53 protein-coding genes, 4 tRNA genes, 1 other RNA gene and 1 riboswitch are annotated in these 53,207 nt (G+C 42.2%); of the genes, 26 read left to right on the top strand and 32 right to left on the bottom strand.

Features of this window, described 5'->3' with window-relative positions:
* Window positions 1-124: 124 nt before the first annotated feature.
* The 4 genes from fusA to A9Z07_RS04885 all read right to left on the bottom strand — a co-directional run bounded on the left by fusA (window position 125) and on the right by A9Z07_RS04885 (window position 4,954).
* A complete protein-coding gene (gene fusA / locus A9Z07_RS04900) occupies window positions 125-2,263 on the bottom strand; it encodes an elongation factor G (protein ID WP_004770932.1) in 2,139 nt (712 codons plus the stop codon).
* 177 nt (window positions 2,264-2,440) lie between these two features.
* Entirely contained in the window at window positions 2,441-2,911 is a 471-nt protein-coding gene (gene rpsG, locus A9Z07_RS04895; RefSeq protein WP_004655203.1) for a 30S ribosomal protein S7, read from the bottom strand.
* Window positions 2,912-3,071: 160 nt separating this feature from the next.
* Window positions 3,072-3,446 (bottom strand): 30S ribosomal protein S12, encoded by a 375-nt coding sequence (gene rpsL, locus A9Z07_RS04890; protein ID WP_004638184.1) that lies wholly within the window; start codon window positions 3,444-3,446, stop codon window positions 3,072-3,074.
* 158 nt (window positions 3,447-3,604) lie between these two features.
* Complete coding sequence (locus tag A9Z07_RS04885) at window positions 3,605-4,954, bottom strand: EcsC family protein (RefSeq protein WP_069577341.1); 1,350 nt, start codon at window positions 4,952-4,954, stop codon at window positions 3,605-3,607.
* 290 nt (window positions 4,955-5,244) lie between these two features.
* Between A9Z07_RS04885 and A9Z07_RS04880 the strand changes: the two genes are divergently transcribed.
* From A9Z07_RS04880 to A9Z07_RS04870, 3 genes are read left to right on the top strand one after another with little or no spacing between them, the layout of a single operon-like run.
* The gene (locus A9Z07_RS04880; protein ID WP_069577339.1) at window positions 5,245-6,474 is read left to right on the top strand and encodes a beta-ketoacyl-ACP synthase II; all 1,230 of its coding nucleotides are present in this window, start codon (window positions 5,245-5,247) and stop codon (window positions 6,472-6,474) included.
* 21 nt (window positions 6,475-6,495) lie between these two features.
* Entirely contained in the window at window positions 6,496-6,948 is a 453-nt protein-coding gene (locus A9Z07_RS04875) for a CopD family protein (RefSeq protein ID WP_004770928.1), read from the top strand.
* A gap of 57 nt (window positions 6,949-7,005) precedes the next feature.
* Window positions 7,006-7,530 (top strand): hypothetical protein, encoded by a 525-nt coding sequence (locus A9Z07_RS04870; RefSeq protein ID WP_069577333.1) that lies wholly within the window; start codon window positions 7,006-7,008, stop codon window positions 7,528-7,530.
* A 55-nt stretch (window positions 7,531-7,585) separates the two neighbouring features.
* Here the strand turns inward: A9Z07_RS04870 and A9Z07_RS17860 are convergent, their stop codons facing one another.
* Window positions 7,586-7,747, bottom strand: a complete 162-nt coding sequence (locus A9Z07_RS17860; RefSeq protein ID WP_004770926.1) for a hypothetical protein — start codon at window positions 7,745-7,747, stop codon at window positions 7,586-7,588.
* Between the two features lie 717 nt (window positions 7,748-8,464).
* Here A9Z07_RS17860 and A9Z07_RS04865 point away from each other — a divergent pair.
* Together A9Z07_RS04865 and A9Z07_RS04860 are read left to right on the top strand one after the other, a co-directional pair.
* Complete coding sequence (locus tag A9Z07_RS04865) at window positions 8,465-10,090, top strand: NAD+ synthase (protein WP_069577327.1); 1,626 nt, start codon at window positions 8,465-8,467, stop codon at window positions 10,088-10,090.
* Window positions 10,083-11,114 carry a hypothetical protein gene (locus tag A9Z07_RS04860; RefSeq protein ID WP_069577322.1) on the top strand — a complete coding sequence of 344 codons (1,032 nt, stop codon included), beginning with the start codon at window positions 10,083-10,085 and terminating at the stop codon, window positions 11,112-11,114. Before A9Z07_RS04865 ends, A9Z07_RS04860 begins: the two co-directional genes overlap by 8 nt.
* Before the next feature lie 103 nt (window positions 11,115-11,217).
* Here the strand turns inward: A9Z07_RS04860 and A9Z07_RS04855 are convergent.
* Window positions 11,218-11,294: transfer RNA gene (locus tag A9Z07_RS04855), tRNA-Met, on the bottom strand.
* A gap of 189 nt (window positions 11,295-11,483) precedes the next feature.
* Window positions 11,484-12,338 carry an EamA family transporter gene (locus A9Z07_RS04850; protein ID WP_069577316.1) on the bottom strand — a complete coding sequence of 285 codons (855 nt, stop codon included), beginning with the start codon at window positions 12,336-12,338 and terminating at the stop codon, window positions 11,484-11,486.
* Between the two features lie 120 nt (window positions 12,339-12,458).
* Here A9Z07_RS04850 and A9Z07_RS04845 point away from each other — a divergent pair, with 120 nt between their 5' ends.
* A complete protein-coding gene (locus A9Z07_RS04845; RefSeq protein WP_032810463.1) occupies window positions 12,459-12,926 on the top strand; it encodes an Lrp/AsnC family transcriptional regulator in 468 nt (155 codons plus the stop codon).
* 46 nt (window positions 12,927-12,972) lie between these two features.
* On the opposite strand, the gene A9Z07_RS04840 is transcribed toward A9Z07_RS04845, so the two are convergent.
* The 4 genes from A9Z07_RS04840 to coaD form a co-directional block, all read right to left on the bottom strand.
* A tRNA-Met gene (locus tag A9Z07_RS04840) sits at window positions 12,973-13,049 on the bottom strand.
* A 62-nt stretch (window positions 13,050-13,111) separates the two neighbouring features.
* Window positions 13,112-13,467, bottom strand: an RNA gene (rnpB, locus tag A9Z07_RS04835) — RNase P RNA component class A.
* A 26-nt stretch (window positions 13,468-13,493) separates the two neighbouring features.
* Window positions 13,494-13,757 (bottom strand): YfhL family 4Fe-4S dicluster ferredoxin, encoded by a 264-nt coding sequence (locus A9Z07_RS04830; protein ID WP_004770919.1) that lies wholly within the window; start codon window positions 13,755-13,757, stop codon window positions 13,494-13,496.
* Window position 13,758: 1 nt separating this feature from the next.
* On the bottom strand, window positions 13,759-14,250 hold the full coding sequence (gene coaD / locus A9Z07_RS04825; protein WP_004770918.1) for a pantetheine-phosphate adenylyltransferase: 492 nt from the start codon (window positions 14,248-14,250) through the stop codon (window positions 13,759-13,761).
* Between the two features lie 129 nt (window positions 14,251-14,379).
* Here coaD and smpB point away from each other — a divergent pair, with 129 nt between their 5' ends.
* Complete coding sequence (gene smpB / locus A9Z07_RS04820) at window positions 14,380-14,856, top strand: SsrA-binding protein SmpB (protein WP_004770917.1); 477 nt, start codon at window positions 14,380-14,382, stop codon at window positions 14,854-14,856.
* Between the two features lie 44 nt (window positions 14,857-14,900).
* On the opposite strand, the gene A9Z07_RS04815 is transcribed toward smpB, so the two are convergent.
* The 3 genes from A9Z07_RS04815 to rluD form a co-directional block, all read right to left on the bottom strand.
* Complete coding sequence (locus A9Z07_RS04815) at window positions 14,901-15,467, bottom strand: flavodoxin family protein (protein ID WP_047431121.1); 567 nt, start codon at window positions 15,465-15,467, stop codon at window positions 14,901-14,903.
* Window positions 15,468-15,550: 83 nt separating this feature from the next.
* On the bottom strand, window positions 15,551-16,291 hold the full coding sequence (gene pgeF / locus A9Z07_RS04810) for a peptidoglycan editing factor PgeF (protein WP_069577311.1): 741 nt from the start codon (window positions 16,289-16,291) through the stop codon (window positions 15,551-15,553).
* 135 nt (window positions 16,292-16,426) lie between these two features.
* Window positions 16,427-17,476: a 23S rRNA pseudouridine(1911/1915/1917) synthase RluD gene (rluD, locus tag A9Z07_RS04805; protein ID WP_069577357.1), complete on the bottom strand. Its 1,050-nt coding sequence runs from the start codon at window positions 17,474-17,476 to the stop codon at window positions 16,427-16,429.
* 71 nt (window positions 17,477-17,547) lie between these two features.
* Between rluD and A9Z07_RS04800 the strand changes: the two genes are divergently transcribed.
* Both A9Z07_RS04800 and A9Z07_RS04795 read left to right on the top strand, forming a co-directional pair.
* On the top strand, window positions 17,548-18,645 hold the full coding sequence (locus A9Z07_RS04800) for an outer membrane protein assembly factor BamD (protein ID WP_004770913.1): 1,098 nt from the start codon (window positions 17,548-17,550) through the stop codon (window positions 18,643-18,645).
* Window positions 18,646-18,782: 137 nt separating this feature from the next.
* Window positions 18,783-20,672 carry a DNA primase gene (locus A9Z07_RS04795; RefSeq protein WP_047431112.1) on the top strand — a complete coding sequence of 630 codons (1,890 nt, stop codon included), beginning with the start codon at window positions 18,783-18,785 and terminating at the stop codon, window positions 20,670-20,672.
* Between the two features lie 10 nt (window positions 20,673-20,682).
* On the opposite strand, the gene hemA is transcribed toward A9Z07_RS04795, so the two are convergent.
* On the bottom strand, window positions 20,683-21,966 hold the full coding sequence (hemA, locus tag A9Z07_RS04790; RefSeq protein ID WP_004770911.1) for a glutamyl-tRNA reductase: 1,284 nt from the start codon (window positions 21,964-21,966) through the stop codon (window positions 20,683-20,685).
* 79 nt (window positions 21,967-22,045) lie between these two features.
* On the opposite strand from hemA, the gene A9Z07_RS04785 reads away from it, so the two are divergent.
* The 10 genes from A9Z07_RS04785 (at window position 22,046) to A9Z07_RS04740 (ending at window position 29,974) form a co-directional block, all read left to right on the top strand.
* A complete protein-coding gene (locus A9Z07_RS04785; protein WP_069577307.1) occupies window positions 22,046-23,764 on the top strand; it encodes a tetratricopeptide repeat protein in 1,719 nt (572 codons plus the stop codon).
* Window positions 23,765-23,768: 4 nt separating this feature from the next.
* Window positions 23,769-24,350: a lipoprotein insertase outer membrane protein LolB gene (gene lolB, locus A9Z07_RS04780; protein WP_004770909.1), complete on the top strand. Its 582-nt coding sequence runs from the start codon at window positions 23,769-23,771 to the stop codon at window positions 24,348-24,350.
* Between the two features lie 18 nt (window positions 24,351-24,368).
* Window positions 24,369-25,202 carry a 4-(cytidine 5'-diphospho)-2-C-methyl-D-erythritol kinase gene (gene ispE / locus A9Z07_RS04775; RefSeq protein ID WP_069577302.1) on the top strand — a complete coding sequence of 278 codons (834 nt, stop codon included), beginning with the start codon at window positions 24,369-24,371 and terminating at the stop codon, window positions 25,200-25,202.
* Window positions 25,201-25,275: transfer RNA gene (locus A9Z07_RS04770), tRNA-Gln, on the top strand. The genes ispE and A9Z07_RS04770 overlap by 2 nt, the downstream gene beginning before the upstream one ends.
* Window positions 25,276-25,360: 85 nt before the next feature.
* Window positions 25,361-25,435 (top strand) — tRNA-Gln (locus A9Z07_RS04765).
* 100 nt (window positions 25,436-25,535) lie between these two features.
* Window positions 25,536-26,489 carry a ribose-phosphate pyrophosphokinase gene (locus A9Z07_RS04760; protein WP_004770906.1) on the top strand — a complete coding sequence of 318 codons (954 nt, stop codon included), beginning with the start codon at window positions 25,536-25,538 and terminating at the stop codon, window positions 26,487-26,489.
* Between the two features lie 97 nt (window positions 26,490-26,586).
* Window positions 26,587-26,883 carry a 50S ribosomal protein L25 gene (gene rplY, locus A9Z07_RS04755; protein ID WP_004770904.1) on the top strand — a complete coding sequence of 99 codons (297 nt, stop codon included), beginning with the start codon at window positions 26,587-26,589 and terminating at the stop codon, window positions 26,881-26,883.
* 19 nt (window positions 26,884-26,902) lie between these two features.
* Entirely contained in the window at window positions 26,903-27,484 is a 582-nt protein-coding gene (pth, locus tag A9Z07_RS04750; protein WP_062847603.1) for an aminoacyl-tRNA hydrolase, read from the top strand.
* Window positions 27,485-27,623: 139 nt separating this feature from the next.
* On the top strand, window positions 27,624-28,004 hold the full coding sequence (gene panD / locus A9Z07_RS04745) for an aspartate 1-decarboxylase (RefSeq protein WP_004655255.1): 381 nt from the start codon (window positions 27,624-27,626) through the stop codon (window positions 28,002-28,004).
* A 179-nt stretch (window positions 28,005-28,183) separates the two neighbouring features.
* Entirely contained in the window at window positions 28,184-29,974 is a 1,791-nt protein-coding gene (locus tag A9Z07_RS04740; protein ID WP_069577297.1) for a patatin-like phospholipase family protein, read from the top strand.
* An 8-nt stretch (window positions 29,975-29,982) separates the two neighbouring features.
* Here A9Z07_RS04740 and A9Z07_RS04735 read toward each other — a convergent pair whose 3' ends face one another.
* Both A9Z07_RS04735 and A9Z07_RS04730 read right to left on the bottom strand, forming a co-directional pair.
* On the bottom strand, window positions 29,983-31,167 hold the full coding sequence (locus A9Z07_RS04735) for a hypothetical protein (RefSeq protein WP_069577293.1): 1,185 nt from the start codon (window positions 31,165-31,167) through the stop codon (window positions 29,983-29,985).
* Window positions 31,168-31,179: 12 nt separating this feature from the next.
* On the bottom strand, window positions 31,180-31,395 hold the full coding sequence (locus A9Z07_RS04730) for a hypothetical protein (protein WP_069577287.1): 216 nt from the start codon (window positions 31,393-31,395) through the stop codon (window positions 31,180-31,182).
* A 186-nt stretch (window positions 31,396-31,581) separates the two neighbouring features.
* A riboswitch (FMN riboswitch) is annotated at window positions 31,582-31,739 on the top strand.
* Window positions 31,740-31,835: 96 nt separating this feature from the next.
* Between A9Z07_RS04730 and ribB the strand changes: the two genes are divergently transcribed.
* On the top strand, window positions 31,836-32,495 hold the full coding sequence (gene ribB / locus A9Z07_RS04725) for a 3,4-dihydroxy-2-butanone-4-phosphate synthase (RefSeq protein WP_069577282.1): 660 nt from the start codon (window positions 31,836-31,838) through the stop codon (window positions 32,493-32,495).
* A 53-nt stretch (window positions 32,496-32,548) separates the two neighbouring features.
* Here ribB and A9Z07_RS04720 read toward each other — a convergent pair whose 3' ends face one another.
* Window positions 32,549-33,223, bottom strand: coding sequence for an HAD-IA family hydrolase (locus tag A9Z07_RS04720; protein ID WP_005256326.1), 675 nt, complete (start codon window positions 33,221-33,223; stop codon window positions 32,549-32,551).
* Window positions 33,224-33,316: 93 nt separating this feature from the next.
* Here A9Z07_RS04720 and A9Z07_RS04715 point away from each other — a divergent pair, with 93 nt between their 5' ends.
* On the top strand, window positions 33,317-34,084 hold the full coding sequence (locus tag A9Z07_RS04715) for a hydroxymethylpyrimidine/phosphomethylpyrimidine kinase (RefSeq protein WP_069577279.1): 768 nt from the start codon (window positions 33,317-33,319) through the stop codon (window positions 34,082-34,084).
* Window positions 34,085-34,162: 78 nt separating this feature from the next.
* Here A9Z07_RS04715 and lysM read toward each other — a convergent pair whose 3' ends face one another.
* From lysM to A9Z07_RS04685, 6 genes are all read right to left on the bottom strand, one after another.
* A complete protein-coding gene (gene lysM / locus A9Z07_RS04710) occupies window positions 34,163-34,636 on the bottom strand; it encodes a peptidoglycan-binding protein LysM (protein ID WP_004770891.1) in 474 nt (157 codons plus the stop codon).
* 207 nt (window positions 34,637-34,843) lie between these two features.
* Window positions 34,844-35,080, bottom strand: coding sequence for an acyl carrier protein (acpP, locus tag A9Z07_RS04705; protein WP_004655272.1), 237 nt, complete (start codon window positions 35,078-35,080; stop codon window positions 34,844-34,846).
* A gap of 86 nt (window positions 35,081-35,166) precedes the next feature.
* A complete protein-coding gene (gene fabG / locus A9Z07_RS04700; protein WP_069577275.1) occupies window positions 35,167-35,901 on the bottom strand; it encodes a 3-oxoacyl-ACP reductase FabG in 735 nt (244 codons plus the stop codon).
* Window positions 35,898-36,884: an ACP S-malonyltransferase gene (gene fabD, locus A9Z07_RS04695; protein WP_004770889.1), complete on the bottom strand. Its 987-nt coding sequence runs from the start codon at window positions 36,882-36,884 to the stop codon at window positions 35,898-35,900. The genes fabG and fabD overlap by 4 nt, the downstream gene beginning before the upstream one ends.
* Before the next feature lie 197 nt (window positions 36,885-37,081).
* Complete coding sequence (rpmF, locus tag A9Z07_RS04690; protein ID WP_004638135.1) at window positions 37,082-37,267, bottom strand: 50S ribosomal protein L32; 186 nt, start codon at window positions 37,265-37,267, stop codon at window positions 37,082-37,084.
* Window positions 37,268-37,342: 75 nt separating this feature from the next.
* A complete protein-coding gene (locus A9Z07_RS04685) occupies window positions 37,343-37,903 on the bottom strand; it encodes a YceD family protein (protein WP_004770887.1) in 561 nt (186 codons plus the stop codon).
* A 96-nt stretch (window positions 37,904-37,999) separates the two neighbouring features.
* On the opposite strand from A9Z07_RS04685, the gene A9Z07_RS04680 reads away from it, so the two are divergent.
* Both A9Z07_RS04680 and A9Z07_RS04675 read left to right on the top strand, forming a co-directional pair.
* The gene (locus A9Z07_RS04680; protein ID WP_047431080.1) at window positions 38,000-38,662 is read left to right on the top strand and encodes an elongation factor P hydroxylase; all 663 of its coding nucleotides are present in this window, start codon (window positions 38,000-38,002) and stop codon (window positions 38,660-38,662) included.
* Between the two features lie 87 nt (window positions 38,663-38,749).
* A complete protein-coding gene (locus A9Z07_RS04675) occupies window positions 38,750-39,367 on the top strand; it encodes an L-threonylcarbamoyladenylate synthase (RefSeq protein ID WP_004770885.1) in 618 nt (205 codons plus the stop codon).
* 29 nt (window positions 39,368-39,396) lie between these two features.
* Here the strand turns inward: A9Z07_RS04675 and A9Z07_RS18020 are convergent, their stop codons facing one another.
* Window positions 39,397-39,852, bottom strand: coding sequence for a hypothetical protein (locus A9Z07_RS18020; RefSeq protein WP_227516929.1), 456 nt, complete (start codon window positions 39,850-39,852; stop codon window positions 39,397-39,399).
* A 46-nt stretch (window positions 39,853-39,898) separates the two neighbouring features.
* Window positions 39,899-40,615: a GNAT family N-acetyltransferase gene (locus A9Z07_RS04665; protein WP_069577270.1), complete on the bottom strand. Its 717-nt coding sequence runs from the start codon at window positions 40,613-40,615 to the stop codon at window positions 39,899-39,901.
* A gap of 247 nt (window positions 40,616-40,862) precedes the next feature.
* On the opposite strand from A9Z07_RS04665, the gene A9Z07_RS04660 reads away from it, so the two are divergent.
* Genes A9Z07_RS04660 through rluB form a run of 3 tightly spaced genes read left to right on the top strand, consistent with a single transcriptional unit; the run spans window position 40,863 to window position 43,239 of the window.
* Complete coding sequence (locus A9Z07_RS04660) at window positions 40,863-41,657, top strand: segregation and condensation protein A (protein ID WP_069577266.1); 795 nt, start codon at window positions 40,863-40,865, stop codon at window positions 41,655-41,657.
* Window positions 41,654-42,253 carry an SMC-Scp complex subunit ScpB gene (scpB, locus tag A9Z07_RS04655; protein ID WP_004770881.1) on the top strand — a complete coding sequence of 200 codons (600 nt, stop codon included), beginning with the start codon at window positions 41,654-41,656 and terminating at the stop codon, window positions 42,251-42,253. The genes A9Z07_RS04660 and scpB overlap by 4 nt, the downstream gene beginning before the upstream one ends.
* Window positions 42,254-42,294: 41 nt before the next feature.
* On the top strand, window positions 42,295-43,239 hold the full coding sequence (rluB, locus tag A9Z07_RS04650) for a 23S rRNA pseudouridine(2605) synthase RluB (RefSeq protein WP_004770880.1): 945 nt from the start codon (window positions 42,295-42,297) through the stop codon (window positions 43,237-43,239).
* Window positions 43,240-43,296: 57 nt separating this feature from the next.
* Here the strand turns inward: rluB and A9Z07_RS04645 are convergent, their stop codons facing one another.
* Genes A9Z07_RS04645 through A9Z07_RS04620 form a run of 6 tightly spaced genes read right to left on the bottom strand, consistent with a single transcriptional unit; the run spans window position 43,297 to window position 52,796 of the window.
* Entirely contained in the window at window positions 43,297-45,024 is a 1,728-nt protein-coding gene (locus A9Z07_RS04645; protein WP_069577263.1) for an ABC transporter ATP-binding protein, read from the bottom strand.
* Between the two features lie 14 nt (window positions 45,025-45,038).
* A complete protein-coding gene (locus A9Z07_RS04640) occupies window positions 45,039-46,178 on the bottom strand; it encodes an ABC transporter permease (protein ID WP_047431074.1) in 1,140 nt (379 codons plus the stop codon).
* A gap of 11 nt (window positions 46,179-46,189) precedes the next feature.
* The gene (locus tag A9Z07_RS04635; protein WP_004770877.1) at window positions 46,190-47,128 is read right to left on the bottom strand and encodes an ABC transporter permease; all 939 of its coding nucleotides are present in this window, start codon (window positions 47,126-47,128) and stop codon (window positions 46,190-46,192) included.
* 12 nt (window positions 47,129-47,140) lie between these two features.
* Entirely contained in the window at window positions 47,141-49,153 is a 2,013-nt protein-coding gene (locus tag A9Z07_RS04630; protein WP_069577260.1) for a M3 family metallopeptidase, read from the bottom strand.
* Between the two features lie 26 nt (window positions 49,154-49,179).
* Window positions 49,180-50,997, bottom strand: a complete 1,818-nt coding sequence (locus A9Z07_RS04625) for an ABC transporter substrate-binding protein (protein WP_069577255.1) — start codon at window positions 50,995-50,997, stop codon at window positions 49,180-49,182.
* Between the two features lie 14 nt (window positions 50,998-51,011).
* The gene (locus A9Z07_RS04620) at window positions 51,012-52,796 is read right to left on the bottom strand and encodes an ABC transporter substrate-binding protein (RefSeq protein WP_069577348.1); all 1,785 of its coding nucleotides are present in this window, start codon (window positions 52,794-52,796) and stop codon (window positions 51,012-51,014) included.
* Between the last annotated feature and the right edge of the window lie 411 nt (window positions 52,797-53,207).

The raw sequence follows: 53,207 nt of genomic DNA, 5'->3' as shown, positions 1-53,207 counted from the left end.
GGTTTGTTACGTTCAAACTTGGCTTTAGCCATGATGATCTTCCTTTATAAACTGCTCATGAGGGTCGCCCATGAGCACTTGGTTTTTAACTAAATTTTAGTTGGGTAATATAGTAATCGAAAGATTACTCGTCGTCACCTTTTTTACCGCCAGCTTGGAACTTAGCGATGATGCCTTCCGCAACGTTACGTGGAGTTTCAGCGTATTTAGCGAATTCCATAGAGTAAGTCGCACGACCTTGAGACATAGAACGCATTTGAGTCGCGTAACCAAACATCTCAGCAAGTGGTACTTCAGCTTTAATAGCTTTAGTTCCGCCAGGAAGATCGTCCATACCTTGAACCATACCACGACGACGGTTTAAGTCACCCATGATATCGCCCATGTAGTCTTCTGGAGTTTCTACTTCAACTTTCATGATTGGTTCAAGAAGGATAGGATCTGCTTTCATGAAACCGTCACGGAAAGCGTATGAACCTGCCATTTTGAACGACAATTCATCAGAGTCGACATCGTGGTAAGAACCGTCGAATAATGTCGCTTTGATACCCACAACAGGGTAACCAGCCAATACACCATTCTTCATACGTTCTTGAATACCTTTGTCAACCGCACCAAAGAATTCTTTAGGTACAGTACCGCCGACAACTTCTTCAGCGAATTCGTATTCTTTACCAGCTTCTTCAACATCCATAGGCTCTAAACGAACATATACATGACCGAATTTACCTTTACCACCTGTTTGACGAACAAATTTACCTTCTTGTTCAACAGACTTCTTGATGGTTTCACGGTAAGCAACCATTGGTTTACCAATGTTCGCTTCAACGCTGAATTCACGCTTCATACGGTCAACGATGATGTCAAGGTGAAGCTCACCCATACCAGCAATAATTGTTTGACCAGATTCTTCGTCAGTACGAACGCGGAACGATGGATCTTCTTTAGCCAAACGACCTAAAGCGATAGACATTTTTTCTTGGTCAGCTTTAGTTTTTGGTTCAACAGCCAATGAAATTACTGGCTCTGGGAATTCCATACGCTCAAGTGTAATGATGTTTTTCTCATCACATAATGTATCACCAGTAGTAACGTCTTTAAGACCTACACACGCTGCGATATCACCTGCACGGATTTCATCAAGATCTTGACGTTCGTTCGCATGCATTTGCACGATACGACCGATACGTTCACGCTTAGATTTAACTGGGTTATAAACCGGATCACCTTGTTTAAGAACACCAGAGTAAACACGTACGAATGTTAAGTTACCTACGAACTTATCGTTCATGATTTTGAACGCAAGCGCAGAGAACGGAGCTTCGTCAGATGCTTCACGAGACGCTTTAGTTTCGTCTTTGTCGTCAAGGATACCTTCAATTGCTTTAACTTCTGTAGGAGAAGGCAAGAATTGAATTACAGCATCCAACATACGTTGAACACCTTTGTTCTTGAACGCAGAACCACAAAGCATAACTTGAATTTCAGATGCTAATGTACGAGCACGTAAACCAGCGATGATTTCTTCTTTAGAAAGATCGCCTTCTTCTAGGTACTTGTCCATTAACTCTTCAGATGCTTCAGCCGCAGCTTCAACCATCTTAGTACGCCATTCGTTTGAAGTATCAACGAGGTCAGCAGGAATTTCACCGTATTCAAACTTCATACCTTGAGATGCTTCATCCCAGATAATCGCTTTCATTTCGATGAGGTCAACTACACCTGTAAATGTATCTTCTGCACCAATTGGCACAACGATAGGTACAGGATTACCGCCTAAACGTGTTTTAACTTGCTCAACAGCACGGAAGAAGTTTGCACCAGTACGGTCCATCTTGTTCACGAATGCTAAACGAGGCACTTTATATTTGTTTGCCTGACGCCATACAGTTTCAGACTGAGGTTGTACGCCACCAACTGCACAGTAAACCATGCACGCACCGTCAAGAACACGCATAGAACGTTCAACTTCGATTGTGAAGTCTACGTGTCCCGGTGTATCAATTACGTTGATACGGTGTTGTTGGAATTGGTTAGCCATACCAGACCAGAAACAAGTTGTAGCAGCAGAGGTAATTGTAATACCACGCTCTTGCTCTTGTTCCATCCAGTCCATTGTTGCTGCACCGTCGTGTACTTCACCAATTTTGTGAGATACACCTGTGTAGAACAAAATACGTTCTGTTGTAGTTGTTTTACCTGCGTCAATGTGCGCAGAAATACCGATGTTACGGTAGTTACTAATTGGGGTTTGGCGAGCCATGATGTCTACATTCCTAAATGTTATATTTAAAACAGGACGCATCAATTAAATTGATGCGCACGAATATCCAAGCAGGCAACTTAAATACCCGCAAAGCCTCCACTTTGATAGAGAGCGATGTTGAATCGAGCTGCGGTACGCATGAATATTCTCCTGATTAGGGACTGTTTTATCCGCTTAGAAACGGTAGTGAGAGAAGGCTTTGTTGGCTTCAGCCATACGATGCACGTCTTCACGTTTTTTGATCGCTGCACCTTTACCTTCAGCTGCATCAAGCAACTCACCAGCAAGACGTAAAGCCATCGTTTTTTCAGAACGCTTAGCAGCAGCATCTACTAACCAACGCATAGCTAGAGCAGTACGACGGGATGGGCGTACTTCCATAGGTACTTGATAAGTAGCACCACCAACACGGCGTGCTTTTACTTCAACCATAGGACGAACTTTTTCAAGAGTAGTCTCGAAAAATTCAACTGGGTCTACTTTGTTTTTTTCTTGAACGCGGTCTAAAGCACCGTAAACGATACTTTCAGCAATAGATTTTTTACCATCTTGCATTACGTGGTTCATGAATTTAGCGATTGTTTGGCTGCTAAATTTTGGATCTGGAAGGATCTCACGAGCAGCGACTACGCGACGTCTTGGCATTTTAATACACCTAATAATATGACACTTCAGGATAATCCAGCAGTTTGTACAAGTGTCATGTACACGACGCTGGCCTTACTATACGTCGCTTGAATTACAAATCTATGAAGAATTCAAACAAGCGAAACGCTAAAGGAATGCTTGGGCTAGTTTCCTAGAATTACTTCTTAGGACGCTTAGCACCATATTTAGAACGTGACTGGTTACGATCTTTAACGCCAGCACAGTCTAAAGAACCACGAACGGTATGGTAACGTACACCTGGTAAGTCTTTAACACGACCACCACGGATAAGAACAACACTGTGCTCTTGTAGGTTATGACCTTCACCACCGATGTAGCTAGATACTTCAAAACCTGAAGTTAAGCGAACACGGCAAACCTTACGCATTGCTGAGTTAGGTTTTTTAGGTGTAGTAGTATAAACACGTGTACATACACCACGACGTTGTGGACAAGCCTTCAACGCAGGAACTTTTGATTTTTCAATCAAAGTCGTACGACCCTTACGGATCAACTGATTTGTTGTTGCCATTTGGCAATTCTCCCGTTATTAAACAACCTTAAAAAAAGAAAAGAACCTCTTTTTAAGGGCACATAATTGTAAGCTAAGAAGTAAAAATGGTCAACATTGTAAGTGCTGACCATTTCTTGGGTTTGTTGTGTTTTGATGTCTAGAACATCACACCATAATTAGCTATGTTTTGTTGAAGCAGGTTCTACATCAATTGATTTCTGTTCAGTCGTGAGTTCTGTTTCGCTCTCGTCAAATATCTCGTCTTGCTCTGCCTTCAACGCGGGTTGCTGTTCCGTATGTTCATGTTCAACTACATGCTGTTCTGCAAGTTGTTGAATTCCCTCTTCTACTTTTTCATCCACTGGTGTTTTGGGCGCATCTGTATCTTTGGCCTGAATCGAAACATTGGTAATCACATCATTTTTTGATGTCTCAGAACTTAAACCTTGCTTAGCCTCTTCCTCGGTTGCATTCAATAAACGCGGCGTCGCTTTTTTCAATAAAGCTTCCGCTTTATAGTAGGCATCTAATGGAGAAATATTTTCGTTCGGATGTTCATTTAAATAGAAACGTGCCGCACCAAAAATAGATTGTGATTTATGTCCGACATCTTCTAGCAATCGCCAGCTATAAAAACCACTTAAAGCAGCACCAGCAACTGGGGTTAATTTACCCACCACGGACACCTGAGGAACACGGTTTAACCATCCAAATTTAAACTGTCCTTGTTCATCTACCAGCCATTTTTTGACTAAATCAAAATCATTATTTGATCCAAGCAATTGTTGGAACTGTTGCAGGTCATGCGTTTCCAGCATAGATTTCAAGGCTTTTAATGCAACCAATAAGGTTTGTTTTTCGGCAACCAGACTCAAATCAATCTCTTTAAAGATGAAAGCAACAATCTCTTGATCATTCTCTTCTGACAAATCAAAGCCATGTGAACGTCCAGTCTGATAAATGGTTCGCAAGGTCAAAACAATCGATGCTGGAATATCAATGGCCGCGCCCCAGACACCTGTTGCACCTGTCACAGCGCCCTGAACGGCTGCCAATAATTTATTTTGTTCAATAAGCGCCTGACTCAAACGTTGCGAACGACCTGTATCTTTGGTGAGTTCCATAATGTCCTTGACCCCTGCTTCTTCAAGGATTTTCTCCGTCAGGGAACTATTCGAACTAAACTCATTCAACCACTGGAATAAATAGTCAGATGCTTTTTCACCCAAATCAGGAGATACAAAAGACGCAATACTGTTCACGCGCGTGTAATGACGACCAAGGAACTGATGTGAAAGTTTCGGGAACTGCTGACGTAACATTTGTTGCGGACTTTCGTATTTTTCCACTTCAAATGGACTTTTAAAACGCGCTTTTCCTTCTATTGTATGAGATGAATTTGCAAGATCGGCCCCAGAGGTGATTGGCGCCACTTGCAGTTTTTGTAATTCTGAACTGAGCTTTTTAGCCACTCCAAAGGCTTGTGCAAATAAACCTGAAGATTGCTTGTTTTTAGATTTTGTCATCAAGTACCTCTGTTGTGTAATGTGTGCATTTCTAGGTAAATACTAGGTTGAATGCAGATTTATCTCAACTTTTATGTGTGTACTTTCATTACGTTTCGTCACCATAAGTGCAATATTTACGAATATTTACACAACTGGAAATAGGCATAAAATTTGCCATAAGAAATAAAAAACCTTTCTGCTATCATGGTGTCATTCACTCATAAGCCATTTTAATCGTTATTTTCTCCTGATTTGTATTCATAGCGAGATGCACAGGGCTTAAGTATTACCATAAAAGGGATCTGTAAATGAAACGTGTTGTAATCACTGGTATGGGCATTAACTCATGTATCGGTAACTCTTTAGAAGAGGTCACTCATTCTTTAAAAAATGGAATCTCAGGCACACGTTTAAACCCAACTTATGCAGAACTGAATTTCAAGAGCCATGTTAGCGCTGCAGCTGAACAAGATTTTGATGGCATTGATCGTAAACTGAAACGCTTTATGGGCGTTTGTGCGATGTATGCATACAATGCAGCTGTTGCAGCCGTTGAACACGCTGGACTGAAACAAGAAGATTTGGCAAACAATCCACGTTACGGTATTGCTGGCGGTTCAGGTGGTAACTCGACTGCATCTGTTGCAGAAATGATCAAACTGCTAGAAGAAAAAGGTGCACGTAAAATCGGTCCTTTCTTCGTGCCACGTAATATGTCAAACACCATTACTGCAAACGTAGGTGTTGCATTTAAACTGCAAGGCGTTGCGCACTCGATTACCAGCGCATGTGCAACTTCTGCCGACGCAATTGGTTATGCCTACAACCTGATTCAATTAGGTAAACAGGATTTAATGCTTGCTGGTGGTGGTGAAGAAGATCACTGGTCACAAAGCTTATTGTTTGATGCGATGGGTGCATTATGTTCAAAATATAATGACACACCAGAAACTGCTTCACGCCCATATTCAAAAGACCGTGACGGTTTTGTGATTGCTGGTGGTGGTGGTTTCGTTGTACTTGAATCACTTGAACATGCACAAGCGCGTGGCGCGAACATCCTCGCTGAAGTCATTGGCTACGCAGCAAATAGTGATGGTGCTGACATGGTTGCACCAAGCGGTGAAGGTGCAACACGTTGTATCATCATGGCATTGGATGAAGCAAAACAGCATGGCGTAGAGCAAATTGACTATGTCAACACACATGGTACTTCAACACCAGCGGGTGACGTAACCGAGCTTAAAGCAATGGAACGCGCATTTGGTGATGGTCAGGTTCCTCCACTCAGTTCAACTAAATCAATGACTGGTCACAGCTTAGGTGCTGCCGGCGTTCAGGAAGCGATTTATTCTGTATTGATGATGCAAAATGACTTTATTGCACCAAACATCAACGTGACTGAGCTTGATGAAGGCGCACAAGGTTTCGATATTGTACTTGAAAAACGCGATACAAAACTGAATACTGTGATGAGTAACAGTTTTGGTTTTGGCGGTGTTAACGCCTGCCTTATTTTCAAGAAGTGGGATGCATAATCCTACTTAGTAGGATTATCGATGGATGCACCTTCTGATGCTTTCTTGTGGGTAAAAGCATTACATATTATTGCCGTGGTTTGCTGGTTCGCTGCATTGTTCTACTTACCACGCCTTTATGTCTACCATGCCATGAGCGAAGATGCCGTTAGTCATCAACGCTTTGAAGTCATGGAACGTAAGTTATATCGCGGGATCATGTGGCCGTCTATGATTGCCACATTAATTACCGCCCACTTTCTGGTCGACTGGGGTGATGCAACCCGACATTATCATGAAGCCTTATGGTTTTATCTCAAGGTTGGTCTGGTCGGTCTTTTGGTGATTTATCACCTAGTGTGTGGTTATTACCGTAAAAAGCTCATTGGCAATGCCCACTACAAATCACATAAGTTCTGGCGCTTCTTTAATGAAATGCCAACCCTGATCTTATTTGCGGTGGTTATTCTCGTTGTCGTAAAACCTCAGTTCTAACTGAGGTTTTTTTATTCTAGAATAAATACCATCATTTTGTTCACACTTGAATGTCAGATGATCAAAGCACTTCAACAGCCTATACAACAATTAAAAAACTGGTTCATTGCCAACTTAATCGTTTATCTCAAAATGAATCAGTTCAACTATCGCGGCTTAACCTCTGGCGAGATTGACATGGCACGTCCAGTCTTTGGTGACTTGATTAATTATGCACAGATCAAAATTTTTAATATCCCCTATTTACCGTGGCAACCCGTAAATATTTTTATGGCACCGAATGGCAACTTATTTGTGCATCAAAAATATTTTAGTGCTGATTATTCAAAGTGCTCTCTCCCCTTACAAGGGATTTTTATTCATGAGCTGGCCCATATTTTACAGTTTCAGCAGCACACCAATGTGATTGTCAAAGGTGCAATTCTTCAATTGGGTTATTATCTCAGTTTCAAGCACTACGATCCTTATCGATATCAATTCAAATCCGATAAGGCCTTCTCCAGCTACAACATCGAACAGCAAGGAGATATTGCACGCGATATTTTTTTCAAGAAAATTCCCAATATTATTCTGAGAAAATAAAAAAGCCCTGTCATTCATATACAGGGCTTTTTAAGTTAGACCATCGCAATTGGTATTATGCAGCTGTGCCTTTGCGAGTTTCATTCGTAGGTTCATGATCGACATCCATATCAGTTGTAAAATCTACACGCATTGCATCCTTAACAATGGTACCCATACGTCCAACACTAATCGCTAAACCTAAAGCGATGATTGGCAATAAAATTGTTGAAGTCATAATTTCTCACCTCACTTCATTCAAAGAGAATCTAATTTTTAAGCTTGTGGCTCTTGCTCACGGAACATGACTGTACCAATACGACCAACAACGACAGCTAAACCAAACGCAACAACTGGAAATAATAAAACTGACATATCTACCACCTCTTGATTTGAGTGTTGTAATACACCTGAGTGATCTCAAAATGTATAACCCTTCACATTAATCAGGATCATAGCAGTGCACAAATGTACACTCAAGTGTAGCAAAGATATTCCCGACAAACGGTATATAAAACACCCAATACAAACATAAACAACTGAAATAAATATATTTTTAATTAAGTACAGTTGTTTTTATTTTTTCATAAATTTTTAACAGGTTTATTAAAGTCACTCTTTTTATTAGAAATTTTAGACGTTATTGGAACTGTCACTGAGACGTCATGTCAATGTGCGAAGCTGACATGAAAAAAACTTGATGTGGTTATATTCAATTTATTCACAATCATGCACCATAACTACCTAAACATTGAGAAATGTTGCTTTTTCATACAGAAAAACTCGTTATTTTTACGCAGAAAAATGTGCATTTAGTATATATTAGTAAACTTGTCATTTTTCTTTAAGATATAAAATGTTTGGCGCCATGATATACAATCGTTTTTAACAACTATACTTATATAAATCAAAAACTTGTGTATCAAAACTTGTTAAGACTTAGGATTAGGTTTGAATGAAAAATTTTAAAATTGCCCTTGCTCAGTTCTCTCCGCATATTGGCAATGTTGACTCAAATACTCAAAAGATGATTGAGCAAGCAAATTTAGCGAAACAACAACAGGCTGATTTGATCGTCTTTCCAGAACTTTCAACCATCGGTTATCCAGCGGAAGATTTAATCCTTCGCCCAAATCTTCAAAAACGCACTCAAAAAGCTTTTGCTCAATTAAGTGAAGTAAAAGACATCGTAATGGTATTTGGTTTTGTGCACCAAACCGAAGATGGTCATCGTTATAATTCTGCTGCGGTGATGAAAGATGGTCAGGTATTGGGTATTTACAACAAACACAACCTGCCAAATTACGGCGTGTTTGATGAAAAACGTTACTTTCAGGAAGGCCACCAGCACCTTGTTTTTGAATATTTAGGACACAAATTCGGTGTCTTGATTTGTGAAGATGTCTGGTCGCTCAACACGGTTAAGCAACTTAGCCAACTCAATGTTGAAACCGTACTGGTCTTGAATGCTTCTCCTTATGAAGTGGGTAAACCACAGCATCGTATTCAGACGCTGAATGAATTGGCGAAACAGCTACACCTGAATATTGTTTACGTTAACCAAGTTGGCGGACAAGATGACCTGATTTTTGATGGTTCTAGCTTTGTAAGCAACAATAATGGTCAACTTGCATTACAAGCGCCAAGTTTCCAAGAATCTGTTCATTTTGCTGAATATGATGCTGAACAAAAACAGTTCAAAACTGCTGAAGCCATTCCAGCTTTGGAAACCTTTGCTGAAATTTATCAAGCATTGGTCATGGCAACCCGTGACTACGTGCAACGCTCAGGTTTCCCAGGTGTTATCCTCGGATTGTCTGGCGGTATCGACTCAGCATTAACAATGGCGATTGCTGTTGATGCAATTGGTGCGGATAAAGTACAAGCCGTCATGATGCCGTATACCTACACCTCACAAATGAGCGTAGAAGATGCGACTGAACAAGCGCGTCGTATGGGTGTGACTTTCGGTATTGCCGAGATTCATCCAATCGTGAATAGCTTCATGCAGACACTATTCCCGTTCTTTGGCAACTCACCTGCCGATGCAACAGAAGAAAACCTGCAAGCACGTACTCGTGGCACTCTGCTCATGGGCTTATCAAACAAGTTTGGTAATCTTGTGCTTTCTACAGGGAACAAATCTGAAATTTCGGTAGGTTATTGCACCCTTTACGGTGATATGGTTGGTGGCTTCTCTGTACTTAAAGATGTCTATAAAACTATCGTATTCGAATTGGCTAAATACCGTAATACACTGGAAGAAACGCCAGTTATTCCTGAACGTGTAATTATCCGCCCACCATCAGCAGAACTTCGTCCAGATCAAAAAGATCAGGATTCATTACCTGCTTATGATGTACTTGATGCTATCTTGTATGCTTATATAGAAGAAGACCTCAGCCAGGCCGATATCATTGCTAAAGGTTATGAAAGCGATGTTGTCGAGAAAGTAATTCGTCTGGTTGATCGCAATGAATACAAGCGTCGTCAGGGCGCGATTGGGCCACGTATCAGTTCACGTGCTTTCAGTCGTGAACGACGCTACCCGATCGTCAACGGATGGACCGCGAATGACTGAAAAAATTGTTTCTGAAAAGTCACAATTACTTGCTCAAGCACTTTTGCTTGAGCAAGTTAAGTTTTATAAAAACCAACTTACAACACAACTTTCTGCTGATTTCTTTCAGCAATTTATTCAGCTCTTTCTGCAACACGCACCCAACATACAACTCAAAGAAGTGGTTGAATTAGCGCAAATTCAGGCCGTTGTAAAACGCTATGCCTTTGAAATGCAGCTTGGTGCAGGTTTACTGGAGTTTATTGGAGAAATTGCGCAAAGACTGCATGTCTTTTCCCTACAATCATCAGCGCAATTACAAGATGTATTTTCAGACCACCAATTTGAAATGTGGCTCTCCAAATTTCTGGAACTTGAAAACATCCGCCATTATTTAAATCAGTTCTTAAAAGAAAGCCCTTCTATTCAGCAATTGTGCCAATACATTGCAACGACGACCTTACAAAACAAGTTACCTAAATTATTTACCCAATCAGATGAAGAAAGAATTTCCGAAAGTAAATATGAGTGGCAACAAAAATTAAAAAGCTTTTCTCACCGTCAGCAGCAGCGTATTGAACAGAAAATCGAGGAAAGTATTGCCCGATTTATTCAAGAGCAACTGGCTGATCTCAGCCTGCTTTCCAATGATGATCTGGAAAGTCTGGCGCGTAATGTCTGGGATGATAATAAGGCCAAACCTTTATCAGAATATACCAAACAGGTGACTCCACTGGATGTGGAAGAATTCTTTGTCATGATCTATGAATACTGGAAAGAATTACGCCAGTCTTCTTTCATACAGGATTTAATCCTCTATGGCGTCAAGGTCTTTTATGATTTCTATAAAGATGAAAGTCTTGCAGATGTCTTTGCTGCAATTGGCTTGGAAGAAGCAGACCTGTTGAATGAAGCGGTACGTTTTTATCCAAAAGTTGTGGTCGCGTTAGATGAACATGATGTACTCGAACCGATCATTACCCTCATTCTGAAACCGTTCTATGAAAGTTCCGACACGCTCGCGACGATCGAAAAACACCTATAAAAAATAAAGCCTGTAAATCAATTTAGCATTTACAGGCTGCACATCTCATTATTTTTACATCATACAGATAAAAAGAAACCACGCAGGAGCGTGGTTTTTAAAATGGTGGCTATGACGAGACTTGAACTTGTGACCCCCGCATTATGAGTGCGGTGCTCTAACCAACTGAGCTACATAGCCGTAAACTGTGTGCGCATTATCTAGTTTTACTTCTGATGGGTCAAGTCTATGATCTTGAAAATAGAAGATATATGCACGGTTTTTGCACAAAGATCTTATCAATTGTACATTTTTTAATTCAATATCCATTCTGGTCGAAATTTCTGTGCAATCTTCCTGCTTGAACTTCCCACAACACAGCTTTTGAACTTAGTGCTTTTCCTTATACGATGTGTAGGAACAGCCAATGCATGCCAGCATAATCATCATAATGGCCAGAACCTGATAAATATTTAATGCTTCGCCTAAAATATACCACGCAGCCAAAGCACTAATCGCAGGTGAAGCACTGAGTAAAATCCCAAAAACATGTGCTGCCAGTCGCCTCATCGCCATGATATCCAGCAAGAAAGGAATCATGCTTGAGAACAAGGAAACAAATACACAAGTAAAGAAAACTTTATAGGAACTCATTACTAAATCCAAATGCTGGACACCAACAGGGAGAGCAAATAAAGTCGCGACCAGCATCCCGACCGCCACAGAACTTCCACCAGATGAAGCCACCCGTCGACCATAGATGATATAAAGTCCCCAACAGACAGCCGCACCTAACGCAAAGCACATGCCGAGATAACTAAAATTCTGGTTAATTCCGCCAAATGGTAATATCACTATGCCTATAAGTGCACATCCTACCCACAGCAGATCCTGCTTGCGTTTGGACATCAACATCGCAACAGCCAAAGGCCCTAACACTTCAATTGAAATGGCGATACCAACCGACATATAGGAAAAAGCTTTATAAATTAATAGATTCATGCCACTAACGAGCATGCCGTAAATTAGCAAATCGCGCCAGTTGGTCTGCCGATAGAACAATTGCCACGGCCTGAAAATAATAAACAGAAGAATAGCGGACAAGCCAAGACGAACCAGAGCGACAGTTTCTGCACCCAAAACAGGAAATAACGTTTTGGCTACGGCGGCCCCCACCTGTACAGATATCAAAGATAAAGAAGCAGCAAGAAAGGCCATGCCTTGCCTAGAATCCAGTCTCACCATGACCATCCCCTGCGATGTAGAAATGCAATTTTAATTCACACATCCACGTTTAATTCTGCGATTTTATGCAAGAATATGAGTAAATTACTCTATATTTTTCTTAGGATGAGAGATTTAATCGTGTCAGATATTTCACTGGATCAGTTTGATTATGCAATTTTAAGGCAACTACAACACGACAATAAAATGTCGCATCGAAAAATTGCTGAATTGGTGAATCTTTCTCAAGCTTCAGTACAACGGCGTATAGCCCGACTTGAAGAAGAACAGGTGATTGAAAAAAATTGTGCCGTGCTTAATCCGAAAAAGTTTGGCGAAAAGATTACTTCAATTATTGAAGTCCGTTTAGCAGAAGACCGCTCTATTGTGATGGATCGGGCCAAACAATATTTTGCCAATGTCGATGAGATTCAGCAGTGCTATTTCGTCAATGGCGGCGTTTCTTTTATTATCATTATGATTTCAGACACCTTATCTCACTTTGAAGCCTTGGTACGTAAGCACTTTGCAGATAATCAGGATGTCAGAACCTATCGGACGCTAATTGTTTTAGATCGGGTGAAAGTCGGATTAGAATTATCCATTTAAAAAACAGCAGATAAAAAGAGACCACGCAGGAGCGTGGTCTATAAAATGGTGGCTATGACGAGACTTGAACTTGTGACCCCCGCATTATGAGTGCGGTGCTCTAACCAACTGAGCTACATAGCCGAAAACTGTGGGCGCATTATCTTAACTTTCGCTACACACGTCAAGCACAATTTTCAAAAAATTTAAGAAGTGGGCCTATAAGCCGGGTTCTGTCGAGGACGATCATTCCTCTAGGCGTACAATCACTCATACGCTCAAGCGACCTACCCGAATCCAGCACGGGCCGTGCCTCAGGATTCCTATTTGGTCTTGCTTCAGGTGGGGTTTACCTTGCCGTGAACTGTTACCAGACACGCGGTGCGCTCTTACCGCACCCTTTCACCCTTACCTCACGAATGAGGCGGTCTACTCTCTGCTGCACTTGCCGTCGGCTTTCGCCGCCCAGGCGTTACCTGGCACCTTGCCCTTTGAAGCCCGGACTTTCCTCCCCTGTTTCAGTCACGGAGACCTCCACAGCAGCGACCGTCCGGCCCACTTCGTGGCGCATCTTACCAAAGTTCGCTGTTAATTGCTCGCATTTTTTTGTGCAGTCAGTTTTTTATATTTCTCCATCAACTCATCATGAGATTCCACATGTTGAGGATCCAGAGGAATACAATCGACTGGGCAAAATAACTGACACTGTGGCTGATCATGGTGTCCAATGCACTCGGTACAGAGTGCTGGATTAATCTCATAAATCAGCTCACCCATATAAATGGCGTCATTGGGACAGACAGGTTCACAGACATCGCAGTTAATGCATTCATCTGTAATATATAAAGACACGTTACCAACCTTGTTGATGTTTACGTTCAAAGGCCTCGACTACAACGGCAGGCACAAATTTGTTTACATCACCTTTTAAACGGGCAATTTCTCTCACCAGTGTCGATGAAATAAATGAATATTGCTCAGATGGAGTTAAAAATACTGATTCAAAATGAGGATCAAGCTGACGGTTCATATTGGCCAGTTGAAATTCATATTCAAAATCTGAAATTGCTCTTAAACCACGAAGTACTGCTGTCGCACGCTGTTCACGGAAAAAATTGACCAACAAACCATCAAAACCAACAAACTCAACATTGTTCAAATGACTGAGTGATGCTTTTGCCAATTCAACACGCTCTTCTAAACTAAATACCGGATTTTTATGATGACCAATCGCAATGGCAACCACAACTTCATCAAACATTTTTGATGCTCTTGCAACCAAATCAACATGTCCATTGGTTATTGGATCGAAAGTCCCCGGATAAATCACACGTGTTTTAGACATGCGGTGTACTCTAGTGAATGAGATAAGGTGCGTATTTTAACAAATCTTCAGCCTAAACGCGAAATTCCTAAACATTGGAAAAAGATTGCGTTTTGCGGCACAATAGAGGCAATTGTGGAAGTTTGAATTATGGCGCAAGCAACAGTAGTGAAGAAACATAATGGTGGCACGATTGCTCAAAATAAAAGAGCGCGCCACGATTACTTTATCGAAGAAAAATTTGAAGCAGGCATGTCCCTCCAAGGTTGGGAAGTAAAGTCTCTACGTGCTGGACGTATGAGCTTGACGGAAAGTTATGTCATTTTTAAAAATGGTGAAGCCTTTTTATTTGGTTCACAAATTCAGCCGTTATTGTCTGCATCAACACATGTGGTTCCAGAAGCAACGCGTACCCGTAAGTTGCTCTTGTCTCGTCGTGAGCTGGAAAAACTATTAGGTGCGGTGAATCAAAAAGGTTATTCGTGCGTACCATTGGCATGTTACTGGAAAGGTCATCTGGTCAAGCTTGAAATTGCACTGGTAAAAGGTAAGCAATTACATGACAAGCGTGCGACCGAAAAAGATCGTGACTGGCAACGTGATAAAGCACGTATATTGCACAAATAAAAAAAACCTCCGATCAATGGAGGTTTTTTATTTCAATCTTTAACTTACACATGTTTGAGTCTTAACTCTGCCAAATATTGGCCAAACTTGCGTGCTGTTTCCAGATCACCTTCGGGTGGGGTCACTTCAACACTGGCATTATCGGATTGCGTCATTAATCCTAAAAAACTCGACATGCGGTTAATATCGGATTGACCACGTCCAGTCGGCATAAACGGTAAACCCGCCCATAACATGCCATGTTGCATTGCAAATAAATTAATCTGCTGCAACACAGCCAGCTTATCACCACTGAGTCCACCGCCATTGGTAAAACCAGCCGCCAGTTTGCCTTGCCATGTACGTGCCAACCAGCGTTTAGAGGAATCTTCCATAAACTGTTTCAAGGCAGAGGTTAGGCTTCCCATATAAGTTGGGCAGCCCATAACAATCACATCTGCCTGATCAAGCAAGTCCCATTGAGGTGCAGCTACAGACAACAGATGCACTTCAGCACCCGCCTGTTCTGCCCCTTGAGCAATGTATTGCGCAACTTTGGCTGTATGCCCATAAGGACTGTGATAAACCACACAAACTTTAACTTGGGGAGTAATTTGCTCAATAACAGACATGGGAAATTTAAAAACCAATGAATTAGATCAAGTTTAACATTTTTAAATGCGACAAGGCCAATCGACAATGCAATGGCGGCAATTTATTGCATAAATACAAAGCTTGCCATGCGACCAGTTTTGGCATCACGGCGATGAGAAAAATAATCTTCAGCTTGCTGATACGAGCATTGATCACCACCGATAACCGTTTCCACGCCTAAACGTTTTAAAATAAAACGTGCAATTGCATAGAGATCAGCCTGATATTTACCCTCAGCCTGACCTGCAATAAATGCAGATTCTAATTCAGGATATTTCTCACAGAAAGCCGCTTTGACTTCTGCTCCAACCTCAAAACAAGGCTGGCTAATAGCTGCCCCCAACCATGCCCAAGTCGGCTGGGATTTCATTTCAGCAACCGTATTTTCCACGATCCCTGCGGCTAATCCGCGCCAGCCTGCGTGTAGATTGGCAACTTCTGTACCTTCGGCATTTCCCAGCACCACAGGAAGGCAATCGGCAGTCATCATCATTAAGGCATGGCCTGCACGTTGTGTGACTAGACCATCGCCTTCAAGGGCAACGAATGGAACTTGTTCATTCACGGTATGACAAATAGTGCTATGGGTTTGCGTCATCCAAGTGATTTTATCCACACCGAATGCAGACAATTGGTTCAGCAAGATCATACGATGTTGCTGGACGCGCTGTGCATCATCATTGACATGCAAAGCCAAATTAAACCCAGACAGGCTTTGATTCGGCGTTGCGACTGTTTCTGGATGTGCAATGCGGGTTTGCCCAACAAAAACACCTTTCGGCAGACCTTGTACAAATTCCATAAATATCTCCTGAGCTATATTTCCCACCCTCAACCTCTCCTAAAAGAAGAGGGAGCTTTAAGTACTGTAACGCATTAAATTCACGACAGTCTCCCTCCTTGAAGAAGGGAGACTTAGAGGGAGGTAGCGCTTTACTTAATAGGCTTCATTTTCACTGCGAAGCACTTCAACCAATCGAGTAAAGTCTTCTGGCCACGGCGCTTCAAACATCATTTCTTCGCCTGTACGCGGATGCACCAACCCAAGTTTGGCTGCATGTAAAGCCTGACGCTTAAAGCTACGTAACATATCTGTTAATTTCGCTGAAGCACCTGCCGGGAAACGCACACGATTGACATACACTGGATCACCCACCAAACCATGTCCCAAATAGCTGAAATGGACACGGATCTGGTGGGTACGCCCTGTTTCAAGCTGAGCCTGTACACGGGTAAAGTCACGGAAGCGCTCTTTCACATTATAATGTGTCACGGCATCACGACCGCCCGGTAAGATCGCCATTTTGACACGATCCACTGGATGACGTTTGATCGGCTCATCAATGGTGCCACCCGCAATAATATTGCCATACGCAACCAGATCATAAACGCGATAAACCGTTTTCTTAGCCAATTGCTTGCTGAGAGAAAATTGCGCTTCTAGATTTTTAGCAACTACCAGTAAGCCACTGGTGTCTTTATCAATACGATGTACCAGACCAGCACGAGAAAGTTCGGCAAGTTTTGGCTCATGATAAAGCAATGCATTTACCAAGGTACCTGTCGGATTCCCTGCACCTGGGTGCACCACCATGCCCACTTCTTTATTGATCACGATGATATCGTCATCTTCATAGACAATATTTAAAGGAATATTTTCAGGCTGGCTTGAAGTTTGCGCTTCAAGTTCAACTTCAAGCGTGAGTAGCTCATTTCCCTCACAGCGGTACTTTGGCTTAACAATGTTACCATTTACCAACAGATGACCATCTTTCATCCATTGCTTAAGTTTTTCCCGTGAAAACTCGCTCCACACCAATGCGGCAACCTGATCAATACGTTGCCCTAAATAGTTTTCATCGAGTTGAATTTGCAACGATAAACGTGTTGCAGTTGAGTCAGAATTATGATTATCTGCATCGACAGAATCTTCGAGTAAGAAATCTGTTTCAGAGATGTTTGAATTGGAAGATTGTGCTGAAGTCATTTGATGATCGGTACAAAAATGGTTTAATAGCACCATTGTAGCTCATTGCCCAGAATAACAGAGGAGTTTTTATGTCGCTACCACGTTATAAAATTACGGTGCTTGCACTATCTTTAGGTGTAGCGTCTGCATTTGTGGGCTGTAGCAGCAATCCAAGTAAGAAAGAAGTGGTTGATAAAGGACCACAATCAAGTGAACAAGTTTATTTCGAAAAAGCGCAAAAATCACTTGAGCGTAATCAATATACCGATGCGGTTAAATCACTTGAAGCGTTAGATACCTACTATCCAACGGGTCAATATACTCAACAGGCACAGCTTGAGCTTCTCTACGCGAAATTCAAACAAAAAGATTATGAAGGTACGATTGCGCTTGCAGAGCGTTTTATTCGTTTAAATCCTCAACATCCAAATGTTGATTATGCTTACTACGTTCGTGGTGTAGCCAACATGGAAATGAATTACGACAGCTTGATTCGCTACACTTCACTCCAGCAATCACACCGTGATGTCAGCTATGTCAAAGTGGCTTATCAAAACTTTGTCGACCTGATCCGTCGTTTCCCAAGTAGCCAATATTCAGTTGATGCCGCACAGCGCATGAAATTTATTGGTCAGGAACTTGCTGAAAGTGAAATGAATGCAGCACGTTTCAATATTGAACGTAAAGCATGGTTGGCTGCGGCTGAACGCGCACAATGGGTGATTGAACATTACCCACAAACCCCGCAAACACCTGAAGCTTTAGCAACTTTGGCATATAGCTATCAAAAACTTGGTGATCAGGCGACTTCTCAACAATACGTTGAAATCCTAAAGCTGAATTATCCAAATTTAGTTAAATCAAATGGTGAAGTTAATTTACGTGCAGCACGTAAAGAAGGTAGCTGGGTCAATCGTGCGACTTTAGGTCTATTAGGACGCGAGTCTCAAACTGTAGAAGTCAAAGATGAAGCAAGTGGTGAATCTGAACAACGCAGTTTAACCAACCGCTTAAGTTTTGGTTTACTAGGCAAACCAGCGACTGAACAATCTGCTGCGCCAGAACCTGCGGCTGCTCCAGAAGCACCAGCAAATGCAGAAAAACCAAGCTGGAAAAATCGTTTAAGCTTTGGGCTATTAGATAAGCCAGAAGCAAAAACAACAGCTGAGGATGATGCTGCAAACTAATTTGCAATCATCTGATACACCAAACAGGCAAGTCTCACTTGCCTGTTTTTTATTTTATGCAACAATGATTCCTGACATTTTTTGCACTGCAATACTGCAATAATGTTTCACTCCCTGTCTGAAATGGTTAAACACACATGGCAATTCCACAGCATACGATTGATCAAATTCTAGATCGAACCGACATTGTCGATTTGATCGGTCAACGTGTGAAGTTAAAAAAGACGGGGCGTACCTACTCTGGCTGTTGTCCATTTCATCAGGAAAAATCGCCTTCTTTCCACGTCTATCGTGACAAGCAGTACTACCACTGCTTCGGTTGTCAGGCCAATGGGAATGCCATCCGCTTCCTGATGGATATCGACGGTCGTAACTTTGTTGATGTAATGAAAGAGCTGTCCAATAAGACAGGTGTCGACCTCCCCAAAGATAATCACGACAATAAAAAACTCTCTTATAAACGTAGTCCACAACAAGCCGCTACACCTACACCTCAGCCAGTAAAACCAGCACCAGAAAATCCAGTCGCACCACCTGTAGTCGATGAATTTATCGATGGACATTTTGTCGATATGGATCGTGTGATGGATGATCCTTTTGCCCAGTTTGATCCATCATTCAACATGGATGAACAGGTACAGGAAGGTAATCTTTATGATCTGCTGGAAAATGTGGCGCAGTTTTATGAACGCCAGTTACCAAATAGTCAAAAAGCTCAACACTATTTCAGACAACGCGGTCTCTCGGCACAAACCATTCAATTCTGGCGTTTAGGTTATGCACCAGAAGACTGGCAGCATCTTGAAAAAGCTTTTCCACAAGATATTGAAGGCTTAAAACAGCTCGGCCTGATTCGATCGAGTGACAGCGGTCGGGATTTTGACTTATTACGTGAACGGGTTATTTTCCCGATTCGTGATCATAAAGGTCGTGTGGTCGGTTTTGGTGGCCGTGCGCTCAATGACGAAATTAAACCCAAATACATTAACTCGCCTGACTCTGAAGTGTTCCATAAAAACCAGTTGCTTTACGGTCTATACGAAGGCCGTAAACTGAAAGCCAATGACTGGTTGATGGTGGAAGGCTATATGGATGTGATTGCCTTACAGCAATACGGTATCAATGGTGCCGTCGCAACACTTGGAACGGCGAGTAATGCAGATCACTTAACCACGTTATTTAAACAAAATTCTAGAATTACTATTGCCTTTGATGGTGATGCCGCAGGACAAAAGGCCGCGCGACGTACCTTGGAAATCGCACTGCCACTACTCAATGATGGTCGTGAATTAAAATTCTTTGTTTTGCCCAACGAACATGATCCTGACTCACTGATCCGCCGTGAAGGTCTGGAAAATTTCCAGAAATTGCTACAGCAAGCGCCCCTGTTATCTGACTTTGTGTTTGCCCATTTAACTGGACAGCATGATGTCAGCACACCTGAAGGCAAAAGTCTGGTGATGGGTGAACTGCGTGAATTGACTGAATTATTGCCTAAACATGGTTCATTTCGTTATTTGTTGAGTCAATCTTTCCGTGAAAAGTTAGGATTAGGAAAACGTTTTACCCCACAAGTCAGTCATGATGCCTCCTTATCTTTTAACATTCAGACCAAAGATGAAGATTTCGCGGTGGCGATTTTGATGCACCACCCCTTCTTGTACATTCATTTTGAAGAATTACGTGCGGTGATTGATCAAGATGAACTGTTGGCAAAAATTTTAGCTGTATTGAATATTGTCTTTGATGAATTGCCTGATGATCAGGAGCTGGCGACCTATTATGTGCTGGGTGCATGTAGTAGTTATAGTCATGAGCTGGCTGATATTATGCAACGCACCAATATTCAGTCATTAACTCAGGCGCCTGAAATTGCAGATAAACTTGCCAAAGAATACGCATTGGGATTACAAGAAAAATATCTGCGATTAAAACTTAAATCACCCATTTCTTTGATCGAATCGCGCAATTTACGTCAGCAATTAAATGAACTGACCAAACAGATTAGTTTGCGATTGCTATCTTAGCACCGCAAACTTACTGTCTCGGTTTACGTTCGTGCTCGAACACGTCTTGTAAATGCTGCTGTAGCCATTCGAAATAATCAGGATTTTCTGCTTTAGCAGCTTCTCGTAACAAGATTGAAGTCGGATGCATTAACTTTTGTGTTAAACGATGCGCGAACTCTTGTAACACCTGCTCTGCGGCATGACCATGCTGTAATGATTCCATCGCATGAGCCAGCTCTTTTTGGCTTACTTCTTCGCTATGCTGGCGATAGGCCTGAATCGTACCACTCGCCTCTTTGACTTTTTGCTGGGTCATCAATTGGGTTGCCAATTGATTAACCATAATCTCGGCTTCAACCGCAGCTTGACGACGTTGTGCCAGATTTTCATCAATCACACTTTGCAAATCATCAACGCCATACAAATACACGTTATCCAGAGATTCAACTTTCGGGTCAATATCACGTGGCACAGCCAGATCGACCATGAGCATCTGTTGATAGCGGCGTTTTTTCAATGCCGTTTTGACGTCTGAATATTCAATCACTTGATGCAAACTACCTGTACAACTTGAGATGACGTCTGCTCTATGCAAATTCTGTGCAAGTTCAGTAAAAGGAATAATTTCAACATCGACCTGATGGGCAATTTCCTGTGCCAGAATATCTGCACGTTCACGGCTACGGTTACAGATCAGAATCTTCGCTACCCCCATTTCCGCAAGGTGTTTAGCGACTAAACTATTCATTTCACCCGCAGCCACAACCATCACAGTCAATTTTTCTGGACGACTAAACACTTGCAAGGCCAACTGAGCAACCGCATAACCCATTGAAACTGCATGACTTCCGACAGAGGTTTCAGAACGAACCCGCTTGGCTGCATAAAAGGCATATTCAAAGACACTATTTAGCTCAGGTGAAACCGTTTCGGCATCTTTTGACAGCGCCAGAGCACTTTTCACCTGCCCTAAAATCTGAGGTTCGCCCAGCATCAACGAGTCTAAACCACTGGCAACACGCATCAAATGTGTAACAGCCTGAGCATTCTCGTAACGATAAACATGATGAATTAACTGTTTTACATCAATATTATTCACTTGGGCCAGCCAGTTCAGGACGCTATCCGCATCTTCTGTCATGGCATACACTTCGGTACGGTTGCAAGTCGACACCACCACAAGGTCATTCAAGGATGACTTCTGGTTTTGTTCAAGCAATAGCGCAGCTAATCGCTCTGCATTGAAAGCAATTTGTTCACGAAGTTCAACAGAAGCTGTTTGATGGTTGACACCCAATGCAAAGAAAGACATATCAGATCATCATTTCGCTAAATTTATGTTATTGTGCAACATCGGTGTCATAAAAAGCATTACTTTGGATCAATAAAAATTGCGTCAGCTATATCGCCGTACCCTTTTTAGCGGCAAGACGATTAGACGGTATTCTACCACAATCTTGTTGTTAGGTAGCATGAGCTCTTATGTCTCTGCACAAGCAATACACGACATGTATGCAGAGAACAGCTTTGAAAATGCTTTACAACAGAGCATGGTTGCTGAATTTTCTCTTGCTTATGATGATATTGCAACCGCTCTACACAATTATACTGTGCTTGCGATTCGTAGTAATTCAACCACAATCAAGCAGCGCGCCTTAGATGTTGCCTTAGAATATAATGACTTACAGTCTGCCTTAGATATTGCAACGCACTGGGTTGAGCAAGAGCCTAAAGATGTACCTGCGCTATTTTATTTATCGCATATCGCACTCAAAACGCATGAGTACGAGCTTGCGGCAAAAACACTGGATAAAATTTTAAATATTGATCCAACGGCTGATCTGGAAGAAATTTTAGCCGGGATTGCACCCGAACAGGCACAAGACCGCGAAGTCCTCTTAAATGCCCTGCGTGCTAGCGAAGAACGTAACAATCCCTCTATTCTTGCCTTGATTGCAGGTTTAGAAGCACAGGATGGCTTATACGAGCAAGCGCTCAAAAATATTAATCGGGCCTTACGAAAACGCTCAAAAACCACCAGTTTCATTTTAATGAAAGCCAATCTGCTCATGGCTTTGCAAGATGATGAAGAAACACAAAAATGGTTTGCCAAGGCAAGTCGAAAAAATAAAAACAATATTGATATTCGTCTGGCAGAAGCACGCTATTACATTCAAATCAATCAGCAGCAGCAAGCTTTAGACAAACTTGAAGATATTATTCAAGATCATCCCAAAGCGGAAGAAGCACTGTTTATTGCAGGTTTGACCAGTATTGACTTGAAGCAATATGAAAAAGCCGAGCAATATCTGGTAGAGCTGCGTTCGTCTGCCAAATATCAAAATGAAGCCTATTACTATCTAGCAATCAATGCTCAGCGCAAACAACATTATGAAACGGCAAAGGCTTATTATCGTCTGGTGGATGGCAGCCTTTATATCGTTTCACGACGTAATATGATTGCGATTTTTGAGAAACAGGACCAGTTGAATGATGCCTTACGCTTCCTGACGCAGGAACGTGTTAACTATCCTCAACATGCCAGTTTCCTGTATCAGGCACAGGCCGATATTTTAAAGAAAATGGATAATAAAAAGGCTGCTTTGGCTTTGCTGGATGAAGCCATCAAGAATTTACCTGATGATCCTGAACTGATTTATGCTGAAGTCCTGTTACTTGATCCATATACAGATCGAGACAAACTCGACAAAACCTTGAAGCAATTGCTCATTCTTGAACCCAATAGCCCAACCTATCTAAATGCGTATGCCTATACATTGGCTTTGCAAAACCGTCGCCTTAAAGAAGCACGTAAATATGCAGAGCTAGCGCTGGACTTTGCCCCTGAACAGGCATCAATCCTCGATACACTGGGCTACATCGCCTTCTTACAAAATGACTTTGATACTGCTGCCAAAGTTTTAGGTCAGGCTTATTCACTGAGTCAAAATGTGAATATTGGTGTTCGCTATGCCAAAGCATTGTATATGCAAGGTGCACTCACGCAATTTAGCGAGGTGTTACAGCAATTGAAACAAAAACATGCCAATGCCCCACAATTACAACAGCTTGATAGCTTAATCTTACCCATCACTGTAAAAAAGAGTTAAATCCATGCGCGTGTTTTCAAAATTATGCTTTGCCGTGTGTAGCAGTAGCATTTTATTTTTAACGGGTTGTCAGAGTTTGAGCCAGCCGAATAAAGTGATGACTTCGCCACAAGTACAAGATGAAAATAATTTTAACCTGCAAGGCAAGATTGGTGTGCGCACACCACAACAGTCTGGCAGCGCGTTTTTCACGTGGGTACAACAACAAGATCAATTTGATATTGAATTGACAGGTATTCTCGGCGTGGGGAAAACCCAGATAGAAGGCAAACCAGGGCAAGTCACTTTAAATAGTGCTAAAACAGGCTTGATTACGGCAGCAACACCAGAAGAATTACTTGAGAAAGCAACTGGTTGGCAAGCACCGATTATGCATCTTGCTTACTGGATTCAAGCGAAACCAGCAACTCAGAATGCTCAGGTGAGTAAAGATGAACAAAATCGCCTTAAGCAACTGATTGAAGATGGCTGGACGGTAGATTTTAGTTATAACGATGCTCAAACGCTTCCGAATAAGCTTTTGTTGAAGCAAGCACTTGCAGAAGGTAAAGAAAACCGTATTACAATGGTGATTCAAAACCGATAATTTTTTAGATTATTTTTTATGATTAGAGTGCCTTCCCCAGCCAAGTTGAATTTATTTCTGCACATCACAGGTCGTCGTGAAAATGGTTACCATGAATTACAGACCATTTTTCAGTTGATTGATTTATACGACTGGATGACTTTTGAACCACATGCGGAAGAAAATATTCAGATTGAAGGTCTGGCAGAAGTACAGCTCGAACAGAATTTAATCTATCGCGCTGCACAGCTCTTACGTCCGCATGCAAACAAACCTTGTGGACTGAATATTCGGATTGAAAAAAATATTCCGATGGGTGCTGGGCTGGGTGGCGGTTCATCCAATGCGGCAACGACCCTGATTGTACTGAATCAGCTCTGGCAATGTGACTTAACTGAACAGCAACTTGCCGACTATGGCGTGCAACTGGGTGCAGATGTCCCGATCTTTGTTTTTGGTCGTAATGCATGGGCAGAAGGCATCGGTGAACATTTATCATTCATAGACTTAGCTCAAAAAAAATTCATAATCCTGAAACCTGACTGTTTTATCAGCACTCAACAGCTTTTTTCGCAAAAAACATTGACAAGAGACTCTAAGATCACTAAATTTTGCGCCTATCAGATAGAACCTTCTAATTTTGGAAATAACTTTGAACCTCTGGCTCGACAGTTGTATCCCGAAGTAGATGAAGCAATGCAATATTTAGATCAGTTTGGTCTAGCAAAGCTTACAGGTACAGGTGCTTGTGTTTTTATTGAAGTAACCAGTGAAATGGATACAGCGCAAATTTTGCAAAACTCGCCTTGTAAATCTTACTTGGTCAACAGTTTAGCAGAGTCTCCGTTAAGACATTTCTCAGTTACACGTTAGGGGCGTCGCCAAGTGGTAAGGCACCGGGTTTTGATCTCGGCATCCGTTGGTTCGAATCCAGCCGCCCCTGCCATATCTTTAGACAGACTTGTTTTGTATCGATATTTGCTCAAATATATTGACATTGTCATATAAAACGATTAAAGTTCTGCCGCATTAGGGGCGTCGCCAAGTGGTAAGGCACCGGGTTTTGATCTCGGCATCCGTTGGTTCGAATCCAGCCGCCCCTGCCATATAATAGATTGTTTCCAAATTACCCGTTGGAAAAATTAAAAATTTTTCCCTTGCGCTCGGTCGAAGCATAGCTTCGCTTAACCCTCGCTCAGGTGCTTCATGCCCAATCTTGTCGTTTTTAGTGGAAGTGCTCATCCACAGTTCGCCCAAAAAGTCGTAAGCCATTTACATATCCCACTCGGTGCTGCTTCTGTAAGCAAGTTCTCTGATGGGGAAATTTCAGTTGAAATTACTGAAAATGTTCGTGGTAAAGACGTTTTTATCGTTCAATCTACTTGTGCCCCTACCAATGATAACCTGATGGAAATCCTGGTAATGGCTGATGCTTTGCGTCGTGCAAGTGCTGGTCGTATCACTGCAGTGATTCCTTACTTCGGTTATGCACGTCAGGACCGTCGTCCGCGTTCTGCCCGTGTACCAATTACTGCGAAAGTTGTTGCAGACATGCTTACAACTGTTGGTATTGACCGTGTGGTAATGATTGACTTACACGCAGACCAAATTCAAGGCTTCTTCGATATCCCTGTTGACAACATTTACGGTACGCCAGCATTACTTGCTGACTTACGTCAACAACAACATCACAATCTCGTTGTGGTTTCACCTGACGTTGGTGGTGTTGTTCGTGCCCGTGCTGTTGCTAAACAAATGGGTGATATCGATTTAGCAATCATCGATAAACGTCGCCAAAAAGCAAATGAATCACAAGTGATGCATTTGATTGGTGATGTAAAAGATCGTGACTGTGTCATCGTTGATGACATGGTAGATACAGCAGGTACGCTTTGCAAAGCTGCCGATGCACTAAAACAGTTTGGTGCTCGCCGTGTTGTTGCCTATGCAACTCACCCTGTTTTATCTGGCAAAGCCATTGATAACCTTCGTAACTCTGTCATTGATGAATTGGTTGTTACTGACACCATTCCTCTTTCAGATGAAGCATTGAGCTTAGGCAAAATTCGCCAAGTTTCTGTTGCTAGCATGGTTGCTGAAACAATTCGTCGTATCAATAACGAAGAATCTATTAGCGCAATGTTCGATAGTTATCTATAATAGCCCAGCTTTTTTCTTAAACCCTAGCTCGCTAGGGTTTTTCTATCACTAAACTGGTCGCAAGTTTAGTTACTTAAACTCCAATGAGGATATGCCCATGGCAAACTTCGTATTAAACGCTCAAGCACGTGAAGCTGCACTACAAGGGAAAGGTGCGAGCCGCCGCCTTCGTCACGCAGCACAAATTCCAGCAATCATCTATGGTGGTAGCGCTGAGCCTGTAACAATCACTTTAGAGCTTCGTGAAATCACTAAAGCTTTAGAAAACAACGCTTTCTTCGAAGAAGTTATCGAAATCAAAATCGGTGACAAAGTTGAAAACGTTAAAATCCAAGCGTTACAACGTCACCCAGCTAAAAACACTCCTATGCACGCTGACTTCAAACGCGCATAAGTGTTAAAGGCGTAAATTAGTGTCAAATATTTCGCTAATTGTTGGTTTGGGTAATCCTGGAAAGGAATATACCCAAACCCGCCATAATGCAGGTTTCTGGTTCGTTGAACAGCTTGCAGACCGTTATGGCATTTCCCTAAAAGCTGATCCAAAATTTCATGGATACAGCGGTCGTGGTCAAATTGAAGGTCATGACGTTCGTTTATTACTTCCTACCACTTTTATGAACCGTTCTGGTCAAAGTGTTGCCCCTTTCGCCAAATTTTATCAGGTTGCACCAGAAGCAATTTTAATTGCCCATGATGAGCTGGATATGGATCCTGGCGTAATCCGTTTAAAAACGGGTGGCGGACACGGCGGACATAATGGTCTCCGTGATATCGTTCCTCATATTGGCGCTAATTTCCATCGCTTACGCATTGGAATTGGACATCCAGGTTCCAAAGAACGTGTTTCTGGTCATGTGCTCGGCAAAGCTCCTAGCAGTGAACAAGCTTTAATGGATGCAGCAATTGATCATGCCCTATCAAAAGTGAAAATGCTTGTTGATGGACAAGTTTCACAGGCAATGAATCAAATTAACGCTTACAAATCCGCTTAAACTGAATTGTTGATCAATCACGCTTGCCATATTGCATTTTTAAGCGCAAAATGCGCATCAAACCGCCCATAGCCCGCGGAAAACGTGACAAGTCAACCATAAGATATTGATCTTAGGTCTTACTCAGGAGACGCTAGCCATGCTATCTCGTTTATTAAAATGTAAAATTCACCGTGCAGTTGTGACTCATGCAGAGCTTCATTATGAAGGTTCTTGTGCAATTGATGGCGTATTAATGGACTTAGCAGGGATTCGTGAATACGAAGAAATCCACGTATGGAACGTCACTAATGGCAAACGTTTCACCACTTACGCAATTCGCGGTGAAGACGACTCAGGCATCATTTCAGTGAATGGTGGCGCAGCACATCAAGCTGATGTCGGTGATTTAGTGATTATTGCAACTTTCGGTGACTTCACTGAAGTTGAAGCAAATCTTCATAAACCACGCCTCGTTTATGCAAACCCAGACAACACAGTGAATCACACAGCAAACTGTATTCCTGTGCAAATTGCATAAGCAATAAAAAAAGATTCCCAAAAAGCCATGCCTTGCCATGGCTTTTTTATTGGCTCAACAAATCTTGCCTCCCTACATACAAAAACACCTAAAAATCAGCTCATGTTTTACGCAACCCCACTTGTAAAACCGTGCTAGGCCTTATTCAATAAATAGACAATAACGATAATTTGAATAATATGGATATTCTTAACATCCTGAACAAAACAGCACTGTTTAATGAACTCGATCACAGTGCCTTAGCCTCCTTAACAACGCATTGTCATATTTGTTATTTACAAACTGGACAGCAGCTTTACTGTGTCAATGATCTGGCTGATCATGTTTATGTGATTGCTTATGGACGTATAAAATTCACCACACCTGCGGGTTTACTGAACTATTATGGGCGGAATGAAATCGTGGGTGAAACAGGTGTTATTTCTAACCAGCCTCATCATGGTACAACCAATGCAGTGCGTGATACTGCACTGGTCGGCATTCCACAACAGCAATTCATTGAGTTTATTAATCAGCACCCGAAAGTATTATTTGCCTTGTCTCGCTTGATTATTCATCGATCCCAACCTGATCAGCAACTCACTCATGCCATGGGACATAGTCGTACCCTTTCCGTCATCCCTGTTTCTTCACAAATTCCAGCCACTCACCTTGCAGAAAAGCTAACAGAACATCTACAACGTTGGCCACAAGTCCGTCTAGTCACAGCCGCGCATGTCGATGCCTTATTTGGAGCAGGATTTAGTCAAACCCCGCTCGACTATGGCGCGGATGATCTTCAGCTTCGCCAATGGTTAGCCAGTCTGGAAGAAAAACATTGCTATGTACTATATGCCGCTGACAGCAATGAAGATGAATGGTCTAAACGCTGTTTACATCAGGCAGATCGTATTTTAATTCTGGCAGAAGCCAATCAAACCCCAACCCATACCAAATTAGTTGAGGTGTTAAATCAACATGACTGGCAAAGCCCTATCGAGTTAGTACTACTCCGTTCTGAAGGTGATCCTTCCCCACATACCCTGATCTGGAAACAGCTCTATCATGCCCGCGCCCATTATTTTATTCATCCTTGGGCTCAGGCTGATATCTGTGCGGTTGCCCGTCAGATTTCCAGTCAAGGCGTCGGTTTAGTGCTGGGTGGTGGTGGCGCACGGGGTTTTGCCCATATCGGTCTGATTCGTGCACTGGAACAATTACACATTCCGATTGATATTGTTGGTGGTACCAGCATGGGCGCCTTTGTTGCTGCCCTTGTGGCTTGTGGATTTGATAGTGTTGAAATGACCCATATTGCTTATGAAACGTTTGTGGCACGTAATTATCTCAATGATTACACCATGCCACGCGTCTCATTGATTCGGGGCCAACGTTTCCATAGTCGCTTGCATGCCATTTTTGGACATCGGCGAATTGAGGAACTCCGACAAACCTATTACTGCATTTCCACCAACCTCACCACAGGTCAAGCAGTGATTCATGATCAAGGTGAACTTGCGACTTGGGTCGGAACCAGTATGAGTGTACCCGGCGTTGCGCCACCTGTGGCTTGGCATGAAAACCTGCTCTGTGATGGAGGTGTGATCAACAACCTTCCCACCGATGTGATGCAAAATCTGGAAAGAGGTACCATCATTGCCAGTAATGTCAGCTTACATGATGATATTCGAGTGCCGGGTATTGGTCTGGAAGAACCCGATCAAAGTGCGCTACTCAACTGGAATAAAATTATTAAAGATAAGCTACTACATGCCCCCAAACTGGCAGAAATCTTAATGCGCACGGCAACTTTAGCCAGCGATACCATGATTCAAACCGCAGCGATTGAGCGGGCAAATTTGCATGTGCGTATGCCCATTGCTGGCATTGGCATGTTTGACTGGCATAAACTTGATGAACTGGTTGAACGTGGTTATGACCATGCGCTAGAAATGTTAGTCCCGATTCGAGAAACCCTTCCCTATTCTTGATTGAAGCATTACGATCCAGCAACAGATGACTGAATCTGGTAACGATCTAGTAAAGTATCTAAATAGTGATACGTTTCCGGATCTAATTGCTGCATATAGCCATCTAGAATACGGTGACATTGCCGCTGTTTATCGATCGGCATACGACGCATAATATCGAAAGTCACCTCCCACTGTGAACGCAATAATGACGCATAAGCAATATGATGCAGTACCTGCTCATCAATTTGTGCAATTGCCAATGCGACCGCTTCCCTTGCCTCATCTTGCATATAATTGACAATCACCAGCATATCCGCCCATAAATCACAACGATCAGCGGCTTCCACAATGCTTTGGATAATTTCAACACGTCTTAAGGCTGGCAGGTTGGCAACAAAATCTTGTGCATGTGCAGATAAACATGCCACCACAGGCAACATATCTTCCCACAACTGGTCTTCCTGAGTAGCCTGAATAATGGCATTGATCACAGGCTCACCTTGCTGAACAGCTAAATCACCTAGCTCCTGCTTGAGTCCATAACTGATGTAGCTCATCAAGGCCAATACTTTGGGCCACAACAAACGCTGTGCGGGATCACCAATAATCAGTAAAGCCTTTTCAATTCTCTCTCGGGGTAAGACATGCACCAAATGATCAATCTGTTCTCTGGATTCAATATAAAAAGCGATTTCCAATAAATCACTTTCATTCTCTACGATCTGCGCCACATCCTGTAATACCGCGTCAGATAACATACTGACAAAACGCCCTATGGTGACAAAATCCCGTTGTTCGAGTAGAACTTGGGTAATATCAGTAATCTGATGAGTCGTCAGGTAACTCAGTAGCTCTCTCGCCAAGCGTGGATCCAGATACACCGCAATTGCTGCAATTGTTTTTGCAGGTAAATGCTTGGCAATACGGTAAGAGCTTTCTGTAGAGAGATACACTGCAATTTGCGCCACAATAAAAGGCTCTAAAAAATGCTTTACCCAGAAAATACTGATCCAGCGGGGCAACCAGTTCACCCAAGTTGCTAAATGACGAAAACGGCTTTTTTGCTGGCTTTGCAATAACTCCAATATCGCAAAACGAAATTGCCTGAGATTTTCAGGGGCCAGAACCTGCATAAAGGCCAATTGTTGCTCTGGTACATTTAGGATTCGGGCAAGTTTAATGATTTCAGCCTGCACAGCGAGACGTGTCATAACATTGCTCCATCATGATTTGGGCTTAAATAACCACCGTAAAAAAAACGGGATTTGATACAGCCGTTGATTCATTTTCTGATCTTCATTTTCTATGGTTTGGCGTAATTGCTGATTGAGCCAAGCTAAATCCTGTTGAGACAATTGTGAAAATGCTTTTAGACTCATGACAGGTCGATGTAATTGTTGTGCCAGTTGTTCTAATTCGGTTTTATCAGCCTTTTCCATATAGCGCTTACTCCGCATTATTGTTGTTTTATCTTTTCAGTGTATGCCCAATTCAAATGGATTGCCAGTTTCACAGATCATGAGAAAAATTTGCGCTACGTCTCAGCAATTTTCTTCATTTTTATAGAACGATACATTCTATAAAAAGTTCCCTTTTCACTTAAAAATCTGGCTATAATCGAAGGACATCGCTTCAGGGCGGGGTGAAATTCCCCACCGGTGGTAAGTCAGGCATGACCATAAAATGACCTGATCAGCCCACGAGCCTGTATATATTTTTATATACTCGCAGATTTGGTGAGATTCCAAAGCCGACGGTATAGTCCGGATGAAAGAAGACGAAACCACCGAAACACTCTTTTGGGTTGTTTTTGTGCACGCTTATTTTTACATCAGTCCTGAAATGTTCAACCGTATCCTATTTACGAGAGCGTTTCATTATGTCCAGTTTAATCCAACCCGAACTTTTCTTTTCAGCCCTTTCTCCTGCTGAACAACGTATTCAACAAGCTTTAGAAGATATCCGCCAAGGCAAGCCTGTTTTGGTCATGGATGATTTTGATCGTGAAAATGAAGCTGACCTGATTATTGCTGCTGAGACCTTAACAGTCGAAACCATGGCACAAATGATTCGTGATGGTTCAGGCATTGTATGCCTATGTTTGACTGAGGCACAGGCAGATCATTTAGAACTTCCACCAATGGTAGTTGATAACTCAAGCCAGTTTAAAACTGCGTTTACCGTGACCATTGAAGCTGCTCAAGGCGTAACGACAGGTGTATCTGCAAAAGATCGTGTGACGACAGTTTTAGCTGCAACTAAAGATGGTGCTGTTGCCAGCGACCTGAGCCGCCCAGGCCATGTTTTCCCGCTACGCGCACGTGAAGGTGGTGTTCTGACCCGTCGTGGTCATACCGAAGGTACGATTGATCTGGCTCGTCTGGCAGGTTTAAAACCTTCTGGTGTCTTGTGCGAGTTGACCAATCCTGATGGTTCTATGGCGTCTGGTATTCAAGTGTTAGCGTATGCTCAAACACATGGCTTGACCGTGATTAGCATTGAAGAACTGGTTCAATACCGTTTAAAACATAATGTCTGATGAGATATGATAAAAAAGCCTCGAATGATCGAGGCTTTTTTATTGCATGGTTTTTAAGAGACTTTTCGCTCTGCATTCAGTTCAGCCACCGTTGCAATTAACTGGCTAAATTGAGAAATTTGCGTTAACGGCTGTGCCTGAGCTAACTCATCTGCCCGACCATAACCATAATTAACGGCAATGGTTTCAATTCCATTAACACGCGCACCAATAATGTCATATTGGCGATCACCGACCATGATACATTGCTGGGCATCTAAATGTTCTTGCTCAAGAATATAGGCTATCAAATCTGCTTTATTGGTCCGCTCACCTGTCAGCTCGCTACCATAGATTGCTGTAAAATACTGATCTAGCTTGAAATGAGCCAAAATTTGTTTGGCAAAGACTACAGGCTTAGCCGTTGCAAGAAATAGTCTATAGCCTTCCGCCTGTAATTGCTGCAATGTTTCTGCGACTGACGGATAAACTTCATTTTCGAATAGACCTGTTACTGAAAAACGTTCACGGTAAGCCAGTAATGCCTGCTCAGCCAGCTCATCATCTTGGGTATTCAGTAGTTTTGCCAAAGAAGCTTTTAAGGGCGGACCAATCGTCCAGTCCAGATCCACATCATCAGTCAAAGGCTGACCTAACTTTTGCAAAGCAAAACGAATTGAACCATGAATTCCTGTTTTAGGGTCAGTTAAAGTCCCATCTAAATCGATTAGAATATTTTTGATCGTCATTCGTTCAATCTCTTGCAGCCTTACACAACATAGTCGAGAGTTTCTCGAAACTTCCCTATACTACCGTATATTGAAGACTAAAAGGAAATTGCAGTGCGTCCGACCGTGCTTTGTTTTTCAGGTTTAGATCCATCTGGCGGTGCTGGCTTACAAGCAGATATTGAAGCAATTGGACAAAGTGGTGCGCATGCAGCGATTGCATGTACTGCTTTAACCATTCAAAACTCGCAGCAAGTATTTGGCTTTGAAGCCACATCAAAAGAATTACTGCTCGCACAAGCCAACGCCGTGGTCGGTGATTTACCAATTAAATGTGTAAAGTCTGGCATGTTGGGCACAACCGATAATATTGCTGCACTGGCGGAATTTTTACGCGCTCATCCCGACTATTTATATGTACTTGACCCTGTGCTGGTAGCCAATAGCGGCGGATCGCTCGGCGATCAGGCCACACTGGTAAAAGCCTTTGTCGAGTTAATCCCTTTAGCAACTGTAATCACGCCTAATACGGTTGAGCTGAGAGCTTTAACTGGGATTGAAGATATTGAACAAGCAACAGAAAAGCTGTTCGAAATGGGTGCCAAAGCCATTTTAGTCAAAGGCGGTCATGAAGACACGCCAGATCACATTCGTAATGTCCTCTATGCTGAAGGTAAAATGATTGCCGAAAGCCGTTGTCCACGTCTGGAAGGTCAATATCATGGTTCAGGTTGTTCTCTCGCAAGCTTCATTGCAGGTCGTCTAGCACTCGGTGATTCATTAAAAATTGCCGTTCAGCATGCAGAAACATGGTTATTTGGCGTGCTTAAGCAGGCAGAAATACCTGTACCCAATGGGCAAAAGATTCCAAAACGCTTTTAAGCGCCCCAGAAATCGTTAATTTTTTCAAAAAATTTTTATTAAAAAAGGCGCATCAAGCGCCTTTTTTATATTCACAGATTATTGTGGAATACGTAAAACTTGTCCTGGGAAAATATCATCTGCATTTTTAAGTAATGGACGATTCGCCTCAAAGATCTTGTTGTACTGGTTTGGATCGCCATAATATTCTTTTGAAATCTTAGACAGGTTGTCACCTGATTTCACCGTATAGAATTTACTTTCTGGCTCAGGCGCTTCTACAGTCATCTGATCATCCACTTGCGCTACATGATCAATATTACCCACTGCCAATACGATCTTTTCTTTATCTGCCTGACTTTTTACCTGCCCTTTAATCGTTGCAGTATCCGTCGTGCCGTTATACGTTACAGATAAGCCTTCAACCCCAAGACCTAAACTTTTAATCAAACCTAATAATTTATTTGCAATCTCTTGAGCTGATGGTTCAGCTGGTGTTGCTGGCGCAGCTTGTGGCTCTGCTGGTGCTGTATTTTTCTTACCGATACCTTTAACAAAATCAAAAAGACCCATTGTTATTACCTCTGTAATTATTAATCTCAAATCGTCAAAATAGACTTACTTTAGTTATACCGAAAAAAAAAGTGACTCAAGTTTCAATTTAAGGCGGTCTTGTAAATATATGTATATCCACTAAAACCAAGAGATATTTATTCTCTTTTCATTTCAGGACATATAAAAAAAGCCACCTGACGGTGGCTTTTTTATCATGCAAGATGATTAACCAAGTTTCTTAGTTACGTAATCGATTGCAGATTGAACAGTTGTGATTTCATTTGAATCTTCATCTGGAATCGTGATGTCAAAATCGTTTTCGAAAGACATTACAAGTTCAACCAAATCTAAAGAGTCAGCACCTAAGTCATCCATGAAAGATGCTTCGTTTTTAATCTCTTCAGCACGCATACCTAATTGTTCAGCTACAGCTTGTTTAATGCGTTGTTCGATATCGCTCACAGGAATTCTCCTCATTGCTTGTGGCGTTTTAATTTGCCACTAGTTTAATTGAATATAAAAATTTTTAAAAGTTTATACATCGCCAGTTAGGCCATGTATAGACCACCATTTACGTGTAAAACTGTACCAGTAATGTAACTAGCCTTATCGCTGGCAAGGAAACTCACTGCATTAGCAATATCTTGAGGTTCACCTAAACGATTTAAAGCTACTTGATCAGTCATTTTTTTACGAATCTCTTCGCTTAACTGATCAGTCATTTCAGTGGCAATGAAACCAGGTGCAACACTGTTCACTGTAATCTGACGGCTACCCATTTCTTTAGCCAAGCTACGACTGAATGCTTCAATCCCTGCTTTTGCTGCCGAGTAGTTCGCTTGTCCAGGGTTCGAAAAATGTGCAACCACTGAACTAATATTAATAATGCGGCCAAAACGTGCTTTGGTCATGCCTTTCAATACACGCTTAGATAAGCGGTATACGGCTTTCAGATGAATATTGAGAATATCATCCCAGTCATCTTCAGACATACGAAGCAGCAAGTTATCTTTGGTAATGCCTGCATTGTTAACCAATACCAGTACCGAACCATATTTTTGTTCGATATCTGAAACCAGTGCATCAATCGCAGCGCCATCACGCACGTCAAGTACAGCACCTGCGCCATGTTCAGCAAAGCTTTCTGTCAGCTTTTGCGCGCCTGATTCAGAAGTTGCGGTACCAACCACAAAAAAACCGTCTTGAATGAGTTGCTGTGCAATTGCAGCGCCAATACCACGGCTTGCTCCTGTCACTAACGCAACTTTTCGTTGTTGTGTCATGCAATTTTTCCTTCTGCCACTAACACTGCGTTTAGGGCATCTTCCATACGTGCTTTGCTATCAATGGCAAATGCTTTTTCTATGTTCGGTAATCGCTTTGCAAGATTACTCAATACCGTACCTGGTCCACATTCAACCATGTACTGGATACCCTGATCTTGCAGATATTGCATGGTACGTGTCCATTGAACCGACTGGTACAATTGAGCTGTTAATGCCTGACGTAACTGAGCAACATCTGTCGCGATTTCCGCGTTGACATTTTGTATTACAGGAAGGCATGGTAGCTCAATGGCAGTTTGTTCCAAAGCTTCAGCAAACTTTTCTGCTGCTGGCTTCATCAATGTGCAATGTGAAGGTACTGAAACTGGCAATGCAATCGCTTTACCAGACTGCTCTTTTGCTTCAGCCATCACCTGCTGAACCAATGCAGCGCTACCAGCGATAACAACTTGACCTTGTGCATTGTAATTTGCAGCTTCAACAGAACCTTGGCCCGCAGCAGAAACCTTTTCACAAAGTTCAACCACTTTGTCATCTGCCAAGCCAAGAATTGCTGCCATTGCGCCTTCACCTTGAGGAACAGCGCTCTGCATTAATTTACCGCGTAAATGAACCAGTTTAACCGCATCAGCTAAAGTCATGGCCTCTGCCGCAACAAGCGCACTGTATTCCCCTAAAGAGTGCCCAGCAAGGTACTTTGGCACAATTCCACCCAGTTCTAACCACACACGCCATAAGGCAATGCTTGCAGTTAATAACACAGGTTGGGTATTTTCAGTCTGGTCTAAACCTTCACCGCTCTGGGCAATATGCCAAAGATCAAAACCGATTGCTGCTGATGCTTCTGCAAATGTATCTTGAACGACACTAAATTGCTCTGCTAGTTCAGCCAACATACCTGCTTTTTGTGAACCCTGACCAGGAAAAACAAATGCTGTTTTTGTTGCTTGAGCAGCCTGCTCAAGTCGCTTAGTCGACATATAAAAATCCTTAAAATGGTCTATCGCCAATTTCATCAACACTCATGATTCTACATGAGAATGACAACAGACTCTTTTCCGATGCGGCAATTTACCATTGATTAAATCGTTTTTTAATTGCGAAAAACAACAAAAAAGGGAGCTTTCGCTCCCATTTTTTCTATACTTTAAGCTAACGCTTAATGCATATGGTTCAATTATTCAGCATCAGCTGCTTTAGCGAATAATTGACGACCACGGTAAATACCGTCTTTAGTCACGTGGTGACGACGATGAGTTTCACCAGTAGTTTGGTCTACAGATAATGCATTCTCGGTTAAAGCGTCATGTGAACGGCGCATGTCACGGCGAGAGCGACTTTTACGGTTTTGCTGAACGGCCATGATGGCTCCTTACAAAGATCGAAAAAATGGATCAGAAACAAATTCAGTTGTCTTAACTCAACATTATATCACAAATTATGAGTTAAGTTTACCCTTCAAACTTGCCAAAACATCAAACGGGTTATCCCGTTTCTCTTCGACAACGTCCTGAATGGCAGGTCGATGTTTATGCTCACAAACATCATGCTTGGGAGATAAAGGCATCAACAATAACAGTTCATCTTCTAGTAGTGCGAGCAAATCAATCGAAGCAGGTGTATCAAAATCACCTTTTTTCGAAGACTCGCTTTCACCTAAAACGATGAAATCAGCATCCTCATCCAAGCGCTCTATCAGTGACTCATCATCGATCAAAGCTAAATGAAAATCTGAAACAAGTTCAGTTTCAACAGTATCCAGACAACGCTGGCATTCCATTGGAACTTTCGTTTCAATACGTCCATCTAGCCATACAATGCGATGATATGCATCCATTGATAGCTTACAGTCTATGTTGATCAATCGATCATTAATTGATCCAACAGCTTCACGAGCGATACGAGCAAAGCGAGACAATGGCAGTGTGCCTGACCATGTAAAGCCCTGTTCAGCCCATTTAAACGGCTCAATCTGTGCCGGAAAGGTATTTGCTGACATAATTAAGGCGGCAATTCTACAAATTCATCGGTACTCTGTCAAAGATTAAGATACAATTTTGCACTTCTTTAGACAGAACTCGGGGTAAATTAAGCAATGCACCTGTTGCAGCCGCAACTTGAAGTAACAACTTCATTACTTGTAAGCACCCATTCAACCTCTGCTCCTGCATTAACGCCAGATCAAGTGCAACGCTCATCTTGGCAAAAGTTAACATCAGAACCAGAACAGGTCGATTGGCTTATTTTACACTTTAATCACTGGTTTTCCCACCATAATGTCACACTAGTTAAAGGTGATTTTGAACCAGAATATTTCCCGGCGGAAAATGGACAGCCTGCAAGAATCCAATTTGCCCATGGTTTCTTTAATAGTGCGCTACATGAAATTAGTCACTGGAGCATCTCTGGCGCGCAGCGCCGCCTATTGCCAGATCTCGGTTATTGGTATGCCCCAGATGGGCGGACTGCTGAGCAGCAGGCGCTTTTTGAACAGGTTGAAATCAAGCCACAAGCAATTGAATGGCTGTTTGCAAAAGCTTTTGGTCGGAAATTCCGTGTCTCTTTAGATAACTTGACGGGCGATGGCGGTAATGGCCAGCGATTCAAAGATCATGTTTTTGCCCAGCTACAAGATTATTTTTCAGGTGAAGCCAAGTTACCACGCGACGCTGCGCATTTCATTCATTACATCTGTCTGTGTACCCGTCATGGCCGACCGTTACAACTCGATGAATTTAAACGTGAAGACCTTGATTAAAGGACAAAATTGTCACATCTAATGCTTGCAACTTGACCGCAACCCGCTTCATACTAAATTTAGCCATATAGATCAGGGAGTTCAAAGATGTTGCATTTACATATTCATCCCGAAAATCCACAGGCACGCTTAATCACACAAGCAGTGGAACGTATTCGTGCTGGGGATGTGGTGATTTATCCGACAGACGCAGCCTATGCAATTGGCTGTCAGATCGGAAATAAAAATGCGATGGAACGTATTGCGCAAATTCGTGGTCTGGGGCCAAAGCATCAATATGCAATTATGTGCTGTGACCTCTCTGACATTGCCACTTATGCCAAAGTCGATAATGCCATGTATCGTTTATTAAAAAATAATACACCTGCAGTCACGACGTTTATTTTGCCCGCGACCAGCGAAGTACCAAAACGTTTAATGCATCCCAAGAAAAAAACCATTGGCCTGCGTATTCCAAGTAATCCTGTTGCGCAAGCGTTATTAAAAGAACTCGGTGAACCGTTGCTAACCAGTACTTTAATTTTGCCCGATCAAAAAGATCCCCTAGATGATCCATACGATATTGAAAATCAGCTCGGTAAACGGATTGATGTGTTTATTGACAGTGGTTTTGGGACTTTATCAACCACCAGTATTGTAGATTTATCAGGAGAAAATCCTGAAATCGTGCGTCGCGGTGTTGGTGATGTCAGTGCTTTTGAATAAGTACTGACATCTATTTCACTATTACAAGCTTAGGCATAAGGAAAATTTGGACATTCAGCCAGAATTTGACTTGCACTTTGTATTTTCTGGCCTGATTCGTTAAAAACGTCGATTTGAAATGAGAATCGATCTTCAATTAAAAGACCATAGATTTTGCTTCTGCCACTTTGCTTCAGTGTTTGAAAGTTTTTCAGAAAAGCACAACTTTGTTGTTTAAGCTGTTCTGCACTCACACTTTGACTATCCTTATCACTTCTGAGTTTCATCTTTACCATAATCTTCGGGTAATGATTGACTGCGCGAATCTCCATTCCCCATTTAGACGCAGTGGGGTTTGTATGGTGATTGATCTTACTGACGATCATTCGACCTAAATATTGTCTTAGCAGCTCTTTCTGCACTGACGGGTTATTCCAGATAATAAAATTACCAATCAGAACAATAACCAAGGTCAGCGTCAGGCCGATAATTATTTTTCTTTTCATTGAAGTGGTATACCGCAATATTTCTCATTAAAACCAATGATCAAATTCAGAATTCAAAAAAATCTGATAACCGCTGTTTCTGAAATCCCTGCGCGTCGAAATTCTCAGGATTTAACCACTGGAGATAACTCTGTTCTAGTGCAGGCCATTCTTCATCAATGATTGAAAACCATGCTGTATTGCGGTTACGACCTTTGCTGACCCGATCATGGCGGAATAATCCTTCATATTGAAAACCAAAGCGCAACGCAGCCGCTTTAGAGGGTGCATTACAGTCATCACATTTCCACTCTACCCGTCTATAGCCCCGCTTGAAACATTGTTGTAAAAGTAGAAATATCGTTTCAGTCGACGCTTTTGATTTTTTCATCTTATGCGAGTAATAGACATTGCCAATTTCAATCGCACCGTGTTCCAGTCGTGGTTGTAAGAGTGCAATCCAGCCTTGAACTTCACCATTCACTTCAATCAGAAAATGTGTAACGCCCTGAAAGCCAAATCGTTGTTCTAAAGTTTGTTTTAATTGATCTCTGCTCTGGGGCGCAAAATAAGGTAAATAGGTCCAGCATGATGCATCAGGCTCGGTCTCTACCGCATGCCAGATATCATTTGCGGTCTGATCGGAAATTTCACCTGTAATACGAATCAGTTTAACGTATTGGCCCACGAGATCTTGCTGAATAAGTGAGCATGGCTGGTGATCAACATCAAGGCCAACACTTTGTCCAAACGAGTTCTGTTGTGTTTTTAAATATTGTTTCATAGCGATTTATAATTAAGCAGAAATCATGATTTTCGCTGCTCATTTAAGCATAACTTTATTACATGACCTAGATGATCACGTATAAATATAGAAAATACCCTGAGAAGTTTAAGGTTTTTGTAAGTCAGCAATTTATTAAATTGGGGATTTCGATTAGAATAGGCGTGCTCTTGGTAGCATGTGCCCTTTCTTGCACAAAAATTATATCTTTTCATGCTTTTGAAAATTCGCGTGGCTTATAACGGTAATGAACCAAATTCTCCCCTCTCCTTTGGAGTCCACTCCTTCCATTCGCGTGCTTGACGAGTGGCAAGAAGTCATACCTGAAGATTTGTATATCCCGCCTGCCGCGTTTGAAATTTTACTGGAACAATTTGAAGGTCCTTTGGATTTTCTGATTTACCTGATTCAAAAAAATGGCTTTGATTTATTACAAGTCGATATTTCACCGATTGCGACCCAATATCTGTCTTATATGGACAGTATGAAGTCCCTGAATATCGAACTGACGGCTGATTATATGGTGATGGCCGCGCTTTTGGCTGATCTAAAATCACGCTTGTTATTACCAAAACCAGCTGCTGTTGATCAATTTGAAAAAGATCCAAAACAAGAATTGATTGACCGTTTGGAAACGTATTTACGCATTAAACAGGCCGCTGAACGATTGGGGCAAATGCCAATCTTCGAGCGTGATACTTTTAGTGCCAATGTTAGTATTGGACATATTGCGCCGATTTATGAAGGCTATGATGTAGCTGCCTTACATGATGCCTTATTTTGTGTGTTTAATCGTCCTGAACCGATCACGCATGTGGTCGCGCAGGAACCAGTATTGCTAGAAGAACGTATCGCCTTTATTGAAAGTCAGCTCGCGTTAGGTGAAGCCTTGAGTTTTATTGAATTATTAAATCCCAAGCAAGGTCGTATGGGGATGGTGGTTACGTTTATGGCAGTACTTGAACTTACACGTCAGCAAAAAATCCAGATTATTCATACAGGAATTGAAGCTCCGTTGACCATTCAAGGAGTTGCCGCATGAGTTTAGATCAGTTAGAACAAAGTGAAAGCATGTCACTTGAAGACATTCATCATGATGTTTTATTGCAAATTGAAGCTATTCTATTCGCCAGTGACTCACCAGTCTCAATTGCCCGTCTAAAAGAAGCGTTTCAAAACCAATATAATAAGCAGCAATTACGTACATTTGTGCAGCAATTGGCAATGTTACAGCATGGTCGTTCAATTGAATTAATTGAAACGGCACAAGGCTTTCGTTTTCAGGTACGTGCGAAATATCGCAATATCATTGCGCAGGTCTGGCCAGAACGCCCAACCAAATTATCCCCCTCTTTACTCGAAACTGTCGCAGTGATTGCTTATCATCAACCTGTAACACGTGCCGATATTGAGCAGATTCGTGGTGTATCTAATAATAGCCAGATTTTAAGAACACTTTTTGACTGGAACTGGATTAAAGAAGCCGGTTTCAGAGATTTACCCGGAAGACCTGCGTTGTTGATTACAACGCCCCAGTTTTTAAATGCTTTTGGCTTAGCGTCGCTAGGTCAATTGCCTCCCCTGCAGAACGCCAAGGAAGCATTCATGGCTCTCGATGCACATGCGCCGAAGTCTTGAGAAGGTGAACTGTTGATCATTATGTCTAAGGTTGTGCTGTCATGAGTGAAAAATTACAAAAGGTTTTAGCGAGAGTCGGGTTAGGCTCGCGTCGCTATATGGAAGAAGTCATTGCTGCTGGTCGTGTCAGCATCAATGGTCGTATTGCTCAAGTTGGTGAGCGTATCGAACCCACTGATGAACTTCGTATCGATGGTCGTAAAGTACAATTCCAAATTGAAGACGAAATTCGTCGTCGCGTTTTAATTTACTATAAGCCAGAAGGTGAAATTTGCTCGCGCAATGATCCTGAAAAACGTCCAACTGTATTTGATCATTTGCCTCAAATTGCCAATGACCGTTGGGTCATGGTCGGTCGTCTGGATATTAACAGTACTGGTTTATTGTTATTCACAAACGATGGTGAACTTGCAAACCGTTTAATGCACCCATCAAACGAAGTAGAACGTGAATATGCCGTTCGCGTGATGGGTGAAGTTACACCACAAATTCGCAACAACATGTTGAAGGGTGTTGAGCTTGAAGATGGTCCTGCGAAATTTGAATCATTCTCTGAAATTGGTGGTGACGGGATCAACCGTTGGTATCAAGTTGTGGTTAAAGAAGGTCGTAATCGCGAAGTACGTCGTATCTTTGAATCACAAAGCCTCAAAGTAAGCCGTTTATTACGTACCCGTTACGGTACCGTGATTTTACCGCGTGAATTACGTACTGGTCGCTGGATGGAACTGGATAAAACCGACATCGACAACCTTGCGAAATCAGTTGAGTTAAAACCACGTCAAGGTACTGGCCTATTCGGTATGGCAAAACGTCGTACTGAAAAAATGGCTGAGAAACCATTGGCTGCACGTCGTGGTGGTTATTTACGTCAACAACGCCGTGATGATGAACAAGATCAGTCACAGCAACGTTCTGGCGGTAATAGCAACAATAACAATGGTCGTAAAACCATTGGTTTCAACAAAGGCTTTAAAAAGTTTTAATCCTTTGGTCTGAAATAAAAAAACGCTCTGATCAGAGCGTTTTTTTATGACTTTAGTTTAATGATGGACGATCCCTTGTGGAATGGCATTCAGCAACTTCTTGGTATATTCATGTTGTGGATGCAAATACAGTTCATCAGAATTGGCAATTTCAACCAGTTCGCCATGATTCATCACCATCACCTGATCTGAAATATATTTCACCACCGATAAATCATGTGAAATGAAGATATAGCTCAACCCAAATTCATCCTGCAAATCTTGCAATAAATTCAGTACCTGTGCCTGCACGGATACATCCAGCGCAGAGACTGATTCATCACAAATCAGGATTTCAGGCTTTAGGGTTAAGCAACGTGCAATTGCGATGCGTTGTCGTTGTCCGCCAGAAAACTCATGCGGATAACGATCATAGGCTTGCACAGGCAAGCTAACACGTTCCAACAATTCCAACGCTATTTTCTTACGTTCCGCATCATTTTGCCCAATGCCATGAATTCGCATTGGTTCTAACAAAATCTGTCCAATAGTAAAGCGTGGATTGAGAGACGCATAAGGATTCTGGAAAATGATCTGAATCTTGCGCTGGTACTGACAAAACTCTTTCTCACTCATGGCCAGGATATCCTTACCACCAATCAAGGCCTGCCCACCCGTTGCTTCATGCAAACGCATCAGCAGTAAACCGATGGTGGTTTTTCCTGAACCCGACTCTCCCACCAGTCCCAGCGTTTTGCCTTTTGCCAATTGGAAAGACACGCCTTTCACAGCCTGAAACTCATCTCTCCCCCATAAACCTTTACGGCTATAAAAGGATTTCTTAAGATCTTTAACCTCTAAAATAATCTGTTCATCACCCTTCAGACCACGAGAACGTTGCTTGAGATTCAAATCCGATAACTGGCTCACTTCCACCCATTGTCCATTTTCCTGCTTCATAAAATCACTGGTCACAGGTAAACGGTAAGGTCTTGAAGCAAGCTGCGGACGACAATGTAGCAAGGCTTTGGTATAGACATCCTGTGGCCGTTCCAGCACTTGCTCGACAGGGCCACATTCACGAATTTCCCCGTGACGCATAACAATCACTTCATCGGCAATTTCCCCGACCAGTGCTAAATCATGGGTAATAAACAACATCGACATCTGGTGACGTTGTCGTAACGATTCCAGCAAATCAATGATCTGTTTTTGAATGGTGACATCTAAGGCCGTGGTTGGCTCATCGGCAATCAGCAATTTTGGTTCACAGGCAATCGCCATCGCAATCATGACCCGTTGCTGCTGCCCGCCAGAAAGCTGGCTCGGATAAGCATCTATTTTGGTTTCAGGTGCAGGAATGCCGACTTCTCGGAGCAATTCCAGTACCCGCACTCTCGCTTCCTTACGCCCCATATCCAGATGAATACGCAGCACTTCGGCAATCTGATCGCCCACGGTAAATACAGGGTTCAACGATGACATCGGTTCCTGAAAAATCATGGCAATCTCTTTACCACAAATCTTCCGAATTTCACCTGCCGATAAATGCAGTAAATCCTTGCCTTCAAATTTGATTTTGCTTTGTGCTGCAATTTGGCTCTGACCTTTTGGTAATAAGCCCATCACCGCCAGTGAAGTCACGGATTTACCGCTGCCAGATTCACCGACCAAAGCCACCGTTTTATTTTTAGGAATCGAAAATGAAATTCCTTTTACGGTTTCAATCCACTGTTTATTTTCACCTTTAAAGCTGACTTGAAGATTTTCAACCTGTAATAGCGGTAGTTCATTCTGATATTGCATATTTTCGCTCTCCGCTATTTCAGTTTAGGATCTAAAGCATCACGCAATGCATCGGTGAACATCGAGAATGCGGTGACCAACACAGCCATTGCAATGGAAGCAGCTGCCAGTTGCCACCATTTCCCCAAAATCAGTTCACTTTGCGCTTCATTCAGCATACTGCCCCAAGACACCACACCGACTGGCACACCAAAACCAAGGAAGCTCAGAATCACTTCCGATTTGATAAAAGACACCACTAGAATTGAAATCTGCACCAAGGCAATATGACTCACATTGGGAAAAATATGCACAAACATACGGCGTAAATGACTGACGCCAATGGCTTTCGCTGCAAGCACATATTCGCGCGATTTGTGCTTCATGTATTCGGCACGGATCAAACGGAATACCCCCGTCCAGCCAGTCAAACCAAGAATGAGGACAATCGACAAAATGCCTTTTTGCTGGAGTACAGCCGCAATCGCTAGCACCAGTAACAAATAAGGAATCGAGGTGAAGATGTTGTAAAACCAGTTCAGGACATCATCGACCCAACCACCGAAATAACCTGCAATCGCCCCCAGAAAAGTACCAATCACCACAGCCAATACTGCCGACAACAAGCCAACTAGAATCGACGTTTCAGCCCCTTTAATGGTTTTTAGCAAGATATCTTGCCCCCATTTATCGGCACCAAAAGGCAAGGTACTTTTTAATTCCTGTTTTTGTTCTAACAAATTTCCACCCAGTTGCTGATTGATTTGCTTCATATCCTCAGCTAACGGGTCGACCATACCATAATCATCGATGTAACCACTTTGCTGCTCACTCTGGATCTCGGCATTCAATTGCTGAATCACATCTTTCAAAGGATCAACCGGATTTTCAGGCAAGCTTTCTGTGCTCTTCGCCGCTTCTTTCACATGGGAAGAATCCGCATCTGCCCCCAAAAAAGTCGGTGGCGCATAACTGACCGCAACTTCTTTATTCCAGTTTGATGCAATCACACCTGTCATGGACAAAGCCAGCAGGATGAAATAAAACAGCACTACAATAAATGAAACCACCGCAATACGATCTGATTTCAGTCGCTTTAATGCCAGTTGCCATAATCCTGTCGCAGCAGTTGATTCATCAGAAGATGCTTTGCTTTTAAAAATTGTACTGAGCATTGTCATCCCCTCTACTTCAACTGAACACGAGGATCGAGGAGCTTATAAATCAGATCGGCGATCAGGTTAAAAATCATGGTCATTGCGGCGATATAAACGGTAATCGCTTTGATCACAGGAAAATCACTACGCTCTACTGCAATAATAATTTCTCGCCCGATACCCGGAATCCCGAAAAAACGCTCAATCAAGAATGCGCCAATTAATAAGGCAGGCAAGCTAGCCATGACTTCAGTCACAATTGGAATGGATGCGTTACGGAGCACATGTACACCCAGTACGCGCGACTCGCCTACACCTTTGGCACGGGCAGTACGCACATAATCCTGATTAATTTCATCCAGCACAAAACTGCGATATAGACGTAAAGTCGGCGCAATACTCACCACCAGCATAATGAGAATCGGCAATAATGCGTACTGGGTTAGGTTTTCACTGAAATTATCGCTCCAGCCCTGAACGGGAAACCAGCTCAGTTGGTACGCCAATACATATTGAAAAACAATGATATAAACCAGAATACTGATCGACATTCCAATGGTGCATAGCATCATAACCATACGATCTGTCAGTGAGCCACGTACCGAAGCAACCGCTAAAGCCAAGATGATTGAAATCACAGTCTGTAAAATGGTCAGCGGGATCAATAACGTCAGCGATGGCCCTAAACGGGTCAGAATAATCTGTGAGACCGACTCCCCGGTACTCCAACTCACACCATAATCAAAGGTCAGAATCTGTTTAATAAAAATCCACAACTGCACGTAGTAAGGTTGATCTACGCCTAACTGTTTACGGATGTTTTCAATTTGCTCTGGGTTAGACATCTTCCCTGCCAGAATATATGCAGGATCGCCCCCCACCCAGTTAAATAAAAAGAAAATCAGCAAAATAACACCCAACATGGTCGGGATCATTTGCCATAGTCTACGCACGACATAAGCAAGCATAATGGCAAATCCTTATTTGACCCGTTGACCTGTAATTTCACTAAAGAAGGCTTTGTTATCTGGTTCTCTGCCCAAGAAGTCCTTGACCAGTTGTGCAGCGCTCTTCTGGCTGCCTTGTGAAAGAATGGCTTGGCGATAACGTTGACCGACTGCAGGATTATTCAGGTTATCTCCAAATGCCGACAACATATCCAGCGCCAGAACTTCTGACCACATATAGCCATAGTAGCCCGCCTGATACCCCATTAAATGCCCAAACTGGCCTGGAAATTCTGAGCTTGGCACATAGCCCAATGCCGTTGCCGATTCCATTTTTTTCCAGACATCCATCGGCTGTACTTTTAAGGCATCTACGCCATGTAAAGCCATGTCGTATTGTGCATACAGGGTTTGACGTGCATAACGTATACCACGTCCATAATTGTGTACCGATTTCAGACGTGCGATCAGTGCATCATCGACTCGTGGACAAGCGGGATCACAATAGTCAGCAACTTTAGATAATGTTTCTTTACGGCGAGCCCATTCTTCATACATTTGTGAAGGTGCTTCAACAAAATCTCGCTCTACTGAAGTACCTGACTGACCTGAATAGCGGGTTTTCGATAAAATACCGTGCAGCGCATGACCAAACTCATGGACAAAGGTTTCTAACTCATCGCTATTTAGCCCTTTGCGGTTAAAATTAGTGACCAGCACCGAAATCGGTTTACGCTTGCTTAAGGTACTGCCGCCATATACGCCCCATACAGCCGCATGGCCATATTTGCCTTCACGCGGAAATTTATCCATATACAGGCCGCCCAGCACTTCACCTGTTTTCTTATCTGTTACATCATAATATTCAACTTCATCTTGCCATGTATCGACTTTGGCAGGCTTGAATTCGATGCCGTATAAGTCAGAAGAAATTGCAAATAACCACTTCTGAGCCGCAAGCGTCGGGAAATAATCACGAAGCTTTTCCTGATCAATCTGGTATTTCTGTTTACGTAACTTTTCGCTCCAGTAATTCACATTCCAGCGATTAATTTCTGTTTTTTCAATCGGCGTATTTAAGGTTTTGGCTTTAAAAATTCGTAGTTCTTCAACTTCTTTTTGCTCTAAAGGTGCCACAACTTTATGCACATCAGCGAGAAAGTTATTCACTGCTTTTGGCGTTTTCGCCATACGTTTTTTTAATGCCAAATCGGCATAACTTGGCTGACCAAATAACTGTGCCAGTTCATAACGTAAATCAATAATCTGCTTGAGTAAGACGAGGTTCTTTTCTGTGCCACGACGGGTAAAGGCAGTTTGATAACGCTTGCGTGCATCATCACTGTCTGCCAGTTCCATGAAAGGTTGGTACTCAGGATACTCAAATCCTAATAAATAATTGCCTTTGTCATTTTTCTTTAAACCCGCAATATAACTGTCTGGCAAGCCCTTCAGTTCCGCTGGAGTAAACTCGAGTTTTTCAGGATTATCACGAATATTGCGAGAGAATTCTTGCGAAAGTTTCGTCAATTCATCAAAAATATTTTTAACCCGAGTTCTCTTTTCAGGCGCTAATTGCACACCGGTATCTTCAAAAGCATCGAGAATGTCCTGACGATATTTGCGATCAATTTCATCTGCTGCCGTAGTATTTTTAATTCGTTGATACAGCTTTGGATTCTGATAGATTTCTGTTTGTAGCTGGTTCAATTTAACTTCACAGTCTTCGGCAGCTTTACGCAATTTCGCATCTGGATCAACATTGCTATATAAGCTGATCGGACCTGCAAAATCTTCAAACGTTGCCATCAGTTGATCCCACTCAGCCAATACTGGCCCAGCCGCAGATTGAGGCTTCACAGATTGTGTTTCGAGTTGAGCAATACGTTGTTGTAATTTTTCTAAGTTCGCATCACACCATTGAGCGCTAGCTGCTGTTTTTAAAATAGGTAAGGTGCTTCTTTCAGCCCAGATACTCTGGCTCATCCCTACAGTTGTCATGGATAACAAAGCCAGACTCGACAATTGCAATATTTTTTTCGCCATTTTTTCTCTCCAATTTGATTTGTTCGTTATTTCTTGTCTTGAATATCAATGTACATCCACTCTGCTGGCAAGATAGGATGCTTTTTATAGCCCAGCACACGAGGCTGTGCGACCACAGTCCGGTAACGGGTCGACATGAATTGTACGGGTGAGTAAAACTCTAAAAGACGTGACATTTTGCGATACAGCATATCGCGTTCCGGCCCATCATCCAGTTTGAGTGTTTGCTCATATAAACGGTCATATTCTGGTAATTTAAAGCAGGTATGATTGGTTGCATGAATATTTTTGCCATAGAACAACTGCATAAAATTATCGGCATCAGGATAGTCGGCAATCCACGCTGAGGCTTTGAACATGGTCTTACATTGTTTTTCAGCCTTTAAACCCTCAGCAAAAGGCACTGGCTTGGACACCATATTAATTTTGATATTGCCCAAATCCTTCTTGAGTAGCTCAGCCATTTGCATACTACGGGCACTGCTGGTAGAAGGCATAAACTCAATCACCAGCGGCTTGCCATCAGGAAATCTTCGCCATCCATCTGCACCGACTTTATAGTTATAACGATCCAGTAACAGATTGGCTGCCTTCACAGAATAAGGCACACTGCTTTTATAATCAGGGTCATGCCCCGCAACCCCATAAGGGATCGGAGACTCCAGTTTTTTGGCATTGCCCTTGGCTAAAATGCTGATAAATTTTTCTTTGGAAATCGCCATAGACATGGCACGGCGTAATGCAATTTTATCTTTACCAAAACCACCGACAACAGGATTCTGGATATTCCAGTATAAATAATCAATCGACGGATCTGGGATCCGCGACAATTGAACGCCCTTTTTGGCTAACTCGGGTTTTAGACTTCCATCTTGTTGTATCGCTTGTGCCGGTAATTCACCATCCAGCGTAAATAAATCCAGCCCATCTTTTTGAAATGCTAACCATCCAGATTGTGATTCTTCAATCACTCGAATATCAATCACACCGATCTGTGGCATTTTTTTGCCTTGCATCTGCTGGACGATTTTCTGCTCATCTGGACTGTTTGCTTTAAAATTCCAGGTAAAACCACGATAATCAGGATTCGCCTTTAGAATAATCCGTGAACCAGGTGTCCAATGTGCCAGTACATAAGGGCCTGTTCCGACTGGATGCGCCATGGCATAGCCTGTTGTTTTATCCCGATAGTGCTCAATCACTTCACGTGCCACTGCACCTGTCGGTTGATGGGCAAGTAGCATAGGGAAATTATGATTCGGCTCTTTTAAGCGAATCACCAAGGTATAACGATCAGGTGTCTGGATGCCACTGATCGACTGATCATAATTAAATTTTCCCGTTTTACTGGCCTGTTGAATTAAGGCATCCATCCCGTCAATTTTATCTTCGAATAACCAACTATTCGGCGAACGTAAATTCGGGTCAAGTAACCGCTTATAGGAATAGGCATAGTCTGCCGCCGTCAACTCTCTACGCTTGCCTTTAAACACAGGATCAGAAGCAAAATAAATCCCTTTCTTCAATCGGATGGTATAGGTCAGACCATCTGCACTCACCTCAGGTAAAGCAACCGCAGTATTGGGAACCAGTTTTGCTGGGGATGCTAAATAATCATAGGTATAGAGCGTTTCAAAGACTGAATATAAAATATGAGCAGAATAAAGGTCTTGTACAGCTACAGGATCAAAACCTGTTTCCGCAACAGGAAAGGCATAACGTAATACTTTTTTAGGATCTGCTGGGCTCTTAGCGATTGCTGTACTGACTGCACTCGCAAATGTTGTCCCCACTAACAGTGCCAACCCCATACGTGATATAGAAAGTTTAAAATTTTGCTTCATCAGGTATACATCACTTATTTTTGATTTGGTTCAGCAATATCTAGATATTGCCAATTGCTATTCATAATAGGATGAGCCTTGAATCCCTGCACTTCTGGCTGAATCAACCAGTTGCGAATACGGGTATCCTGCAAGATCCAGATATTGTCTGCTTCAATTTGACGACTCATTTTTTCATAGAATGGCATGCGTTTTTCAGGTGGTTGCTGCATCGCCTGCTTATATAAATTGTCATAAGCGACAGATTGATAGCAGGACTGATTGCCACGTCCAACATTTGGGCCATAGAGTAATTGAGTGAAGTTTTCCCCTTCTGGGTAGTCAGCATGCCATGCACCGCTCCACATCATGTATTTACACTGTGATGAAGCTTTTAAATTATCTGCGAAATTACTGACTTTAAAATCAGAACGTATTCCAATTGCATCCAGACTTTTTTTCCAGAGTTCCGAATACATCACTTTTGCCGAACCAGTTTCCGTATTGATTTTTAACGTCAGCGGCTTTCCATTTGGCAGGTTACGATAGCCATCTGCGCCTTTTTTATAACCGAAATGATCCAGCAGTTTATTGGCTAATACAGGATTGTAAGCAATGCTACTGCGGTAATTTGGATTGTGCCCACTCACGCCTTCTGGCACCAGCATTTCTGCTTTCACTGCCTGTCCCTTGCGTAGTATGCGAATATATTCATTCACATTAAAAGACAGCGCGATGGCGCGTCTTAATGCCACTTTATCCAGACTGTTTCCGCCCACCACTGGATCACGCATATTCAACATAGAATAGGTAATCTCAGCCTCTTTATTGGCATAGAGACGAATGCCCTGTTTCTGCATCGCCGGTTTTAACTGGTTATTTTGATCCAGAACTTTGGGGATGGCATTTTCTGTGACTTTATCAAAATCAAGTTGCTTGGATTGAAGTGCTAACCAGCGAGACTGTTCTTCTTCGATAATGCTGATATTGACCTTGCCAATTTGCGGCATTTGCTTGCCGCTCATTTCCCTGACCAGTTGATTGTCCCATTCCGTACCCGAGGATTTGAAATTCCAGACAAAGCCTCGATAATCAGGATTGGCCACCAACTCAATTTTACTGCGAGGTACATATTTACTTAGCATATAAGGCCCCGTACCTACAGGGTGCATCGCAAGACGATCTTTATAATATTCAACAACTTCACGTGCAACTGCACCAAATGAACTATAAGCAAGAATATAAGGAAAGTTATAATCAGGTTGAGTTAATGTGAATTGAATCGTATATTTATCTAATGCTTTAAGACCTTCTATCTTGGCATCGTAATTAAACTTTCCAGTTTTCTTGGCTTGTTCGACCAGTGCATTGGCACCCACAATTTTATTATCAATAAAAGAAAATGATGAGGCATGATTTTTAGGATCTAAAATACGTTTAATGGAATAAACATAATCTTCGGCTACCAGCTCCCTGCGCTTGCCTTTAAATGCAGGATCATCCGTAAAATAAATCCCTGATTTTATTTTAAAGATATAGACTTGCCCATTTTTTTCAATAGTCGGCATTTTTTTCGCTGTTGCAGGGATCAGTTTAACTGGATTTGCCAGATAATCATATTGCACAAGCCTTTCAAAAATTACATCCGCCACATTCCCACTATAAAAATTGAAAGTTTTAACCATGTCAAAACCATCATCTGGTGCTTCAAAAGCAACCCGAAGGACTTTATCCGCTTGAGCAGGTGTTTTTGCATAAACATTTGGCATGAATGCAATCACGCTGGATAAAACAGTGACCGTAAAAAAAATAGACTTCAAATCGATACTCACATCATCGTTTTTTAATAAATACTAGACTTTTGCATAGCATTCAACACCACTACCGTTTCTCTTACCACGATTCAAATCCAAATTTTTCATCAAAAAATCATTTACTTAATAAAAATTTACCATTTGGAAAAATTAAACCATAAGAAAAAACGCTTCATAGCTGAAAATTACCTTGCTAATTTCATGCCACTTTTCAAATAAAAAAATCATGATTATTTTTTAACCAATACTTATTTAAAGCAAATCTGGTTTTCAGGCATCTTAAATAAAAGTAACTTTATGCCAAATCATATTTTTTTATATTATTTCCTATTTCAATGAAATCAGAATAATAAAATACATGTTTTATTGAAATAGGAAAGTATTTGCACTACAAAAAAGCAAAAATAAAACTTTATG

Origin of the sequence: Acinetobacter sp. YK3, from assembly GCF_001729365.1 — a bacterium.
Taxonomy (GTDB): domain Bacteria; phylum Pseudomonadota; class Gammaproteobacteria; order Pseudomonadales; family Moraxellaceae; genus Acinetobacter; species Acinetobacter vivianii.
The sequence above is the reverse complement of the archived record's forward strand: the minus strand, read 5'-3'. Positions and strand labels throughout refer to the sequence as shown.

Bases quoted from the DNA above. Each gene is read 5' to 3' on its own strand.
- fusA (WP_004770932.1), bottom strand. From the start codon at position 2,263: ATGGCTCGCCAAACCCCAATTAGTAACTACCGTAACATCGGTATTTCT.
- rpsG (WP_004655203.1), bottom strand. From the start codon at position 2,911: ATGCCAAGACGTCGCGTAGTCGCTGCTCGTGAGATCCTTCCAGATCCA.
- rpsL (WP_004638184.1), bottom strand. From the start codon at position 3,446: ATGGCAACAACAAATCAGTTGATCCGTAAGGGTCGTACGACTTTGATT.
- A9Z07_RS04885 (WP_069577341.1), bottom strand. From the start codon at position 4,954: ATGACAAAATCTAAAAACAAGCAATCTTCAGGTTTATTTGCACAAGCC.
- A9Z07_RS04880 (WP_069577339.1), top strand. From the start codon at position 5,245: ATGAAACGTGTTGTAATCACTGGTATGGGCATTAACTCATGTATCGGT.
- A9Z07_RS04875 (WP_004770928.1), top strand. From the start codon at position 6,496: ATGGATGCACCTTCTGATGCTTTCTTGTGGGTAAAAGCATTACATATT.
- A9Z07_RS04870 (WP_069577333.1), top strand. From the start codon at position 7,006: ATGATCAAAGCACTTCAACAGCCTATACAACAATTAAAAAACTGGTTC.
- A9Z07_RS17860 (WP_004770926.1), bottom strand. From the start codon at position 7,747: ATGACTTCAACAATTTTATTGCCAATCATCGCTTTAGGTTTAGCGATT.
- A9Z07_RS04865 (WP_069577327.1), top strand. From the start codon at position 8,465: ATGAAAAATTTTAAAATTGCCCTTGCTCAGTTCTCTCCGCATATTGGC.
- A9Z07_RS04860 (WP_069577322.1), top strand. From the start codon at position 10,083: ATGACTGAAAAAATTGTTTCTGAAAAGTCACAATTACTTGCTCAAGCA.
- A9Z07_RS04850 (WP_069577316.1), bottom strand. From the start codon at position 12,338: ATGGTGAGACTGGATTCTAGGCAAGGCATGGCCTTTCTTGCTGCTTCT.
- coaD (WP_004770918.1), bottom strand. From the start codon at position 14,250: ATGTCTAAAACACGTGTGATTTATCCGGGGACTTTCGATCCAATAACC.
- smpB (WP_004770917.1), top strand. From the start codon at position 14,380: ATGGCGCAAGCAACAGTAGTGAAGAAACATAATGGTGGCACGATTGCT.
- A9Z07_RS04815 (WP_047431121.1), bottom strand. From the start codon at position 15,467: ATGTCTGTTATTGAGCAAATTACTCCCCAAGTTAAAGTTTGTGTGGTT.
- pgeF (WP_069577311.1), bottom strand. From the start codon at position 16,291: ATGGAATTTGTACAAGGTCTGCCGAAAGGTGTTTTTGTTGGGCAAACC.
- rluD (WP_069577357.1), bottom strand. From the start codon at position 17,476: ATGACTTCAGCACAATCTTCCAATTCAAACATCTCTGAAACAGATTTC.
- A9Z07_RS04800 (WP_004770913.1), top strand. From the start codon at position 17,548: ATGTCGCTACCACGTTATAAAATTACGGTGCTTGCACTATCTTTAGGT.
- A9Z07_RS04795 (WP_047431112.1), top strand. From the start codon at position 18,783: ATGGCAATTCCACAGCATACGATTGATCAAATTCTAGATCGAACCGAC.
- hemA (WP_004770911.1), bottom strand. From the start codon at position 21,966: ATGTCTTTCTTTGCATTGGGTGTCAACCATCAAACAGCTTCTGTTGAA.
- lolB (WP_004770909.1), top strand. From the start codon at position 23,769: ATGCGCGTGTTTTCAAAATTATGCTTTGCCGTGTGTAGCAGTAGCATT.
- ispE (WP_069577302.1), top strand. From the start codon at position 24,369: ATGATTAGAGTGCCTTCCCCAGCCAAGTTGAATTTATTTCTGCACATC.
- A9Z07_RS04760 (WP_004770906.1), top strand. From the start codon at position 25,536: ATGCCCAATCTTGTCGTTTTTAGTGGAAGTGCTCATCCACAGTTCGCC.
- rplY (WP_004770904.1), top strand. From the start codon at position 26,587: ATGGCAAACTTCGTATTAAACGCTCAAGCACGTGAAGCTGCACTACAA.
- panD (WP_004655255.1), top strand. From the start codon at position 27,624: ATGCTATCTCGTTTATTAAAATGTAAAATTCACCGTGCAGTTGTGACT.
- A9Z07_RS04740 (WP_069577297.1), top strand. From the start codon at position 28,184: ATGGATATTCTTAACATCCTGAACAAAACAGCACTGTTTAATGAACTC.
- A9Z07_RS04735 (WP_069577293.1), bottom strand. From the start codon at position 31,167: ATGACACGTCTCGCTGTGCAGGCTGAAATCATTAAACTTGCCCGAATC.
- A9Z07_RS04730 (WP_069577287.1), bottom strand. From the start codon at position 31,395: ATGGAAAAGGCTGATAAAACCGAATTAGAACAACTGGCACAACAATTA.
- ribB (WP_069577282.1), top strand. From the start codon at position 31,836: ATGTCCAGTTTAATCCAACCCGAACTTTTCTTTTCAGCCCTTTCTCCT.
- A9Z07_RS04720 (WP_005256326.1), bottom strand. From the start codon at position 33,223: ATGACGATCAAAAATATTCTAATCGATTTAGATGGGACTTTAACTGAC.
- lysM (WP_004770891.1), bottom strand. From the start codon at position 34,636: ATGGGTCTTTTTGATTTTGTTAAAGGTATCGGTAAGAAAAATACAGCA.
- fabG (WP_069577275.1), bottom strand. From the start codon at position 35,901: ATGACACAACAACGAAAAGTTGCGTTAGTGACAGGAGCAAGCCGTGGT.
- fabD (WP_004770889.1), bottom strand. From the start codon at position 36,884: ATGTCGACTAAGCGACTTGAGCAGGCTGCTCAAGCAACAAAAACAGCA.
- rpmF (WP_004638135.1), bottom strand. From the start codon at position 37,267: ATGGCCGTTCAGCAAAACCGTAAAAGTCGCTCTCGCCGTGACATGCGC.
- A9Z07_RS04685 (WP_004770887.1), bottom strand. From the start codon at position 37,903: ATGTCAGCAAATACCTTTCCGGCACAGATTGAGCCGTTTAAATGGGCT.
- A9Z07_RS04680 (WP_047431080.1), top strand. From the start codon at position 38,000: ATGCACCTGTTGCAGCCGCAACTTGAAGTAACAACTTCATTACTTGTA.
- A9Z07_RS04675 (WP_004770885.1), top strand. From the start codon at position 38,750: ATGTTGCATTTACATATTCATCCCGAAAATCCACAGGCACGCTTAATC.
- A9Z07_RS18020 (WP_227516929.1), bottom strand. From the start codon at position 39,852: ATGAAAAGAAAAATAATTATCGGCCTGACGCTGACCTTGGTTATTGTT.
- A9Z07_RS04665 (WP_069577270.1), bottom strand. From the start codon at position 40,615: ATGAAACAATATTTAAAAACACAACAGAACTCGTTTGGACAAAGTGTT.
- A9Z07_RS04660 (WP_069577266.1), top strand. From the start codon at position 40,863: ATGAACCAAATTCTCCCCTCTCCTTTGGAGTCCACTCCTTCCATTCGC.
- scpB (WP_004770881.1), top strand. From the start codon at position 41,654: ATGAGTTTAGATCAGTTAGAACAAAGTGAAAGCATGTCACTTGAAGAC.
- rluB (WP_004770880.1), top strand. From the start codon at position 42,295: ATGAGTGAAAAATTACAAAAGGTTTTAGCGAGAGTCGGGTTAGGCTCG.
- A9Z07_RS04645 (WP_069577263.1), bottom strand. From the start codon at position 45,024: ATGCAATATCAGAATGAACTACCGCTATTACAGGTTGAAAATCTTCAA.
- A9Z07_RS04640 (WP_047431074.1), bottom strand. From the start codon at position 46,178: ATGCTCAGTACAATTTTTAAAAGCAAAGCATCTTCTGATGAATCAACT.
- A9Z07_RS04635 (WP_004770877.1), bottom strand. From the start codon at position 47,128: ATGCTTGCTTATGTCGTGCGTAGACTATGGCAAATGATCCCGACCATG.
- A9Z07_RS04630 (WP_069577260.1), bottom strand. From the start codon at position 49,153: ATGGCGAAAAAAATATTGCAATTGTCGAGTCTGGCTTTGTTATCCATG.
- A9Z07_RS04625 (WP_069577255.1), bottom strand. From the start codon at position 50,997: ATGAAGCAAAATTTTAAACTTTCTATATCACGTATGGGGTTGGCACTG.